Origin of the sequence: Nostoc sp., assembly GCF_036919675.1 — a bacterium.
Lineage (GTDB): Bacteria > Cyanobacteriota > Cyanobacteriia > Cyanobacteriales > Nostocaceae > Nostoc.
Window position 1 is genome coordinate 1 of sequence record NZ_JBALCP010000023.1, and the last position, 57,671, is coordinate 57,671.

At 42.9% G+C, this 57,671-nt stretch carries 45 protein-coding genes and 3 pseudogenes (1 of these 48 running past the window's edge); 32 read left to right on the top strand and 16 right to left on the bottom strand.

The genetic code is table 11. The annotated features are described in order from the left end of the window. The 4 genes and pseudogenes from V7K49_RS02830 to V7K49_RS02845 all read left to right on the top strand — a co-directional run. Positions 1-190, top strand: a 190-nt coding sequence (locus tag V7K49_RS02830; protein ID WP_335204437.1) for a hypothetical protein, incomplete at its 5' end; no start/stop codon positions are given. A gap of 538 nt (positions 191-728) precedes the next feature. Next, positions 729-2,021: an ATP-binding protein gene (locus V7K49_RS02835; protein ID WP_335068708.1), complete on the top strand. Its 1,293-nt coding sequence runs from the start codon at positions 729-731 to the stop codon at positions 2,019-2,021. Beyond that, positions 2,011-3,783 (top strand): tetratricopeptide repeat protein, encoded by a 1,773-nt coding sequence (locus V7K49_RS02840; protein WP_335204438.1) that lies wholly within the window; start codon positions 2,011-2,013, stop codon positions 3,781-3,783. The genes V7K49_RS02835 and V7K49_RS02840 overlap by 11 nt, the downstream gene beginning before the upstream one ends. Next, positions 3,762-3,860 (top strand): annotated as a pseudogene (locus tag V7K49_RS02845) (element excision factor XisI family protein); the annotation flags it as partial. The gene V7K49_RS02840 and the pseudogene V7K49_RS02845, both read left to right, overlap by 22 nt. Before the next feature lie 378 nt (positions 3,861-4,238). Here V7K49_RS02845 and V7K49_RS02850 read toward each other — a convergent pair. From V7K49_RS02850 to V7K49_RS02870, 5 genes are all read right to left on the bottom strand, one after another. After that, the gene (locus tag V7K49_RS02850) at positions 4,239-5,327 is read right to left on the bottom strand and encodes a PstS family phosphate ABC transporter substrate-binding protein (RefSeq protein ID WP_335204439.1); all 1,089 of its coding nucleotides are present in this window, start codon (positions 5,325-5,327) and stop codon (positions 4,239-4,241) included. 144 nt (positions 5,328-5,471) lie between these two features. Further along, positions 5,472-6,725 carry a serine/threonine-protein kinase gene (locus V7K49_RS02855; protein WP_335204440.1) on the bottom strand — a complete coding sequence of 418 codons (1,254 nt, stop codon included), beginning with the start codon at positions 6,723-6,725 and terminating at the stop codon, positions 5,472-5,474. A 1,074-nt stretch (positions 6,726-7,799) separates the two neighbouring features. Further along, positions 7,800-8,426 carry a cytochrome c oxidase subunit 3 gene (locus tag V7K49_RS02860; RefSeq protein WP_300418240.1) on the bottom strand — a complete coding sequence of 209 codons (627 nt, stop codon included), beginning with the start codon at positions 8,424-8,426 and terminating at the stop codon, positions 7,800-7,802. Positions 8,427-8,548: 122 nt separating this feature from the next. After that, positions 8,549-10,285 (bottom strand): cytochrome c oxidase subunit I, encoded by a 1,737-nt coding sequence (gene ctaD, locus V7K49_RS02865; protein ID WP_335068722.1) that lies wholly within the window; start codon positions 10,283-10,285, stop codon positions 8,549-8,551. An 83-nt stretch (positions 10,286-10,368) separates the two neighbouring features. Further along, positions 10,369-11,457, bottom strand: a complete 1,089-nt coding sequence (locus tag V7K49_RS02870; protein ID WP_335204441.1) for a cytochrome c oxidase subunit II — start codon at positions 11,455-11,457, stop codon at positions 10,369-10,371. Between the two features lie 393 nt (positions 11,458-11,850). Between V7K49_RS02870 and V7K49_RS02875 the strand changes: the two genes are divergently transcribed. After that, the gene (locus V7K49_RS02875; protein WP_334865023.1) at positions 11,851-12,786 is read left to right on the top strand and encodes a COX15/CtaA family protein; all 936 of its coding nucleotides are present in this window, start codon (positions 11,851-11,853) and stop codon (positions 12,784-12,786) included. Between the two features lie 219 nt (positions 12,787-13,005). Beyond that, on the top strand, positions 13,006-13,959 hold the full coding sequence (locus tag V7K49_RS02880) for a heme o synthase (protein WP_334865021.1): 954 nt from the start codon (positions 13,006-13,008) through the stop codon (positions 13,957-13,959). Positions 13,960-14,190: 231 nt separating this feature from the next. On the opposite strand, the pseudogene V7K49_RS02885 reads toward V7K49_RS02880, so the two are convergent. The 4 genes and pseudogenes from V7K49_RS02885 to V7K49_RS02900 form a co-directional block, all read right to left on the bottom strand. Continuing rightward, positions 14,191-14,409: pseudogene (locus V7K49_RS02885) on the bottom strand (ATP-binding protein); the annotation flags it as partial. Then, positions 14,354-14,896, bottom strand: coding sequence for a hypothetical protein (locus V7K49_RS02890; RefSeq protein ID WP_335204442.1), 543 nt, complete (start codon positions 14,894-14,896; stop codon positions 14,354-14,356). The pseudogene V7K49_RS02885 and the gene V7K49_RS02890, both read right to left, overlap by 56 nt. Next, positions 14,893-15,846, bottom strand: coding sequence for an AAA family ATPase (locus V7K49_RS02895; RefSeq protein ID WP_335204443.1), 954 nt, complete (start codon positions 15,844-15,846; stop codon positions 14,893-14,895). Before V7K49_RS02895 ends, V7K49_RS02890 begins: the two co-directional genes overlap by 4 nt. Positions 15,847-15,867: 21 nt before the next feature. Further along, entirely contained in the window at positions 15,868-16,032 is a 165-nt protein-coding gene (locus V7K49_RS02900) for a hypothetical protein (protein ID WP_334865015.1), read from the bottom strand. 767 nt (positions 16,033-16,799) lie between these two features. On the opposite strand from V7K49_RS02900, the gene dusB reads away from it, so the two are divergent. Both dusB and V7K49_RS02910 read left to right on the top strand, forming a co-directional pair. Further along, on the top strand, positions 16,800-17,855 hold the full coding sequence (dusB, locus tag V7K49_RS02905; protein WP_334865012.1) for a tRNA dihydrouridine synthase DusB: 1,056 nt from the start codon (positions 16,800-16,802) through the stop codon (positions 17,853-17,855). Positions 17,856-17,929: 74 nt separating this feature from the next. Next, positions 17,930-18,268 carry a Uma2 family endonuclease gene (locus V7K49_RS02910; RefSeq protein ID WP_334865010.1) on the top strand — a complete coding sequence of 113 codons (339 nt, stop codon included), beginning with the start codon at positions 17,930-17,932 and terminating at the stop codon, positions 18,266-18,268. 136 nt (positions 18,269-18,404) lie between these two features. Here V7K49_RS02910 and ald read toward each other — a convergent pair whose 3' ends face one another. Continuing rightward, positions 18,405-19,505 carry an alanine dehydrogenase gene (gene ald, locus V7K49_RS02915; protein WP_335204444.1) on the bottom strand — a complete coding sequence of 367 codons (1,101 nt, stop codon included), beginning with the start codon at positions 19,503-19,505 and terminating at the stop codon, positions 18,405-18,407. Positions 19,506-19,919: 414 nt separating this feature from the next. Here ald and V7K49_RS02920 point away from each other — a divergent pair, with 414 nt between their 5' ends. The 8 genes from V7K49_RS02920 (at position 19,920) to V7K49_RS02955 (ending at position 28,844) form a co-directional block, all read left to right on the top strand. Beyond that, on the top strand, positions 19,920-20,090 hold the full coding sequence (locus V7K49_RS02920; RefSeq protein WP_273762065.1) for a chlorophyll a/b-binding protein: 171 nt from the start codon (positions 19,920-19,922) through the stop codon (positions 20,088-20,090). 461 nt (positions 20,091-20,551) lie between these two features. After that, the gene (locus V7K49_RS02925; RefSeq protein ID WP_273762064.1) at positions 20,552-20,845 is read left to right on the top strand and encodes a hypothetical protein; all 294 of its coding nucleotides are present in this window, start codon (positions 20,552-20,554) and stop codon (positions 20,843-20,845) included. Between the two features lie 134 nt (positions 20,846-20,979). Then, the gene (locus V7K49_RS02930) at positions 20,980-21,987 is read left to right on the top strand and encodes a WD40 repeat domain-containing protein (RefSeq protein ID WP_442948631.1); all 1,008 of its coding nucleotides are present in this window, start codon (positions 20,980-20,982) and stop codon (positions 21,985-21,987) included. 41 nt (positions 21,988-22,028) lie between these two features. Beyond that, the gene (locus V7K49_RS02935) at positions 22,029-22,337 is read left to right on the top strand and encodes a muconolactone Delta-isomerase family protein (RefSeq protein ID WP_335204446.1); all 309 of its coding nucleotides are present in this window, start codon (positions 22,029-22,031) and stop codon (positions 22,335-22,337) included. 903 nt (positions 22,338-23,240) lie between these two features. After that, positions 23,241-24,296 carry a permease gene (locus V7K49_RS02940; protein WP_334865003.1) on the top strand — a complete coding sequence of 352 codons (1,056 nt, stop codon included), beginning with the start codon at positions 23,241-23,243 and terminating at the stop codon, positions 24,294-24,296. Between the two features lie 53 nt (positions 24,297-24,349). Further along, positions 24,350-25,123 carry a TIGR03943 family putative permease subunit gene (locus V7K49_RS02945; RefSeq protein ID WP_334865001.1) on the top strand — a complete coding sequence of 258 codons (774 nt, stop codon included), beginning with the start codon at positions 24,350-24,352 and terminating at the stop codon, positions 25,121-25,123. A 39-nt stretch (positions 25,124-25,162) separates the two neighbouring features. Continuing rightward, positions 25,163-26,662, top strand: a complete 1,500-nt coding sequence (locus V7K49_RS02950) for an Ig-like domain-containing protein (protein ID WP_335204448.1) — start codon at positions 25,163-25,165, stop codon at positions 26,660-26,662. A gap of 631 nt (positions 26,663-27,293) precedes the next feature. Beyond that, the gene (locus V7K49_RS02955) at positions 27,294-28,844 is read left to right on the top strand and encodes a hypothetical protein (RefSeq protein ID WP_335204449.1); all 1,551 of its coding nucleotides are present in this window, start codon (positions 27,294-27,296) and stop codon (positions 28,842-28,844) included. 70 nt (positions 28,845-28,914) lie between these two features. Here V7K49_RS02955 and V7K49_RS02960 read toward each other — a convergent pair whose 3' ends face one another. Then, on the bottom strand, positions 28,915-31,098 hold the full coding sequence (locus V7K49_RS02960) for an NAD(P)/FAD-dependent oxidoreductase (protein ID WP_335204450.1): 2,184 nt from the start codon (positions 31,096-31,098) through the stop codon (positions 28,915-28,917). 160 nt (positions 31,099-31,258) lie between these two features. On the opposite strand from V7K49_RS02960, the gene V7K49_RS02965 reads away from it, so the two are divergent. Beyond that, complete coding sequence (locus tag V7K49_RS02965) at positions 31,259-31,492, top strand: hypothetical protein (protein WP_334725854.1); 234 nt, start codon at positions 31,259-31,261, stop codon at positions 31,490-31,492. A gap of 530 nt (positions 31,493-32,022) precedes the next feature. Beyond that, positions 32,023-32,709: a hypothetical protein gene (locus V7K49_RS02970; RefSeq protein WP_335204451.1), complete on the top strand. Its 687-nt coding sequence runs from the start codon at positions 32,023-32,025 to the stop codon at positions 32,707-32,709. 336 nt (positions 32,710-33,045) lie between these two features. On the opposite strand, the gene cimA is transcribed toward V7K49_RS02970, so the two are convergent. Beyond that, positions 33,046-34,806, bottom strand: a complete 1,761-nt coding sequence (cimA, locus tag V7K49_RS02975; protein WP_334864991.1) for a citramalate synthase — start codon at positions 34,804-34,806, stop codon at positions 33,046-33,048. A gap of 75 nt (positions 34,807-34,881) precedes the next feature. On the opposite strand from cimA, the gene V7K49_RS02980 reads away from it, so the two are divergent. The 6 genes from V7K49_RS02980 to V7K49_RS03005 all read left to right on the top strand — a co-directional run bounded on the left by V7K49_RS02980 (position 34,882) and on the right by V7K49_RS03005 (position 42,318). Then, on the top strand, positions 34,882-35,220 hold the full coding sequence (locus V7K49_RS02980) for a 2Fe-2S iron-sulfur cluster-binding protein (RefSeq protein ID WP_322716724.1): 339 nt from the start codon (positions 34,882-34,884) through the stop codon (positions 35,218-35,220). 16 nt (positions 35,221-35,236) lie between these two features. Next, positions 35,237-35,641: a hypothetical protein gene (locus V7K49_RS02985; RefSeq protein WP_335204452.1), complete on the top strand. Its 405-nt coding sequence runs from the start codon at positions 35,237-35,239 to the stop codon at positions 35,639-35,641. Between the two features lie 107 nt (positions 35,642-35,748). Then, positions 35,749-37,827 (top strand): thiazole synthase, encoded by a 2,079-nt coding sequence (locus V7K49_RS02990; RefSeq protein ID WP_335204453.1) that lies wholly within the window; start codon positions 35,749-35,751, stop codon positions 37,825-37,827. Between the two features lie 656 nt (positions 37,828-38,483). Beyond that, positions 38,484-38,663, top strand: a complete 180-nt coding sequence (psb34, locus tag V7K49_RS02995; RefSeq protein WP_273762042.1) for a photosystem II assembly protein Psb34 — start codon at positions 38,484-38,486, stop codon at positions 38,661-38,663. Positions 38,664-38,924: 261 nt separating this feature from the next. Then, complete coding sequence (locus V7K49_RS03000; RefSeq protein ID WP_335204454.1) at positions 38,925-41,138, top strand: tetratricopeptide repeat protein; 2,214 nt, start codon at positions 38,925-38,927, stop codon at positions 41,136-41,138. Between the two features lie 439 nt (positions 41,139-41,577). Further along, positions 41,578-42,318 (top strand): choice-of-anchor K domain-containing protein, encoded by a 741-nt coding sequence (locus tag V7K49_RS03005; RefSeq protein WP_335204455.1) that lies wholly within the window; start codon positions 41,578-41,580, stop codon positions 42,316-42,318. Between the two features lie 526 nt (positions 42,319-42,844). Here V7K49_RS03005 and V7K49_RS03010 read toward each other — a convergent pair. Continuing rightward, positions 42,845-43,033, bottom strand: a complete 189-nt coding sequence (locus V7K49_RS03010; RefSeq protein WP_335204456.1) for a hypothetical protein — start codon at positions 43,031-43,033, stop codon at positions 42,845-42,847. A 162-nt stretch (positions 43,034-43,195) separates the two neighbouring features. On the opposite strand from V7K49_RS03010, the gene V7K49_RS03015 reads away from it, so the two are divergent. From V7K49_RS03015 to V7K49_RS03030, 4 genes and pseudogenes are all read left to right on the top strand, one after another. Continuing rightward, entirely contained in the window at positions 43,196-45,487 is a 2,292-nt protein-coding gene (locus tag V7K49_RS03015) for an NACHT domain-containing NTPase (protein WP_335204457.1), read from the top strand. 499 nt (positions 45,488-45,986) lie between these two features. Beyond that, entirely contained in the window at positions 45,987-46,700 is a 714-nt protein-coding gene (locus tag V7K49_RS03020; RefSeq protein ID WP_335204458.1) for a conjugal transfer protein TrbI, read from the top strand. A 1,657-nt stretch (positions 46,701-48,357) separates the two neighbouring features. Continuing rightward, positions 48,358-49,002: pseudogene (locus V7K49_RS03025) on the top strand (S-layer homology domain-containing protein); the annotation flags it as partial. A gap of 529 nt (positions 49,003-49,531) precedes the next feature. Beyond that, positions 49,532-50,776 (top strand): S-layer homology domain-containing protein, encoded by a 1,245-nt coding sequence (locus V7K49_RS03030; protein WP_335204459.1) that lies wholly within the window; start codon positions 49,532-49,534, stop codon positions 50,774-50,776. Between the two features lie 186 nt (positions 50,777-50,962). Here V7K49_RS03030 and V7K49_RS03035 read toward each other — a convergent pair whose 3' ends face one another. Beyond that, on the bottom strand, positions 50,963-52,318 hold the full coding sequence (locus tag V7K49_RS03035; RefSeq protein ID WP_335204460.1) for a GAF domain-containing sensor histidine kinase: 1,356 nt from the start codon (positions 52,316-52,318) through the stop codon (positions 50,963-50,965). A 286-nt stretch (positions 52,319-52,604) separates the two neighbouring features. Here V7K49_RS03035 and V7K49_RS03040 point away from each other — a divergent pair, with 286 nt between their 5' ends. Beyond that, on the top strand, positions 52,605-52,922 hold the full coding sequence (locus V7K49_RS03040) for a DUF3155 domain-containing protein (protein WP_273769574.1): 318 nt from the start codon (positions 52,605-52,607) through the stop codon (positions 52,920-52,922). Between the two features lie 450 nt (positions 52,923-53,372). On the opposite strand, the gene V7K49_RS03045 is transcribed toward V7K49_RS03040, so the two are convergent. Together V7K49_RS03045 and V7K49_RS03050 are read right to left on the bottom strand one after the other, a co-directional pair. Beyond that, on the bottom strand, positions 53,373-53,903 hold the full coding sequence (locus V7K49_RS03045; RefSeq protein WP_334796637.1) for a cofactor assembly of complex C subunit B: 531 nt from the start codon (positions 53,901-53,903) through the stop codon (positions 53,373-53,375). 259 nt (positions 53,904-54,162) lie between these two features. Continuing rightward, positions 54,163-54,510: a PadR family transcriptional regulator gene (locus tag V7K49_RS03050; protein WP_334796634.1), complete on the bottom strand. Its 348-nt coding sequence runs from the start codon at positions 54,508-54,510 to the stop codon at positions 54,163-54,165. 686 nt (positions 54,511-55,196) lie between these two features. Here V7K49_RS03050 and V7K49_RS03055 point away from each other — a divergent pair. The 3 genes from V7K49_RS03055 to serS all read left to right on the top strand — a co-directional run. Then, the gene (locus tag V7K49_RS03055; RefSeq protein WP_273762028.1) at positions 55,197-55,775 is read left to right on the top strand and encodes a DUF3611 family protein; all 579 of its coding nucleotides are present in this window, start codon (positions 55,197-55,199) and stop codon (positions 55,773-55,775) included. Between the two features lie 243 nt (positions 55,776-56,018). Further along, positions 56,019-56,357, top strand: coding sequence for a hypothetical protein (locus V7K49_RS03060; protein ID WP_334725840.1), 339 nt, complete (start codon positions 56,019-56,021; stop codon positions 56,355-56,357). A gap of 193 nt (positions 56,358-56,550) precedes the next feature. Next, a protein-coding gene (gene serS, locus V7K49_RS03065) for a serine--tRNA ligase (protein ID WP_334864969.1) crosses the window boundary here: on the top strand, positions 56,551-57,671 show its 5' portion. It continues 178 nt past the right edge of the window; the window shows 1,121 of its 1,299 coding nt (coding positions 1-1,121); the start codon lies at positions 56,551-56,553; the stop codon falls past the right edge of the window.

Below are 57,671 nucleotides of genomic sequence, written 5' to 3' on the forward strand. Positions count from 1 at the left end.
CAGTTCCCTGCCGTTTGCAAGGCGATCGCAGCCGGGTTGTAGGTGTCATTTCCAGCTAGTGATCGGCAAACAAGAAATCCAGTTCCCTCACGTTTGCAAGGCGATCGCAGCCGGGTTGTGGGTGTCGTTTCCAGCTAGTGATCGGCAAACAACAAATCCAGTTCCCTCCCCTTTACAAGGGGAGGGTTAGGGTGGGGTAAAACAGCACGGCGTAAATAAAGCAACTATTTCAAATCGTTCAAAAGCCTGTCTTCTAAACTTTTTGACTTTTTACTTTTGTCCGCCTTCCGGTACTAGGTATATTTGCAAAAGTGAAATACCCGCCTAGTAAACCAATAGTAACAACAGCTACCCATCGCATCGGCTAGAGGGGGATGAGACGAAGCAGACTAAAAATTTATTTTTATAACTGAAAATTTTATTTTATTTATGTGTTAAGTAGCTTTCAGGATGTTATCTGTATAATCTATCATTCAGTTTAAATTATCGAATGTATAATCTATCATTCAGTCTTATTAATTATTGACCTCTGTTACTTATTGATAGGTTGAAATTTGGGGATTAGGGCATCTCTTTTTAAGACATAACATACCACTCACTTAGTAGTTATTTATTAACAAAATTTGAGAAGTTATGTAGGCATACTCTATCTTAGACATTACCTAAACTTCTGCTTCAAAAATCATGAGCCATTATATGGATAGTTAGCATGTTAACGGCACCATCCAATGTCTCAAGACTTATTAAACTCCTTTCAAGAAGCATACAGCAATCTCGAACTGTTTCCGTTGATGGAACGGAACGAAATGGAAAAATTCAGAGTCGAATATGGTGATGATTTGATTGCAGACCTTAACCAATTAGTGGAAGATAGTCCCAATGGAGATGGCAAAATAGTCTTTACAGGACATCGGGGATGTGGTAAGTCCACTTTGTTAGCTGAGTTTAGCAGACAAATTCAAAATAAATATTTTGTAGTTCTATTTTCTATTGCTGACAAAATTGAAATGTCGGCGGTTAACCATATTAATATTCTGTTTGCGATCGCAGTTAATTTAATGACCGAGGCAGAAGCACGCCGAGTTGATATTCCTCAATCTACTAAAGAAGCTCTTTATAAGTGGTTTGCTACCCGCACTCGCACTGAAGAATTAAATTTGCAGGCAGAAGCTGGAATAGGTTTTGACCTTCTAAAGTTGATTAGCTCTAAATTAAAAGCTGATGCTAGTGTTAGGGATGAAATTAAGCAAGAATTTGAACGTAAATTATCAGATTTAATTGCCAGAATTAATGAAATTGCTGCTCTAATTCAAACTGCAACTCAACAAAACGTTTTAGTAATTATTGATGATTTAGATAAACTTGACTTAGGAAGAGTTAACGAAATTTATCGAGATAACATTAAAGCTCTCTGCCAACCTAACTTTCAAATTATCTACACTATCCCGATCGCAGTCCTCCGGGAAACATTTATCAGTACAATAATTACCACTGAAACCAACGACCAGGTTGTGGCGATGCCTGTCTTAAAAATCTTTGAGAAAGGTAAAAATCGATTCCCTAATGCCAAACCTCGCCCGGAAGCAACAAAGATTCTCGGTGAAGTTTTGCAAAAGCGGATTTCCAGTGAATTGATCACAGCAGAAACTGCTGAAAAAATTGTGATTTCCAGTGGTGGTGTATTGCGAGAGTTAATTCGTATTTCTAAGGAATGTTGCCGGATTTGTTTGCGGATGATCCGGCGAAATCCCTCAGCAGAAATTATTATTGATGATAAAATTCTCCTTCAAGCAATCAATAAAATTCGCAATGATTTTTCTATCCGTTTAGGAAAAGCTGATATAGATATTTTGCAAAGTGTTTATGAACAATTTATGCCCAATGACCCCAAACAAGCAGAGTTTTTGGATTTGCTACATGGGCTGTATGTTCTAGAATATCGTACTGATGAAACTTGGTACGATGTTCATCCAATTATTATTGAAAGCTTAAAAAGACAGGGAGCTATTAATGTTAAATGAAGAATTATTAGATGATGATGGAGAGAATCAAGATGCATACGATGATTTAATTGTTTCTATTGAAGCTCAAAAACGGGGATTAAATTTACTGATTGCAGTTTGCAATGATGCTAGCTTTCGTGATCAGATTATTGCCCAGTATGAAGCCGAACTACAACCTACTTTCTGTCCATATCGAGTGACTTTAGCACGTCAGGAACCGAGTCTAAAAGCTGTTCTTAACCAACTGGTACAACAAGAAGAATATCTTCGTCAGCATAACCAGGCGGTGATCACTGTGACGGGTGCTGAACAACTTTATTTTCTCAGATTAGGAAAAGAGCAATCAGAACAGGAGAAATTTTTTGGTTACTTACAGTGGACAAGGGAAGGATTGCGCGAGTTTCCTTTTGCGATCGTGCTTTGGATAACTAACCAAATTTTAGTTAACCTGATTAAAAAAGCTCCTGACTTTTGGAGTTGGCGTAATGGTGTATTCCGATTTGAATCGAAAAAGACAAATGCTATTCCTGGTAAAGAACTAGAACATATACGCTTTGTTTTTAGAGACACAGAATTAGCTAGCACAGATACAAATGAAAATAACCCCTTTTTCTTGCCCATTCAAGATTTACAAAGGCTAATCGAGAAAGTAGAACAGGAACGGGGAACTAAACACCCCACCTTGGCTACTTTATACTCAAGGTTGGGCGATATTTACCGCAGCAGATTAGATCGGGGTGAGTTTCAGAATTATCAAGAAGAACAAGAACTAGCAATAAAGTATTGGCAAAAAGCGATTGAATTGCAAAATGAATTAGGTTTGCAGATGGACTTAGCTACTAGCTTCAACAATTTAGCAGGACTATACCGTGCAACAGGACGTTACAACGAAGCTGAACCACTATATCAACAAGCCTTAGAACTAAGGAAACGTCTTTTGGGAGACAGCCATCCTTCTTTTGCTACTAGCTTGAATAATTTGGCAGGACTCTACAAATCTACTGGACAATATAGTAAAGCGGAACTCCTATATCAACAAGCTTTAGAACTGAGGAAACGCCTGTGGGGAGAAAACCATGCCGATGTCGCCGCTAGTCTGAACGATTTGGCACTACTATATGATGAACAAGGACGTTATGACGAAGCAGAACCTTTGTATCTGCAATCATTAGAACTCGAAAAACGTTTGGTTAGCGAAAATCATCTTTCTTTGGCTTTTATATTGAATAATTTAGCCCTACTTTATTATCATCAAGGACGTTACAGCGAAGCTGAACCGTTGTCGCAACAAGCAATAGAACTAGATAAGCGATTTTTGGGAGAAGAGAATCCCGAAGTTGCAACAGATTTGCACAATTTAGGTTTAATATACCGCGCTCAAGGACGCTACGATCAAGCCGAATCTTTGTTTTTGCAATCATTGGAACTTAAGCAGCGTCTATTGCAAAAGGCGCACCCACTTTTAGCAGATACTATCTATGCTCTTGGTTATATGTATAGGGAGCAGGGACGTTACAATGAAGCGGAACCTTTATGTATAAAAGCCTTAGAACTTGATAAGCACCTATTGGGAGAAAATCATCCCAATGTTGCCGAAAGTCTTAATAATCTGGCAGAAATTTATCGTGAAACTGGACGTTATGGTGAAGCGAAACCGCTTTATTTGCAAGCTTTAGATATTTGTGAACGAGTCTGGGGCGTTAATCATATTCGTAGTCTCAATATTCGTCAAAATTTAGAAAAACTTGCCGCAGCAATGCAGAACGATTGGTTGAGTTAGGTGTACCCCCTTCTGATATCGTCATTGGGTTTCATTCTCCTTTTAAACGCCAATTTACTTCTTATGCTGTCGAGTGAATGTAAATAAATATTTTCAACTCAGATAATTAATACATCAATATTGCATAAGTAGTCTTGGATAGAAAAGCGATGCCTGCGGCGAACTACAGTGCATAGAGTTTAAATCCATACCTTTGCTGTGCCTTTTTGATGGCATAAAGGAAAACCTCACGGATTCTAACCGCGTGAGACGAAATTCTCGGTTATTGCAACGGGTGGTGATGTGGTAGCAAAAACCTGGTTGAAAGTTACGACGAGGGCGAGACATAAGAGGAATGGAAGTCAGTCCAGAATGTATTGCATCCAAACGAGAAGCGCTATATACGTCCTGGATGTAAGTGTTGCTGTAAATTGGTTCTGATAGCGATGCGACTATCGCTATCAGAACCTAATCTATTAGTGAACCGCGACGAAACCAGCTTGCTCAATTGCTTTTTGCCCCTGGTCAGTTAATAATAGATTGGCATAGGCATCCCCAATCTGTTGCTCCCGACCTTTATTCTGCTTAATAATTACAGACAAGTTAGCGATAATGGGATAGCTACCATCTTTAATAGCCTGAGTATTTAGCTGGTTGCGCCGACGTGGACATTGCTCAGGCGACACCATCGGTTCGCGATAGGGGGGAATTGGCTGACCAGAAGCCCGACTCAATGGCAAAGCCTTCACACTACATTGAAATACTACTGAACGGGCAGAAGCGTAATAGACGCCACCAGGGGTTTTACTAAGTTGGCGCACTGCCTCTGTAGTAGAGTAGACATACTGCACATTAGAGCCAAGTGCTTGCCCCTTCAAGTCGCTGTTGCTAGAGAATATTACTATATCTGCGTCCTCTGGCCGTTGAGATAAAGGTATAATGGCTAGGTTTGGCCCACCTACTTGATTCCAATTAGTAATTCGCCCCAAATAAATCTGCTGCAATTGGTCAACAGTTAAAGCTGACACTTTGAGTGATGGGTTGACTACCACTGCTATCCCATCCTTACCCACCGGACGTTCCTCAAGGGTGAAGCCTCGCTCTTTTGCAATAGCTTGTTCTTCATCTGTAAGAGGACGGGAAGACTGAGCAAAGTCTAGTTTCCCATCAAGCAACATCCGAATGCCTGAGCTAGAACCAGGGCTACCATTAACAGGATCTACGTAGCGTAATTGTAATTCAGGGCGAACGCTTTGGATCTGAGAATCTACCAATTGCCGGATAGATGCCCAAGCTGTACTGCCTCCGTAGTTAAATGAGGCATTGGGGACATCAGCAACTGTCTGAAAAGTTGATCCAGTATTAGGGAGGGTGTTACTAGAGATGGCGTTGGAACTTTGATTGGAGGAATCAACGCTGCTGCGGGACAATAAGTTCGGCTTCAGTAACCACCAAAGCAGTCCCCCAATAACTATAAGTGTCAGCACTTTACCAATAATCAAACCTCTAAGAAAGAGGGCTATTTCACTGTTAATTAAAGCTTTTTTTTGGTTTGTATTGTCCATTAGTTTCAAATATTCTTTATTATATTTATCCTACAGGAATCTATAGATATTTAGGTTAAAAACAAATCTTGAATAAGCTAGTTAATAGCCAGTTTGATGAGTGCTGGTAGATAATTAAATCTTTTTCATGTAGTGAGATTCAATTTATTCTTTGGTAGTTTTTGGAATGGTGGAATTGCTTTTATAGACTCCTCTGTTAACTGCTAATTTGGCTGCGATGCTATTCACATTAAGATTAGCGAACCGTGGCTCAATAAATTTTTCTATAAAATTATTTAATTGAGTAGGTTGCTTTGGAGGCGATGTCCCTGTATTAATAAATGTATAGATTAAAACTATTACTATCAAACTAGTGATAGCACCAAGCCCTATTCCCAGCAGCAAAATAAAATTTCTATAAGTTAGCAAGTAGCTATCATCACTATTTTGGTTTATGACAGCAGATTGTGAAGACTGTGACAACACCAGATCAGAATTAAGCGCTTGCAAAGCTTCTGTGGCAGTCTGGTAACGCTGATTATAGCGATCGCGAACCATTGTATCTAAAATATTTGCAAGACCATCACTTACTTGTGCTTTATCGCGCCAGATAACTTCTCCAGTATTAGGATCATCTTGGAGTTGCTCAGGTATTGAGCCTGTCAAAGCTTGAATGCCAATCATCCCTACTGCATAGATATCGCTACAAAGTTTTGGCTTTCCCTTAGCCTGTTCGCTTGGCATATAGCCAGGAGTCCCAACAGCAATTGTTAAGCCTGCTCCCAAAGCACCAATTTTCTTAATACTCCCAAAGTCAATTAGCACAATCTTCTGATCGGAGTGCCGCCGCATTAAATTTTGGGGCTTGATATCCCGGTGAATAATATTGTGTTGGTGGACGAAGGCTAGCACTTCCAGGATGTCTTTTAATAAATTTAAGACTATATTCTCGCTAAGACGCTGACCTGATACAATTTCTTGAGTCAAGGCATGACCGTCAATAAATTCCTGGACTAAATAAAAATCTCCATCTTCATTAAAATGGGCAAACAATCTAGGAATTTGATCATGAGCGTTGCCTAGCTGGTATAAAACTTCCGCTTCCCGATCAAATAGACTTTTAGCGATGGGTAGAACAGCAGGATTGGGATCTTTTGGGTGGAAATGTTTGACAACACAATGGGGTTGTCCTGGTAAATCCAGGTCTACGGCTAAGTAGGTATCACCAGATCCTCCGCTTCCTAAGTGTTTGACAATCTCAAAGCGATTCCGAAGTGTTTTTCTGGCGAGAGAGTATTGATGTCTCTTACGTCTAGCACTTGCTAACAAGTAAGTATTACCATATCCTCCGCTTTTGTGCAGTTTGACAGTCTCAAAGCGACTCCGGAGTGTTTTTCTGACTAGAGGGTTCTGGCTCATATGGTGTCTACTACTTGTTAATTTGCTGACCATTCAGAGCTTGGGTGAGGTTATGAATACCTGTTGCTAGATTTGTTAGTATTTGAGGCAGTCAGCTTCTCATACAACCTATGCTTTGGAGCAGTTTTGTGGTTAGCCGCTTGATCAGTTCATTTAACACCTTTATAGGTATCTTACATATAAAATTTGTTTCTGGAATAGTTCAATAATTTTATCACTTAAGTAAGTTTAACACTAGTCCACAGTATTTATAACTGCGGCACGAAGACAACATTCAGGAGCCAGGAGATTTATTGGAGTTAAGACTAATTCTATCCATTAAACCGCTAAACCCTTATCCAGAAAGGCTTTAATGATTTTTATGAATGATTGAAATCAGAAGTTGATAACCCTTGTCACATAAGGGTTGTAGCCTTAAAATTCCAATTTAGTCTAAACTCCAGGATTTATTTCTTTATTTATTTTAACTTTGGGTCTGATTACTGACAAAACCTTGAACAGTGGAATTTAAAGCTACAAATATCTCTTCCGGTGTCCACCACAATTTTGTTACCAGATTTTAGTCATTACTAACCGCGATCGCGTCGTCAGATCAACGTGATTTCGATAAAACTAAAAAAGAGCAGGTAAGTTCCTGAGGTAAATATCGAGTGATGATTTTTAAAGCAAATAAGTATTAGTTGTCAATCACTGAGATATCAAGTTACAGCATATTAACTAGTTCTTCAATAATTTATCCAAAATATCCAACTTTTCCAACTTTTCCCACTTTTCCCACTTTTTACTCGCGTCTGTATCACTTGCAATAACTCAGTTACATTTAGCAAAACTTCTAGTGGGAAAAGTCTAAGCTGGTTTTAATATATTTTCGTTAATAAATAACAGTTTAGATAATTTCCCAGATATGTAATCTTTTAGAAACTGTCCTAATTTAGGTTTTGCTGCCAGCCGATAGCTAAAATAATGTGACATCAGGGCAGCTAGCGGCAACTGTAGCATTATGTTTATAAAAAAAGCCCCCGAATGGGGGCCGATTAACTTGTTAGCGTGGAGTGAACAACTAATAATTAATACTCACAGTAGATACAGTAATCCGAACAAAATAATCCAAATCACGTCAACGAAGTGCCAGTAAATTTCGGCTGCTTCAATGCCAAAGTGCTTTTCGTTACTGTAGTGACCCGGAACGCGCGATCGCCATAACACAGCAACAATTGCCAAAACGCCGATGGTAACGTGCAATCCGTGGAAACCAGTCAAAACGTAAAATGCACTGGCAAATAAATTGGTAGTTAAACCAAATTCTAAATGGGTATATTCATATACTTGACCCACCAAGAAAATAGCACCCATTGCAGCAGTAATTGCTAACCAGATTCGCGCACCCCGCGCATCGTTCTTTTTGATTGCAGTGTCAGCATTATGCATGACAAAACTACTAGAAATCAGATTGATGGTGTTGACTCCAGGTAGCAATAGCTCTAACTCTGGGGTACCTGCTGGGGGCCATGCAGGTAAGGTAGCACGGAAAGCCAAGTAGGCTCCGAACAACCCCATAAAAATCATCCCTTCAGCAATCAGGAAGACAATTAGCCCAAACAGGCGATGGTCTGGATGTTCTTCGTGATGACCGACGGACGCTTCCGCCGCGTGGTGATGATTTAGTTCGGTTTTAGCTGGGTCAATAGTTTGACTTTGCATAAATTTTTAATGCCTAGAGGAGAAGTGAGCTGGGGGAGCAGGGGGAGCAGGGGAAGAAGAACTATTGATTATTGACCAATCCTCCATGCCCCATGCCCTATGCCCTATGCCCTATACCCTGTTTATTTGCGGTCTTCGGGATTGGCAGCAACCGCTGGGTCGGGTTCTGCTCTTAACACTGAGTTTGGCCCAGCAGATAAGATTGGATTGGGATCAGATAAAGGTACACCTTCGTTAGCCCTTTCCAAACCGTAGTCGTAGGGGCCGGTAGCCAGTACTGGGGTTTGATCAAAATTCTCGATCGCTGGCGGTGAGGTTGTCATCCACTCTAAGGTAAGTGCCCTCCAGGGATTATTAGCAGCTTTCTCTCCGTACAACCAACTCCAAATCGCATTGAAGATGAAGGGGAATGTCGAAATTGCTAGTATGTAAGCGCCATAAGTGCAGATTTCGTTGAGAAAGGTAAATTTGGGGTCATACTGGGCGATACGGCGGTTCATGCCCATTAATCCCAGTTTGTGCATGGGTAAGAAGGTCATGTTTAGACCAACAATTGTCAAGGCAAAATGAACCTTACCCCAAAATTCGTTCAGCATCCGTCCCGTCATTTTCGGGAACCAGTGGTAAATCGCCGCATAAATGCCGAGAACACTACCACCAAATAAAACGTAATGCAAGTGTGCCACCACAAAATAGGTGTCGTGAACGTGAATGTCAAAGGGCACTGCTGCCAACATTACGCCACTGATACCACCAATCACAAAGGTGCCAACAAAGCCCATTGCGAATAGCATGGCACTATTGAGTTGGATTTTTCCACCCCACATGGTTGCTAACCAGCTGAAAATTTTAATTCCCGTGGGTACGGCAATGATCATGGTGGTGATCATAAAGAACATCCGTAACCAACCGGGGATACCGCTGGTAAACATGTGGTGTGCCCAAACAATTAGCCCCAGAAAGCTAATGGCAAGAGAGGAATAGGCGATCGCTTTATAGCCAAAAACCGGCTTGCGGGAATGCACGGGGATAATTTCCGAAATTGCCCCAAAAAAGGGCAAAATCATGATGTAAACCGCTGGGTGAGAGTAAAACCAGAACATATGCTGGTACACTACTGGGTCGCCGCCGCCAGTCGGGTTAAAAAATGTTGTCCCGGCAATTAAGTCAAAGGAAAGCAGAATTAGACCTGCTGCTAACACAGGCGTAGATACCAGAGTCAGTGCCGAGGTAGCAAACATCGCCCAGCAAAACAAGGGCATTTGATGAACCCCCATACCGGGGATACGCATCTTCAGCAATGTGACGAGGAAATTGATTGCCCCTAGAATCGATGACGTCCCTAATAAAAGGACGCTCATAATCCAAATTCCCTCACCTACTTGACCTGTTACCAAGCTCAGGGGGGGGTAGGAAGTCCAACCCGCATCCGGTGCATCGCCTACGACTAAACTAGTGATCAACAATAAACCCGCAGGGGGAATCATCCAAAAGGCAACAGCATTCAAGCGCGGAAATGCCATATCCTTAGCCCCAATCATCAAGGGGATCAGGAAGTTAGCAAAACCCGCACCAGCTGGCACGATCCACAAGAAAATCATGATCGTGGCGTGCAGCGTAAATAAGCTGTTGTAGACTTCAGGGGTGACAAAATCGACTTCAGGGGTTCGCAGTTCTGTACGAACCAAGTCAGCCATCACACCACCAATGCAGTAGAAAATGAACGTAGTGACTAGGTATTGAATCCCAATCACCTTATGGTCGGTGTTGAAGCCAAAGTAGTCTTGCCATTTTCTAATCCCAGGTTCCTCAAGAAGGGCGGGGATATTGGCAGTTTCTTGCAACTTAGCTTGTGTCATAAGAGTTCTGAGTCTTGAGTCCTGTTAGCGATAGCAGGGCGTTTAGCCCGTTGTGAGTTATTACTTTTGACGTGGACTGTTGACTATTTGTGAATTTGATGTAACATTTCTGCCTGAATTCCCATGTCCTTGGTGTAAGGAGCGAGAAATTCATTTGGGGATAGATTCGCAGGGTTAACAGCAACGGCTTGATTTAGTGTTTCCTTGCTGGCAACTAGCTGCTCTTGCTCCCATTTATCAAAGGCTTCTTCTGTCTCAACGACCACTGATGCTCTCATCGCACCGTGATATGGGCCACAAAGTTCAGCACAAATCAGGGTATAATCGCCTGCTTTTTTGGGCGTGAAACGAATTTCGCTTTGTCTACCAGGGATCGCATCTTGTTTCAGGCGGAACTCTGGCACCCAAAAGGCGTGGATGACATCGTTGGCTGTCATATTGATTTGCACTTCTCGCCCGATGGGAACATGCATTTCACCCGTAGTTATACCAGTTTCAGGATAGGTGAAAATCCAGGCATATTGTAGACCTGTGACGTTGACCCGCAATTGTGGTGGTTTGCCTGCTCTATCAGGACTGCCCCCAATTGTCGGAGCAACAATACCGACACCTGGGGCATTCCGCAGTTGGGGAATTTGGTCAGCATTACGAACTTCTGCTGTAGCTGGATCTTGCATTGCCTCATCAGATTTTTCTTGATTGAGGTTGGGTTCGGTGCTGGGAGGAGTATCGGTTAAAGTTGCAGCCATAGCACTTCCATGCCCTGGCATTTTCATCGACTCCTGATTCATCGGCGCTTCATGGATAGCATGGGGATCGAAGCCACCGATTTCGTTGTAAACATCAAAACTGTAAACAGAAATACCGATAACGATAATTGCCGGGATCGCCGTCCAGAGAATTTCTAGAGGTACATTGCCCTCAACTGGTGGGCCGTCTTCATTATCACCTGCACGCCGTCGGTATTTGAATGCAGAGTAAATTAAAATACCTTCTACGAGCAGGAATATACCTGTAGAAATGATCATCATCGCGTTGAAGAGACCATCCACTAATACGGCTTCATCCGTGGCTGCTGTTGGCAACAGACCGTGATTTTGACCGTACCAAAGGCTGGCTAGCGTTAGCACGATGCCAATGAGTAATGTCCAGATTGAACTTGGAATCTTCACGGCTTACTTAATTTAATTTACTACGTTATCTCAAAGCTACTCACTTACTAAGGTAGTCTAGGCTGGAAGGCATGGAGTCCAAAGGTCTGAAATTTTTATTAATTTTTTTGACTATTTTACTAATTTTGGGTAGAAGGTGACTATCAAAATACTGCCAAAAGTAGATGTAAATCAGTGGAAAAATTTAGGATGCTTAAATTAATTGTGATTAATCAATTTTTCACATCTTGAAAAATACCTAAAGCTTCAGGGAAAACGTCGCTAAAGTGATTCAAAGTATAAGTGAGTGCTAATCTATAAACCTTTAGCCTATACGCTAGGGTGAAGATGGGACGCTAAAAGAAAATTGAAAATTTTAAGAGATCCACCAAGAGCGGGCAGAAGGTATCGTTAATGAGCGAATTTGTCCTACAACAACAAAATGAAGCGGCACTTCAGCAGCAAAAGCCCAAGGAAATGATTCGGCGCTTGGTGTGGAAAATGTGCATAGCCACCTTAATTTTGATGGCAATAGGCAGTGCCACCCGCGTGATGAATGCTGGACTTGCTTGCCCAGACTGGCCCTTATGCTATGGCGAACTCGTGCCAGCCAAGCAAATGAATCTCCAGGTGTTCCTGGAGTGGTTTCACAGATTGGATGCAGCTTTAATTGGTGTAAGCGCGATCGCACTCTTCGGTTTGTCCTGGTGGCATCGTCGTTTCTTACCCTCTTGGCTGCCTTGGGCATCCACATTCGCCCTGTTTTTAATCGTCTTCCAAGGTATCTTGGGGGGACTCACCGTTACCGAACTATTGCGGTTTGATATCGTTACCGCTCATTTAGGAACGGCGCTGTTGTTTTTTACCACCCTCCTGATTGTCGGCACAGCACTCACTCCCTATCAAGGGACTGGAACCGTTGGTAATTTACCTTGGGTAGGTTTAACTGCCGCTGTTCTGGTTTACCTGCAAAGTCTCTTGGGTGCTTTGGTAGGCTCTCGCTGGGCGCTACACCAATGCCTCGGCGGTTCTCAACTTTGTACTGTGATGTACAGCCATATTGCTGGTTTGGTGCCGCCAACGGTGACAACCTTAGCAATGGTATTTATCTGTTGGCGTACACCAGCACTACATCCAGCCTTACGGCGACTGGCAAATATGGCTGGTGCATTGTTGAGCTTACAAATCTTGTTGGGATTCGCCACTTTCAAATTACATCTCCAAGTCGAGCCTCTGACCGTCTCTCACCAAGCTATAGGAGCTGCTTTGCTGGGTACTTTGGTAGCTTTCACAGTTCTCGCACTGCGTGACTCAGTGAGTGCTGAGTCACGGGTGCTGAGTCACGGGTAAGGAATGAGGGAGCAGGGGAGGCAGGGGAAGAATTCCTAACTCCTGTACAGACGCGATTAATCGCGTCTCCTAACTCAGCACTCAGCACAGATGGAAGCTGCAACGGCGAGTATTGCGACCCACGCAGGTGCAGAAAATCTGTGTTTTCGTTTGCCTGAAAGAGCCAGCTTGAGCGGGGGCTGCATATAAGTTGTTGAAAAATAAGGAACCAGAGCCAAAATGATTGAGACTAATGTCTCTCGCCACCACGAAACATTTTTACAGGTAATTCAAAGTTACTACCAGCTAACGAAGCCTCGGATTATTCCGTTGCTTTTGATTACCACCGCTGGGAGTATGTGGATTGCTGCTAAGGGAGAAGTAGATCCATTGCTGTTGCTAGTAACTCTCACTGGCGGCACCTTGGCGGCTGCAAGCGCCCAGACGATTAACTGTGTCTATGACCGGGATATTGATTATGACATGGAGCGGACGCGCCATCGTCCCATGCCTTCAGGTAAGGTGCAGCCACGCGATGCTCTAATTTTTGCGATCGCACTGGCGACGATTTCCTTTACACTACTGGCAGTATTTGCCAACCTGTTAGCCGCCCTGCTAGCCTTTTCTGGTATCGTCTTTTATATTTTGGTCTATACCCACTGGCTGAAACGCCACACCACCCAGAATATCGTTGTTGGTGGGGCAGCTGGGGCAATTCCGGCTTTAGTGGGTTGGGCTGCTGTCACAGGTACATTAAGCTGGTCAGCATGGCTGATTTTTGCCATCGTCTTTTTATGGACACCGCCCCATTTTTGGGCGCTAGCTCTGATGATTAAAGATGACTACGCAAAAGTTGGGATACCAATGTTACCTGTGATTGAAGGTACTACGGCAACAGTGAAGCAGATTTGGTACTATACCCTGCTTACCGTAGTTGCAACCGTGTTATTGGTTTATCCCTTGGGAGCAAGTGGAATTCTTTATGCTGCGATCGCCGTAATTCTGGGAGGATTATTTATCCACAAATCTTGGCGGTTGTTACAAAATCCAGAGGATCGCACTGTAGCTAGAGAATTGTTTCTTTACTCCATCTCCTACATGATGCTGTTGTGCTTGGGGATGGTGGTAGATAGTCTTCCCATTACTCATCATCTAATTAGTGCGGCGATCAATCAGCTGCATTTTATTGGTTAGGGGGAGAGAAATTTTAGCGATCGCGTTGGTAAAAGGGCGCGATCGCATTTCAGAAGATTCAAGACCTTCTTATGAAAATTAGTTACGTAAACGGATTCTTTAGCACACATGAAGATACATATTCCACAATAATAAGCAATCCTGGTTTCAGCCTGAGTGCGTAAAGTAAGTTTTGATAAGCTTCTTCGGGTTCAGGCTGTAAATCATCATTCTAATCACTTAAATTTGGGTTCATGAAAGTTTCGCTAACGCTTCTTTAAATTCTGGAATTCCTTGAATCAATGGATGAATATCAAACCAACGCTGCATCTCTCCATCATTATCCAAATAGCGGTATTCTAAAATACAGCGGTTATACATAAAACTCCGAGACTGGTCATCATTAATAATGCACTTAGAAAGTGATACTTCCGCCAACAAACTCCATTGATGATTTTCCACTGCATAACGCGATCGTTGTTTCAGTTGGTCTAAAAATTTTTGCGTTAATTCCTAACCGTTCCAGGCTAAAACCGCCTCGTACTGCTCCCCCATCACTAAAAATTAATACAGCGGAACGTTCCGGGCGCAACTGAGCTAAAAAATCCACGACAGGTTCAGCTTGCTGGCGCGTCTGGTCATGGTAAAGATACTTAGTTGGGCAATTGTAAAAGTAGCAAATACTAGCTTTTCCTAAGCCTCCGCCTCGTAATGCTGTCTCAGCTAATCGCTGGGATAGTGCGTGAAAGGGAACCATCGACCCCTTGTGGTCAATCAGCAATAGCAGTTCAGTTCTATTCACCCGACTGGGCATCAGTATAGGCTCTAGCAAAACCCCCTGCCGTAGTACTTGCTCAATAGTTGCCTCTATGTCTAACTCTGTGGGCAAACCTGCCTCGCGCAGTTGTGTAAAAAGCTCAAGCAGTGGTAGTTCTTCATAAGGAGCTTCTATCTTCATGCTTCTGGCTGCGATCGCATCTGTTCACCATAGCGGCGGTAATCATCCCAACTCTTCAGCAACACGCCAGGATACAGAAGTTCAGTTTTTAACTTGCTGAGAATTTCATCATCTTGATGATTAAGAATCCGCACCCAATCCATCAGTTCGCTGGTGCTGACCTTTTTACCAGCTTCGCCCTTATCTCGCCGCATTTGTTCACGCAGTTCTAAAAAGCGGTCAATAATTGCGTCCACCAATTCCAAAGGTGAAACTGGAAACCGAGTCTTGACAATATCGATTAACTGTTGACGTTCGGGGAATTTGACGTAGTGAAATAAACAACGACGCAAGAAAGCATCAGGCAAGTCTTTCTCATCGTTACTAGTGATAAAAACAATTGGTATTGTCTTTGCTTGAATTTTCTTGAGCGGACTGTTTTGTTTGACTTCTGTGACTTCAAATCTTTGTTCATCAAGCTCTAACAGCAGGTCGTTAGGAAAGTCAATGTCAGCTTTATCTATTTCATCAATCAAAACCACAGTCTGCTGTTCATTCCGAAAGGCACGTCCTAACGGGCCCCACTCTACGTAAGCATCTGCATTTTTTGCTTGCACTGCGGCTTCTTCATCTATTTTGAAGGCAGCAAGTTGGGCATCACGCAACCTGCCAACGGCATCATAGGTGTAAAGACCATCCCGCGCTCGACTGGTAGATTTGATGTACCAAGCTTCATAGGGTAAACCCAACTCATAAGCCACTGCACGAGCCAATTTTGTCTTGCCACATCCTGGTTCTCCCTTCAAAAGTAAGGGGCGTTCGAGAGCGATCGCTAAATTTACTGCCTCCACTAATTTCTCACTGGGTAAGTAAGGATACAAAATTTGCCCCGTCTGTGGGTCTTGCTCTCCTGGCTGGGGTTGTACCTTCGCTATGTATTTCAGCCGTTTTCCGTCTACAGTTCTAGCCACCTAACTTCTTCCTCCTGCCAGTTACAGCCACACAAACCAAAAATTTGAGCAAACTACACGCTCTGGAATGCCTTCACTCTTCTCTAAAATCACCTGAACTGTATAGCGTTTTATCTTCTCACTGAGCAGATCGTACTGTTGTTGAAGTTCTTCCCGTCTTCGTTGTAAATGCCGAACTGAGAACATATTGTGAGTTTTAATACCCAACTATTGAGATATTACTATTTTTATTGCAGGCTGTTTTCTAGCTGCTTGATGCGTTGAGTAAGTTGTGTTCTTTCAACTTCAGAATTTTCAATCTGCTTTTATAACTGAAACTTTACGGCAGCACCGGATTCTATCGCTAAATTCAACCGCAGGCGACTCAACTTCTGACTTAATAAATCGTACTGTTGCTGGAGGCTTTCGATTTATTGTAAAATTCGCCCCCTTTGCCCCGGATTTAAACTAGTTGACTGTGCATTTGATACTCCACTTGATTTGTTCGAGACTATCTGCTGTACTTCTGAGACTGGAGACACTGAGTTTTGTTTTTCTCTGGAACAGGCTTTGCAAGCATTAATCTCTCTGCACCCACAGGGGATTAATAGTTTACATAAAAACCACTATTATTTTACAAAAGTTCATTGCTAGCATTGCCATGATGATACGGTTAAAATGGCGCATCGTCGTAGCGTTTATTTGCAGTAGCAGGCATTGTAGTAGTGCTAGGATCTAGAATATGGGCTGCTTGTACCTATTGAGTTGTCGTTGTGGAAGACAACAACTTTATCTTAATTATTGGTATTGGGTTTGACAGCCAAACAAATCTCGCAGCCGTTGGATTTGGAAGTTGAACAGGCTCGGTAAGCTGCAAAAATAGCCTCTAAGTCAAGATACATCAACGAAAATAAACAGTATCTCTAAATATCCTAGCTATCTTCGGTTCCCACAATTTTTAATTAATTTTTCCTATGATTTCTCTGTCTCCCACTCTTCAAGCTAGGCTCTCCCAACCCTTAAAAATTGGCTCATTTGAGGTAAAAAGTCGGGTTCTCCAGTCACCTCTATCTGGGGTGACGGATATGGTGTTTCGCCGTCTCGTGCGCCGCTATGCCCCAGATTCGATGATGTATACCGAAATGGTGAATGCTACGGGGTTGCATTATGTCAAGCAGTTACCCAAAATCATGGAGGTAGATCCAAATGAACGCCCAATTAGCGTTCAACTATTTGATTGCCGTCCAGATTTCCTGGCAGAAGCAGCAATCAAGGCAGTTGCAGAAGGTGCTGATACTGTTGATATTAATATGGGTTGTCCAGTAAATAAAATCACTAAAAATGGTGGTGGTTCTTCGTTGTTGCGGCAACCAGAAGTAGCAGAGGCAATTGTGCGGGAAGTGGTAAAAGCTGTTGATGTCCCTGTGACAGTAAAAACCCGTATTGGCTGGAATGACAACGAAATTACTATTCTCGACTTTGCCAAGCGGATGGAAGATGCAGGGGCAAAAATGATCACAGTACACGGACGCACCCGCGCTCAAGGATACAATGGCAATGCCCGTTGGGAATGGATTACCCGTGTAAAAGAAGTGCTTTCTATCCCAGTGATTGGGAATGGAGATATTTTCTCTGTTGAAGCAGCAGTGAGATGTTTAGAGCAAACTGGCGCTGATGGTGTGATGTGTTCCCGTGGAACTTTAGGTTATCCGTTTTTAGTGGGAGAAATTGATCACTTCTTGAAAACTGGGGAGATATTACCGCCACCAACCCCAATTGGGCGTTTGGAATGTGCAAGAGATCATTTACAAGCCTTATGGGAATATAAAGGCGATCGCGGTGTGCGTCAAGCCCGTAAGCATATGACTTGGTATGCTAAAGGTTTCGTTGGTGCTGCTGAACTCCGAGGACAGTTAAGTGTAGTTGAAAAGGTGGATCAAGGTTTGGCAATGATTGACCAAGCAATAGAAAAACTGGCTAATGGTTATGAATTAGAGGAAGAAGCACAAGGTAGTTTAGTAATGCTTTAAAAAATGAATATTACAAAAATTTCCTTTATTAATCTATATATTGTGTATTTAACTAATCAATGTGGAGGCTTGCAATGTTAGTTTCCAAACACAATGAGATTGTATCTATTCCCGAAATCCACTCTTTAGAAGACTTCATCGCAAATCCTCCAGACGGGATGGAGTGGGTGAATGAGCAACTAGTAGAAAAAACAGGGATGACATTAAAACATAGCGAAATTCAAGGCAATATCTACTTTTACTGGAGAAGTTACATCAACTCCAATCAACAAGGAGGGAAAGTTTACACTGAAGTACCTTGTCGCACATCTAAACAGGGTCGGCGTCCTGATGTGGCTTATCTGACGCCTGAATTGGTAGCTCAATTTGGCAACAAAAGCTGCGCGGATGGTTTAAAAGTAGCATTGCCCTGAAAGTATTGTATAGAGGGAGCGTGCAGCCATTTTTTGCCCCTTCTGATTTTGTACACCTACCCATCCGCGCATTTGGTAAGGAAATTAGTCTAATTACCGATCGCTACCTCTATCAAAATAAGCGATCGCCTTATACTTACACACCTGAGTTTACCAAATCAGGGAATACCTCTTGCACAGCCGGATGCACTAAGCGATGATCCTGCACATTCACACCCTTAGCTAATGCTGGGTTAACTTCCAGTGCCAAAATTCCCAAATTCGCCAACTGGACAACATAAGGTAATGTACTGTTGTTAAGTGCCTGAGTTGCTGTCCAAGGTACTGCTCCTGGCATATTGGGAACGCCATAATGCACCACACCCTCTTCAATGTATACCGGATTTGTGTGGGATGTGGGGTGTAAAGTTTCTATGCAACCGCCTTGGTCAACGGCTACATCAACTATTACCGAACCCGGACGCATTTGTTTGACCAATTCACGGGATACTAGTATTGGTGCTCTACGTCCTAAGACTAAAACTGCACCGATGAGCAAGTCGGCTTCAATGACTGCGGCTTCAATATGAGCAGAGTTGCTGTAAAGCAATTCCACTCTAGAGCCAAAGAGGGTTTCTAGGTAAGATAAGCGCTCGACACTTAGATCTAAAATCTGGACGCTAGCACCCACGCCTACAGCAATTTTAGCTGCTTCTGTGCCGACAACGCCGCCACCGAGAATTACTACTTTACCTGGTTTGACTCCAGGTACACCGCCCAAAAGCACTCCTCTACCACCTTGCTGACGTTCTAGGAATCTGGCCCCAAATTGTACTGCTAGCCGACCGGCAATAACGCTCATGGGGGTGAGCAAAGGAAGTCTGTTAGCACCAGGTTGTTCTACAGTTTCGTAGGCGATCGCACAAGTGCCACAATCAATTAAATGCTCTGTCAATTTGCGATCGGCTGCTAAATGTAAATAAGTAAATAATATCTGCCCTTTCTGCAAAAATTTATACTCAGATGTCAGCGGCTCTTTAACTTTAACAACTAATTCCCGATTCCAAGCCGTTTCTGATGTGGGGACAATCTCGGCTCCAGCACTTCTGTAGTCGTTATCTGAGAATCCAGCACCATTACCTGCTTGTGTCTCGACGAAGATGCTATGACCATTTTCTCGTAGCACCCGCACACTAGAAGGACTTAACCCTACCCGAAACTCTTGATCCTTATTTTCCTTGGGAACGCCGATTTCCATATACCGCCTCTGATAATTTTTTTGTTTAACTCTAGCCTGCTAATCTCAAGCTTGCTATTGATCTATTGGAGTAGCTGTATTAGAGATAGCTAATCTCTGGCCTCAGTTTCTCAATTTCATCTGAGTAGCCCTAAACTCTTACCCTTGACTATTGCTCCAGTATTTATACAATATATAAAGAATAGTAACAATTTATAAAAATAGTGATTGTATAGCTCCCTACTAGGAAGCTTTTGCTGAATTTCTCAAGTCATCTTGGCATTCAAGCACTGCAATCAGATCATAAGTTGCCGAAGTAGGGTAAAGGTTAAAGGGAAAGAACGAGTTAATTCCTTTAATCTTTACCGCTTATGCCCGACAACTGCTACCAAGTCTAATATCAAGTCCCGTTTGCCGAAGAAAGGTTTCTTAAAAATGACACAAACACAACCAACGATTACACCTAAACTAGTGGAGCCGAAGTTTGGCTTTAACGAATATGCTGAACGCTTGAATGGTCGAGCCGCAATGATTGGCTTCGCTTTGATGCTGGTGATTGAATATGTCACCAATCAAGGGGTGCTATCATGGCTGGGTTTGAAGTAGTGCCACCAACAAGCCGAAGGTGGAAGTTGTAAGCTAGTAGTTAAAAGAGTTTCAACCAGCTGGAACAACCAGTTGGTTTTGACTTTAACAATTGATAGTGAAGTACTTCGCCCTAGATAGTTTAATTAGACTTATTCGTAAATTATTGCCCTAGAATGTAAGCAAGAGAGGAATCGAAATATTTATTAGTGATTAAAATATCAATAGACTTGCAACTACTACAGCACGGCAGAAATCCAGCCACCATCTTAATTAACAAGACTTGGGGCAAAATCCCCTTGTTAAAGGTAGGCAAATTTCCGCCACTGTCTACTATTATATGCAAGGCGATTAATGAGTACACTCCCTCCCCTACGAAAGAAAATCATAATAGTGTTTGCCTTAGATGAGAAAGGCAAATTACGGGTGAGGTATTCTTGATAAATATACACGAAAGGTGAACTGGAACCAATCAAGCTGTGATGAATGCTGTATTACCTCGTTTTTTAAAGTTAACCTACCGAAAAGAGCCACTAATCAGTGTATTGATGACGATGGGCGTTATGGATGCCCTGATTGGCGGATTGAATGATAGCTGGTCGTTGTTCGCTTTTGGTTTAGGAACAACAGGCATAGCGCTAGCCTTTAAGTTGTGGCGTTTCCAGCAGCGCCGTCCTCTACCAGAGGAGCCTGTAGTGCAACATTATTTGCCCTCTCGTTCTTCTAGTCCGCCTTTACCAATGTTAAGCGTTTCTAAGAAAAAACCACCTCTTTAGGAAGTGCAGAGTTATTACTTAATAACTCTGCAAAATTGATTGGCTAACCGTATATATAAAAGTGAGGAAAAAGAGTGAGTAGTGAGGGAAGAGGTGGGGGTAATTTTCTGCGGCCATATATTATCCTGGCATTTATGGCAGCTGTTGCCCTTCCAGTGATTACCTGGGAAGGGTTTTACATTCATCAAGCTCATGCTGCTATTGAAGTAACACCAAATTCCCAAACTACCAATAGCTTCGCTAATGCCCAACTACTTTACACACTCAGAGGGCATAGAGGAACTGTTAAATCCCTGGCTTTCAGCCCAGATAGCAGAATTCTTGTGAGTGGAGGTGCAGAAAATGAGGGTGTAATTCGCCTGTGGAATCCAGCAAACGGCAAAAAGTTGGCGGATATTAACAAAGCACACCAAACAGCCGTAGAATCTTTAGTGATTTCGCCAGATGGGCAAACCCTCGCTAGCTGTAGTGATGACAATACGATTAACCTCTGGAACCTGAGAAATTTAAAATTTAGTCGTTCTTTTGTTGGACATACCAGTAACGTATTATCTTTAGCGGTGTCTCCTGATAGTAAAGTTCTCATCAGTGGAGCTTTGGATGGGATTCGTCTATGGGATTTGCTACAGCAGCGTCCTCTAGGGACTCTAGTAGGCTTTGATAATTTGATTTATACCCTAGCCATTAGTCCTGATGGGCAGACTTTGGCTAGTGGTGACAATAAGGGGGTAATCAAGCTGTGGAATTTGAGTACTGGTAAATTAATCAGTGAATTTGTAGCTCATTCTAATGTTGTTAGCGCTGTTATCTTCACACCAGATGGAGAAACATTAGTTAGTGCAAGCCGCGATCGCACAGTCAAACTGTGGAATATTAATACTGGAGAATTAGTTCGCACCCTTACAGGACATAATAACTGGGTGAATGCGATCGCCATTAACCCCGATGGACAAACCCTTGCTAGTGCCGGCAAAGATGGGATTAAATTATGGAATTTAACTACAGGTGAGTTACTAAATACACTAAGTGGACATACAGACTGGGTGAGTGCGATCGCTTTTAGTCCAAATGGTAAAATTCTTGCCAGTGGTGGATTTGATCAACAAATCAAGATTTGGGGAACTCCACGAAAACCTAATTAACAGCGAACACCAGAACCCCGACTTTTTTAATAAGTCGGGATATGAATATTGAGCAAGCAGTCTTGGAGAAATTGCGCCAGCTACCTATAGATGAACAGCAAGAAGTACTTCGCTGTCAAAGAAAATCAGGATTTAGGCGTGGGCAAGCGCAAGATTTTTACGCACAGGGATGTCTGCGTCAAGTGTGGGCGCTGGACACGAAAAACAAGGGTGCAGTCGTTCTCTTTGAAGCGGAGTCACAGAACCATCTGCAAAAGATAATCGATAGATTTCCACTTGTCAAGGTTGATTACGTTGACTACCAGACATTTCCGCTCGCACCGTATCCAGCATTAGCGAAGAAGTCTTAATCCAGAAGTGTTGAAGATATTTTAAAAGTCCCGAAAGGTATAATTTTGCAGATCGCACTGAGTTAAATGCAACGCAAAATCAAGGTTGCGCCATGTACTGAGATGCTTTGCTTTACTAACTATGAGAGCAAAAGACTCTTTTGAAACATTTTTGTAGTACACAAGTCAAATATTGTCTACATTTGTCTATAAAAGTTTAAAAATTTATCAACACCTTGTCCTAAAGGACACGCTACGCGAACGCCAAAATAGCCTCACTCTAGAAAAGGGAGGCTACAGAAACAAAGGCTATCTCCCCAGTCTGTAAGGATTTCAGCCCACCTGCGTGGCTAAAGCTTTGCCTACGTTTGTGAGATTTTCGGAAATTGGCGATCGCGAACAGCGTGTCCCTTAGGACGAGGTATTGCAAGCATTTACCGTGTTTGCTAAACTTTGACCTTGCCTTTTTAGAGTTTTTATAGTATACAATCAACCAAAACTTAGATAAAATTTTCCCAGAACTAGCCAAAACCAATGATAGTAGCAACCAAGAGCGATCCCCAAATGTTGAAGAACTGTGAATACTTGATGAAAATACAGCCGAGCTAATATCTTATCCAGCATATTACTGTAAGTATAAACATAGGTAATTTCAAATTATCTATGCAGCTACTTGCCCTCTACAATTGGAACAATTTCTGAACTTAGACAATCTTAGAAATGGTCATCGTCAGAAAATGCACTCAGGTAAAACTTGCTATTTCGTCTGAAGCAAAGGTTTGTAGCGCTTAAGCGCTACTCGAAACATCGGACAACTTGCTACTTAAATGATCTTTAATTTTCCCGATCTGCTTTTGATCCCCATTTCGATAGAATGACTAGGCAGAACCCTAAAACTCAAAATCGCTTTTGACTGCGACGCCCATGAATCAACTGAACAATGGTTTTACGATATTTCTAAGTCTGCTAGTCGAGGCGATGCCTTTTTTGCTTCTTGGGGTTTTATTCTCCAGTTTGCTGCTGTTTTTTGTTGATGAGCGCAAATTAGTAGAAAAAATGCCCAAAAATCCGCTGTTGGGTGCTTTGGTTGGCAGCATGATCGGCTTTTTATTTCCAGTGTGTGAGTGCGGGAATGTACCAGTAGCGCGGCGGTTCTTAATTCAGGGAGTGCCCACACCAGTGGCAATTGGTTTTTTGCTAGCAGCACCAACAATTAACCCAGTTGTAATTTGGGCAACTTGGACAGCATTTCGAGATCAGCCAGAAATAGTCGTTTTACGAGTCGTATTTTCCCTAGCAATTGCCACAATTATCGGTTTTGTTTTCAGTTTTCAAAAGGACTTAAATCCCATAGTCCAACCTGCGATCGCTCGGTATATGAAGTTTAATCCACCCGCGCAGCCTGAAACCAAACGCCGTGGGAAACGTTACCAAGTACAACAGCAAGAAGCGATACCAAATATCTTGCAATCCGGGACTTATATTTTAGGAGGAAAAGCAGGTGTACCTCTGCGGATAGATCCTAATTTGGTAGAAGCGACTACCCCAATTTCTAATACCAATAAACCCCTTGCAGAGAAACTGCGTCTAGTGGTAGATAATAGCATCCAAGAATTCCGGGAATTGGGCGGAGTGATGATTTTAGGAAGTGCGATCGCTGCTGCTATTCAAGTGCTAGCCCCACGGGAATTAATTCTCAGTTTGGGTGCTGGGCCTATTAGCTCGATTGTGGTCATGCTGATATTAGCAGTAGTGGTGTCAATTTGTTCTACAGTCGATTCTTTCTTTGCCCTATCTTTTGCCTCAACCTTTAGCAGTGGTTCTTTATTAGCATTTCTGGTGTTTGGCCCAATGATTGACATCAAAGGTATTGGTTTGATGTTATCCATTTTTAAACCCAAAACTGTCTTTTACTTATTTGCTTTAGCAGCACAATTAACATTTGTGTTAACTCTTTTCATGAACTTGCATGTTCTTTAAAAAATTAGTCATTCGTCTTTTCTTCTTTGCTAATAACCAATGCCCAATAACTAATGGCTAGCAAAAATCCCAAATCTCAAATCTCAAATCTGTTACTCCCTTGGCTGGATGCCCTAGCAATTACAGCTTGGGGTATTTTGATGTTGAGATATTGGCTAACTAACAAGCTGAACCTATTGATTCATCCAAATTATATTTGGTTCGTGGTTGTAACTGGTATCAGCTTGATCATTATTGGTTTTTTCAAGATGCAGGAACTTTGGCTGCGGCGTCGCCGTGATGTTATGCCAAACACCCAGCATATTAGTTTATTTCCCCCTGGTTGGGGCAGTTCTGTGTTATTGATTGCAGCGATTTTGGGTTTCATTTTTACACCGCAAGTATTTGCTAGTGACAAAGCACTCCAAAGAGGTGTGACGGCTGATTTATTGGGAACTACACGCGTCAAACCCCAAGCCTTTCGGGCTACTGTTCGTCCAGAGGAGCGATCGCTTGTAGACTGGGTACGCACTGTCAATGTCTATCCAGAGCCAGACACATATACAGGACAAAAAGTCAAGGTGCAGGGATTTGTCATCCATCCGCCAGATATAGGAAAAGAATATTTGTTCTTAGCCCGATTTGTCTTAACTTGCTGTGCAGCAGATGCTTACCCTGTGGGATTACCCGTCAAACTTCCAAACAATCAAGAACCTTACTCCCCTGACACCTGGCTGGAAGTAGAAGGACAAATGGTGACAGAAAATCTGGCAGGTAAACGCCAACTTACCATTGCCGCTACCTCTCTTAAAAAGATTCCTCAACCACAGAATCCTTATAGTTATTAGTTATTTCTCCAACGCCCAATGCTTAATGCTTAACGACAAATGACTAAATCTAAAGCATTTATCGAACCACTGGATCGGATAGCGATCGGACTGATGCTACTGTTGAGTGTGCTGATTGGGTTAATAATATTGCAAGGTGACGTGGTGACTGCTCGTGTCCGGGACTTTACCTGGCAAAATCAACAAATTGGGGCAGAAGATAACTCCTTCACCCTCACCTTCAGCCGCCCAATGGAAATAAAAACCGTAGAGGATAACTTAAAAATCGAGCCACCCCTAGCAGGTAAATTCAGTTGGGCTGGGCGGCGGATGGTTTATACACTCGTGACACCAGCCCCCTACGGCACGAATTATAAAGTGCAGTTAGAGGGAGCGAAAGATAAGTTTGCAGAGGAAGAAGGCAAAAATCGGGTGATCCAGCCCTTTGTTGGGAGCTTCCGCACACGCGATCGCGTCATCCTTTACATAGGAACCAATCAAGAAGAACAGGGACGATTAGTTCTTTACAACTTAACCCAAGAGCAAAAAAGGATACTTACCCCCAAAGACTTGATAGTAATGGACTTTGAGTCGTTTCCAGATGGGGAGAAAATTTTATTTTCGGCTCGCGCCACCAAGAACGAAGACTTACTTTCAGCTCAACTGTACACAGTGACAACAGGCGTTTCTGGTAAATCTGGACAACAAGCAGAGCCAGGAGCCAAAGTTGACCTAACTTTAGATAGTAAAGATTATCAAAACCTGAAATTTGACTTATCACCTGATGGGCAAACTATTGTCATCCAGCGGGGAAACAAAACTAATCCCGGCGACTTTGGACTATGGTTTATGCCAGCAACCAGCGACGGTTCAGCAGAAAAACCCACCCCTAAACGTCTGAAAAGCCAACCGGGGGGAGACTTTATGATCACGCCAGATAGTAAAGCCGTAGCAGTTGCCCAAGGACAGGGAGCAGCAATTCTACCACTGCAAGGTGATGCCAGTAAACCCCTAGATTTTCTGCCACAGTTTGGTTTGGTACAGGCTTTCTCCAAAGATGGCTCTCAAGCAGCAATGGTAAAGTTTAATACAGATTACACACGAGATTTGTTTTTAGTGACAAACCAAGGTGTGCAGAAACAACTATTAAAAACAACAGGCTCAATTCTCAGCTGCCAATTTGACATCGCCTCACCCACCCTCTATTGCTTGCTGACACAGTTAGTATCCAAGGAACAATACATAGAACAGCCTTATGTGGTGGCAATTGATCTGAAAACCGGGCAACAGAAACCACTGCTAGTACTGCCTCCCGATCAACGGAATGTGCAAATGAGTTTATCTGCCGACGGTTTGGGCTTGTTATTTGACCAAGTAGTACCGCAGACAAACCCGACAACATCATTACCCACAAACTCTTTGAAAACTGATGATGGAGATGTTATTGCTACCAGTAGCCTGTGGTTAATGCCTCTGTTGCCCATCGCTGATGCTGCGACTGTGGAAATTAGACCAGAACAACTCCCCTTAGCTGGATTTCATCCCCGGTGGCTACCTTGACCAAAACAGAACTTACGCAAAATTAAGCTGTTCCACAAAAACCAAAGCATATTTCATTGTGTTGACCGTTGACTGTTAACGGCCCGAATTTCCCTTTGTCCTCTTCTTGACCTGAAGAGGACAAAGGGAATTGTCCCCCCATCTTCAAGACAAGGGCGGTAACTAAAGAGGGTTTTAGAGCAAGCACGCTCATCTTAGTCATGAGCGTGGACTGTAATCAGGTGGGGACACAAGATTCATTGGTGTCAACTTAAGCTAAAACTCTTTTAAAACCTCGTTTCCAGCCACAGGCTGGAAATGCTCTTCAATTGCGGCTCTGCCGCTAGTCTTGAGGCTCTCTAAAAGCTTGTTCTAGACTGGCTTTCACCTTAAGTTGACACCAATGCACAAGATTACTCCCCAAGTCGTCTCCCTGTCTCCTTGTCCCCATCCTCTTCTTGACGGACGAGAGCATCATAGTGTTATAACGGCATCAGTCTAGATACAAAATGGGGAACACCAATTGATGATTAATTGCTGGTGGCTGGAGAGAGTTAAACTTAGCTTCTAGAGCAACCCTGATTAGACACAGTTGATAAGCAATGCTAATGCCAGCACTGCTGAATATTTTTAAGCAGGTGGGTCAAAAGTGATGAATGAAGCTGACACCTCAAACAAGGCGGCTGTGATGGAATCCTTAAATTCTGCTAATTCGCCACAATCGGAGCAGGCGAGTTGTCCCTTTTACTCAGTTGTGCCTAATGACAATATGGCAGTTAAAAAACTGCCACTCCTCATGCCAGCTGAAGATACACAATTTTCAAAAGATACCACCCAGCAGGACTGGGTTGCAGAGCCTGAAAGCGGCAAGCAAGCACTTATTGACTCGGAATTTGAGAACCTGCTGGCATTGAACGAAGAATTGCGTGCGGCTAACAATAACTTGTATGAACAAGTGGAGCAGCTAAAAGATAACCTAGCTGAGTCAGAAAAGGTTTTGCAGTGGCAGAAAACGCGTTCTAGCGTTACTGAGTCGATGCTCAACCAACATACTCAGGAATTGGCTGCGGCTCAAGAACAGATAAAGTCCCTATTTCAACAATTAGAAACTGCTGTACAAACTGTTCAACGCCAGGAAATTTTTATTGATACTCATAAAGCACAGCTACAAATTAGTCAACAACGTCTTGCCCAGTTAGAGCGAGAATGTACGTTGTTACACACTAACAACAGCGAACAGTCTCAGCAGCTATTGCAATCAGAAAATGCTTGTCGGGAGTTACGTACTAGACTGATGCGACAACAACGCCAGACCCTGCAATTTAAAGCAGCTCTAGAAAAATGTTTAGATACATCAGTTCCTAGTTATGACTCCTTAGAGGATACTGCAAAACATCCCAAAGACATAACTAGCGGACAAGGAAGATTTTCTAGAAAAGCTCGGTCTTTGTTTCCTAACGCCCAGCCAATTCAACCTTGGTCAGCAGAACCAGAATCCTTGACTGAGAATCTAGATAATTCTTGGGGCGAACCCTCAGCACCAATCCCATTCCAAAGAAATGAACCGACTCCGACACCATCTTCTTGGAACTGGTCAGTTAAGCAAAATACCCCAACACCAGCAGAAACTGGGCCCTCTCCAAAAATTGACGATTCCCCAGATACACCGGAAGCTGTTTCAACTTCGGGTTCATCAAATTTAGATCAGCAATTAGATAGTCTCATTCAAATGTTTTTCACCTCTGAGCCTGCATCTGCATCACCACCACCTGCTGCGAAAACGCATGTGGATAGTAATCAGGGTGATGCGCCGATCTGGGAGACTTTAGCAACAATCTTAGAAGACGATGAAGAACTAGAAAATCCACAAAAGGAGCAGTTGGAAGCAGAAATTAATCCTCCTGCAACTACCTCGACTTCTAGGACGACAGATTCTGTGGTTTCACGAGCCAATAATTTACTGGTTTCCTCTACTCAATTCCATACTGAGACGCCTGCTCGAGAAACTGAAGACTACTGGTCAGAAGTTTCACAATTGACGCAGTTGGAATTGTCGGCAACTGATTTGTCCCCAGAGTTATCAGGTGATAACACCAATGATACCAATTCACCTTCACCAGTGGTTTATCCCCAGCGTCCACCCAAGGGGCGTAAGTCATTGGCATCTGTGGAACTACCAAATTTTCGCCCCAAGAGTCAATAGCCACGAGACGCGATTAATCGCGTCTGTACAGGAGTTAGGAGTCAAGTGATTAATGCCCAATGCCTAATAACTAATTCAGAATCCTTGCTTCTGACTTCGGAATTATGGCTTCTGGGCTACTTTTGGCTACCTGACTGGGCGATCGCGGTTTGCCTGTGGCGATCGCATAATTAATCGTTAATAGCCACAGCCACAATCCCGGATTCCGAGGTTCCAGCCAAAAACCTACCCGATTCAAGAAGCGCCCGAACCACGGACTCAACAAAGCACTAACCAGGGCATGACGACCGAAGTTAAAATAACTACCAAGCCATCTGAGCAAATCCCTTGGGCCAGCAAGTTCCCAGATCCATAAAAGCAAGGCAGGATTTGTCCTCGCTGCTTTGAGTGCTAGGCGGTTAAAGGTTAACCAATCACACCTATCTTTAATGAAATTATCTGCCACCTCTAGAGGTTCGTCTGCTAACAGCCCAAAAAAGGTATTGAGCATGGAGTTGATCCGTTGGGGTGGTAAAAATTTCCCTGTGGGCACCATCATGCCTTTGGAAAATAGCCAAGTCACTGAAACGTTGCTTTGATAAGCGCGAATTTGGTTCAAGTGTCGGAAACTCAACAAGTCATGTTTGAGAGCTGTATCCAATAGCGTTGTTAAGCGCTCTAAGTTACGAACTAGCGAACCAAAACCGGTGAAGACAAGGGGAGACTGGAGTGATGCCGCATCACCGATCGCAATCAATCGATCAAAGGCAACTGTGCGATCGCTACTCCCTACACTAAAATGTCCCGGTATATACCCAAATGTCGGCTTCTTCCATACCAACTTGTCCATATCGCACCTGCGATACTCTGGCAAAATCGTGAAAAAGTCCTCGTACATCTCTAGCAAGGAACCGGGATTTTCAGCATTGACTTCATGGTAATGAAATAAATAAATCGTCAGTTCATCCCCAGCTCCAGGAAACAATTCCCAAATCAGCTGCCTTCCCCGCGAAATATCCCCATGACTATAAAGAACGTCTCCATATTGGGAATCCCACACCCCCGGCTCAAATCCGCTCTCAATTGCCGCTCCCACTGTCGGACATACACTATCAAAAGCCCGACCACCATTTAATTGCCAAGCGATGGGGGAGGCAGTTCCCATTGCATCTATTAACAGTCGTCCACTTACTTGCTTCTCAATCTGACTGGGTAAGTGCTTGACTTTGAGAATCACTTGTGATATATCAATATCTGCACGGATAAATTCTGTTTCATCCCAGATTTCACCACCTGCCGCTTGCAGTTTTTGCCCACACATTTGGAGCCATTTTTCGGAATCTAAGCCTAAATTTAGGACTGTGGGTGTGTGCAGAACAGGCGATCGCAGTTTGGATGGATTATTAGCATCAAAAAACTTATTGAATCCATCTTTGTATTCCCTGGCAATGATGGTTTCTAACTCAGCGGGGGTGACTAAACCCAAGTTAACTAAGCTTTGAATCTCATCGCGAGAAATATTCCATTCTCGGTTCATCCGCCCAAAGGGCATTCGTTCCACCAACAGGACTTTATATCCGAGTTTTGCCATCAGTGCTGCATGGATGGCGCCTAGTGCGCCACCGATGTAGATGATATCGTACTGGGCATTGGGCATTGGGGTATTGGTTATTTCCCCGCTGCTCCCCTGCTCCCCTGCCCTGCTGCTCCCCTGGTTACTGAGCGCAGTCGAAGTATGCCCTGCTGCTCCCCTGCTCCCCTGCGAAAACACCACTTGACGCGGCTGCTGCGGATTCCGTACTCCTTCGCGCCATCGTTGTTCCCACCAATAGGCACGAGTTAGGTCATATTCACCGTTAGGCATTTTCTGAAAATATTTGACGGTGAGGGGGTAAACAGAGCCTAGCGCTGCAAAAATCGATTGCTGTGATAAATCAATCGCTGGCGGTTCTGGGTAATGATGCCCAAAACGGCTTCTGATTTCCTTGGTCAGGCGTTGCAGGATTTGTCCCTCTTTGGGAAAAGGTTGTTCTGTCCAACGAAACACTTTTAGATAAGTAGTTCGTTGCACCGACCAAACAAATACAGAAAGTTCCGCAGGCAAGTTTTCCGAAACAGCCACCCCAGTAATTGTAGTTGCAGTAGGGATTTTGAGGCGAAAGCCTTCTGAGGTAAGCACTTTTTCTCCATTTCCGGGTTCAAAATCTGTTTGTAACCAGCTACGCACAGTTGCTATATCCGGAGTTGGAACTTCTAAATAAAGGATTTCTCTCATCGTTTCCTGACATCTCCGATCAATCTACTTACTAAGACAGATTTTATGAAGGCACAAAGTAAGGTAAACTCCGCCCTATTAGTTTCGTAAAGATTTAGTGAAGAAATTTTAAAAATTTGCCAAATTTATTGTTCATTTTGTATTTCTGTAAACCCACGCCATGAATTATCCCATTCCAGACAGTCCCCAGGAAATTTTTGCCTTGCGACAACAGCCGATTGATGAAGAACTAGTTGCCGCTGCGATCGCTGGAGTAATTAAAATTGTCCGTGCTCAGGGTCAATCTTTGGAAGAATTAACCGCTCAGTTACTAGCAGATGATCCACTGCTGGATCAGCAACAACGTCGCTGGTTGAGCCAATTAGTTGCCCAATGCTGGGAAAAGTTCTCCTAAAACCTTGTATAGGATGAAGTTTTTGTCGCAGTATCGGCCTTCCAGGTCTGCACCTAAATATTGGCGATCGCATTTTCGGTGTAGAAGTAACAATAATCGTCAGTATGGGATTGGCAATTGGGTTGCTATTTTTGCATTCATGGCACAGAAGCCACTAAATTAACCATATCAGCGTTTTACGTTGCTAATGAATTTTACAACGTTCTGAAACGGAAAGACCTCTGGTGCAAAGCAGGGGTCTTTTTTTTGGATCAGGGACTGACAAAAAATAAATTATCCAAAATTATTTGTACATTTGTAGGGGATCTTGGCCTTGTGCCCCTACGATGGGATGTTTTTTTAACTGGAAGTCCCTCAATCCTTATACATAAAGCAAGTGGTGCAAGATGTGAGGCTTTGCGTCTGTACATCATATTTAAAAGTATCATTCATTCTTGCCCTTATATCCCCCTATCCACTGCCTTCTTGCATAGTGTGGTATTAGTATGGTAATGTATCGACTTCTAATATCAGGCTAAAAAAATACTACTATGTTTGGTAATTGGTCTTGGCGTAAAGTCTTAAAAACTTTTGGTGGCTTGGCTGTTGGCATTGCAAGTATTAGTATGAACAATTTAACTAGTCGCCATGTAGCTTTAGCAACACAAAATTATTCTAAACTCCAGAATACTAATCAATTAACTATTAGCGAAAGCAAAACTAAATTCTCAAATATTTTAGTTGTTCAAAATCAAGTTCTTCCAAATACTACTACTCGAATAATTGATGGTATAATAGTTACGGCATATGCATTTTATCGTTATTATAATCCATCAAGTTCTGACCATTTATATACAACTAATTTTGATGAGTTAGGAAATGGTAGCGGTGGATACATCTCTGAAGGAATTGCCGCTTATATTCCCACACAACAATACTCTGCAACTATTCCTTTATATCGATATTACAGTTCTGTAGCTTCAGATCACTTGTACACTACTAATTTTAGTGAACTGGGTAATGCCAGCAATGGGTATGTACTCGAAGGTACTGCTGGTTATGTATATTCTACACAATTCACAGGAACTATTCCTTTATATCGATATTACAGTTTGGCAGCTTCAGACCACTTGTACACTACTAATTTTAGTGAACTGGGTAATGGCAAGAATGGATATGTCTTGGAAGGTATTGCAGGTTACGTTATTTCTAACGGAGAGAATTCTACAACTTCCTAGCGTTATCAAGTTTTGCCAAGCTTTATCAGTAGATCGCTCAATTCGTCATACATTTATGAAATGCTATACTTTGGGACTAGCTAGTCAAAAAATATCTAATTATTTATTGTGGGATGGGCGTCTCGCCCCACCTATGAGCTGGGCGGGCTAAAGAGCAACACCCCACAAGATGGGATAATTTATCAATTCTTTACAAGGGATGGGGGGACAAGGGGAAATTGTCTCCCCATTTCCTTATCGGGTGGCAACACGATGCGGGTTTAATACCCCATCAATGAAGGTGGCTCATCTTCAGGTGGGGTTCGTAAAGTTTTACACACTATATAGTGCTTTTTGTCAACTAGAAGCTTTCACCGCCGCTTCCGCTTGGGAGTGCAACAACAAACCGTATTCCAAGCCCTCCACTACCGCTTGATAGGAAGCCTCCAAAATATTGGTGGAAACTCCTACTGTTGTCCAGCGTTGATAACCATTACCAGATTCTACCAACACACGAGTTTTCGCCGCAGTGCCCGTATGTCCATTGAGAATCCGGACTTTGTAATCTGTCAAATCAAAGGTTGCTATTTGGGGATAAAAGTTCACCAAAGCCCTGCGTAGAGCCGCATCCAAAGCTGCCACGGGACCATTACCTTCGGCCGCCTCCAAAATATTTTTCCCGTCAACAGCGACTTTGACTGTAGCTAGAGCATTGCTAGTTTCTTTGCCCTCAATCAAGTCACAGTGGACTTGAAAACCTTTGATTTCAAAAAACTGTTGGCGATCTCCCAAAGCTTCGTGCATCAACAATACAAAACTTGCCTCTGCTGCTTCAAATTGAAATCCTTCGCTCTCCAAGTCTTTGAGGCGCTGGAGAATTTGCTTGGCCTCTGCCTTTAGCTGATCGAGTTCAATCCCAAAACTGCGGGCTTTGGCTAAAACATTGCTGAGTCCAGACTGTTCAGAAATCACAATGCGGCGATGATTCCCGACTTGTTCCGGCTGAATGTGTTCGTAAGTCAGGGGATTACGTTCCACGGCCGATACATGAATACCGCCCTTGTGGGCAAAAGCCGAACGTCCCACAAAGGGAGCATGTTCATCTGGCGCGAGGTTGACCACCTCACTAACAAAACGACTAGCTTCTGTAAGTTGTGTTAGCTGGTCTTCTGTGATACAACTGTAACCCGCCTTCAGTTGTAAATTGGGAATTAATGAACAGAGGTTAGCATTACCGCAACGTTCACCGTAACCGTTAATTGTGCCCTGTACCATTTTTGCCCCTGCCATAACGGCGGCAATTGCGTTAGCAACCGCCATTTCCGAATCGTTATGAGTGTGAATTCCGATTTGGGGCATTGGGCATGGGGGAGCCACTGCCGTCTTCTCCCAAGGGGAGACGCCAAGGGCGATGGAGTCTCCCGAAGTGGAGAAAGTGGCGTCATTGGGCATTGGGGATTGGGAATCTTTCCTAGTTCCCCAGCCTCCAGTCCCCAGTCCCCATTCCCCAGTCACCTTGACTACATCTTGAACGATTTGGCTAATTTCGTGGGGTAAAGTGCCGCCATTGGTATCACAGAGGACTAGCCATTCTGCACCAGATGCGATCGCAGCCTCTAATGTCTGTAAAGCATAATCTGGATTGTGTTTGTAGCCATCAAACCAATGTTCGGCATCGTAAATAATGCGACGCCCTTGAGAACGGAGGTATTCAATCGTGTCACGAATCATCGCCAAATTTTCTTCTAACGTCGTCTTCAGGCTGGCTGTCACATGTAAATCCCAAGACTTGCCAAAAATCGTTACCCAGCGAGTCCCCGCAGCCAAAATAGCCTGTAGCATCGGTTCGGTTGCGGCAGTGGTATTGGGGCGCCGAGTCGAACAAAAAGCCACAATTTCAGCAAATTTTAACGGATCTTCTTGGAGTTGCCAGAAAAATTGTACATCCTTGGGATTGGCACCAGGCCAACCGCCTTCAATAAAGGGAATTCCCAGTTGATCGAGTCTCTTGGCAATGCGTAACTTATCTTCTATCGATACTGATAGCCCCTCGCGCTGAGTGCCATCCCGTAATGTAGTGTCATAGAGCCAAAGTTGAGGTGAGGAATTTGTGGTCATAAAACTGAGACCGACGAGACAACTTTCGAGACAATGTGTCAATATACAACAAAACGCCAGTTTGGCAATTTAAAAATGCCTAAGGTACTAGCTGAAGGTAAAACAATTGATTGCGAGCAGGGAAGCAATCTCCGAAAAATCTTGCTGCAAAATAGTATTCACCTCTACAATGACGGTGCTAAGGTAATAAACTGTCGAGGCATTGGCAGTTGTGGAACCTGCGCGGTTAAGGTAGAGGGCGAAGTATCAGCAGCGAATTGGCGTGATCGAGCACGGCGTTCGCTTCCTCCCCATTCTCCTACAACAGACTTGCGTTTAGCCTGTCAAACCCAGGTTTTAGGCGATGTGAAAGTGACAAAGTTTGATGGATTTTGGGGACAAGGTTCTCGAATAGTGTGGACACCAAAAGGTTAAAAAGGAGTAAAACAAGATGGGTAGATGGACACCCTTAATTCTAATGGCTGGAGGTTTGGCCATTCTGCTTGGTACATTACTAGGCATCAACTTTCCTATGGGCGTACAAACCGCTAACGCTCCCGGTGGCAAAGCAGCCAAAGTTCTGCCAGCTAATATCAATGTTAATAGCAGTGCAGGCAGCAAGAATGAAGAAACTGCCACTGAAGGAAATGAAACAACTGAAACAAACCAAAACAGGCGTAGTATTGTAGCCCCAAGACCTGGCAACAGGAGTAACGTTGCCCAGAATCCCTCCAATGACTCAAGCTCACCTTCTGACAGTACAACAGACGGCAATACAGATAGTTCAGAAACAAACACAAACACACCATCCAGCGATGCAAACCAAGGCAATGAACCAATTCGAGCCTTATGGTAACGATAAGATCCGTCTTTAGTTACGAGTTATAAGTTATAAGTTATGAGTTAATTAGTTATGAGTTATTAGTTATGTACTAATGATAAATGGCTAATGATAAATGACTGATGACTAGTGAGATTGTAATTATTGGTGGCGGTGTTATTGGTTTAGCGATCGCCATTGAACTAAAACTGCGCGGGACAAACGTCACCGTGTTTTGTCGTAACTTTCAGGCTGCCGCTACCCATGCCGCTGCTGGGATGTTGGCACCAGACGCGGAAAATATCCCTAATGGGGCCATGCGTTCATTGTGTTGGCGATCGCGTGCTTTGTATCCCGACTGGACGCACAAACTAGAAGAACTAACTGGCTTAAATACTGGCTACCGGCCCTGCGGTATCCTCACACCCTTTTTTGAAGAAAGCAGGGGAGCAGGGGAGCATACTGCGACTTCCTTCCCTACGGGAAGCTGCGCGAACGGCTCCGGTTCCATCGAGCGAAGTCGAGATGCTCAGGACAGGTCGCTTAGTAACCAGGGGAGCAGAGGGGAAAATCTTTCCCCCCCATCCCCGGCTTACTGGTTAAACAAAGAGGCAATTCATCAATATCAGCCAGGATTGGGAGCAGAGGTAGTTGGTGGCTGGTGGTATCCTGAAGACGCACAAGTTGATAATAAAGCTCTAGCTCAAGTACTGTGGACAGCGGCTGAGTCTATTGGTGTTAAACTCAAAGACGGGATTACAGTTGAAGCATTTTTACAGCAGCAAGGACAAGTGGTTGGCGTGCAAACCAATGCTGGGGTAATTCGCGCCACGCACTATGTTTTAGCTTCAGGTGCTTGGTCAAATGAGTTGTTAGCACTACCTGTGCTACCCAGAAAAGGACAAATGCTGAGTGTGCGGATACCAGAATTTGCGTCGGAATTGCCCTTAAAGCGGGTTTTATATGGTCAGGATATTTACATCGTACCAAGACGCGATCGGCTGATTATTGGGGCAACAAGCGAAGCTGTTGGCTTCACCCCCAACAACACCCCAGAAGGCATTCAAACATTATTACAAGCTGCCATCCGGCTGTATCCCCAATTAAAGCATTATCCCATCCAAGAATTCTGGTGGGGATTTCGCCCAGCCACCCCCGATGAGTTACCCATCCTTGGCACCAGCTACTGTCAAAATTTAACCCTTGCTACTGGTCATTACCGCAACGGGATTCTACTTGCACCTGTAACAGCGACATTGATTGCCGATTTAATCTTGGAACAAAAGTCTGACCCAATACTTTCAGATTTTCACTATTCGCGCTTCCAATCCCAGCCATCTACCTCCACCCCAATGCTGACTCACTCTGCCAATTTCTCCAACGGGCATCACCCTGCCATATCTCCACAGCACCCACCACTCCCCGTTCAAGACTCCCCACTAATTATTGCTGGCAAAACTTTCCAATCCCGCTTAATGACCGGAACTGGTAAGTATCGCAGCATTGAAGAAATGCAGCAAAGTGTCGCCGCCAGCGATTGCCAGATTGTCACCGTCGCAGTCCGACGGGTACAAACCAAGGCTCCCGGACATGAAGGTTTAGCTGAAGCCTTGGATTGGACAAAAATCTGGATGTTGCCCAATACCGCAGGTTGTCAAACTGCTGAAGAGGCGATTCGGGTAGCGCGTTTAGGGCGAGAAATGGCGAAATTGTTAGGGCAGGAAGATAATAACTTTGTCAAGTTAGAAGTAATACCTGACCTTAAGTATTTACTCCCAGATCCAATTGGGACGCTGCAAGCCGCAGAACAATTAGTTAAAGAAGGTTTTGCAGTATTGCCCTATATTAACGCTGACCCCATGTTAGCCAAGCGTTTAGAAGAAGTAGGCTGTGCTACGGTAATGCCTTTGGCATCGCCGATAGGTTCTGGACAAGGGCTAAAAACAACCGCCAATATCCAAATCATCATTGAAAATGCGGGTGTGCCAGTGGTGGTAGATGCTGGTATTGGTTCACCCTCAGAAGCCGCCCAGGCAATGGAATTGGGAGCAGATGTTTTGTTGATTAATAGTGCGATCGCTCTTTCTCCAAACCCAGCAGCAATGGCTCGTGCCATGAATTTAGCAACAGTCGCCGGTCGTCTAGCATACCTTGCTGGCAGGATGCCCATCAAAGATTATGCTAGTCCTAGTTCTCCTCTGACTGGGACGATTACTAGTTAAGGCATGGGGCACTTGTACTGAGCATCTCGACTTCGCTCGATGGAGCCGGCGTCGTTGGCGCAGCCTCTCCAAGAGTTGTATGGGGCATAGGGAATAAACAGACAAGGCAGACAAGGGGACTAGTACCGCAAGGCGGAAGTCAAAAGTCAACGGTTCGACTTCTCTACGAGACCCTGAGCGTTCGCGTAGCGTCTCGTAGAGAAGTCGTTGGCGCAGCCTCTCTAAGAGTTGGGTACAAAAGTCACTTGTACTGAGTTTAGCCTGAGTTTAGCCTGAGCGTAGCCGAAGGGCGGCGTCGTTGGCGCAGCCTCTCTAAGAGTTGGGCGTAGCCGAAGTAAAAGTCAAAAGGTTTTAATTTTGGGCTTTCTGGCTGTTTTGAATGGTAGGTTTATTTCCGCCGACCTGGGCTAGGGAGTAAGAATTTTAGATTTTAGATTTTAGATTGAAATTTAATCTAAAAGACGCTCTCTTACGAGACGCTACGCGTAGCGTCTCTAAGAGTTGCCATGCCGCAGGCTTTACGCTGCGCTATCATCAATTCCATTATCCAAAATTGAATTGCTCAATGCCCAATGTAACGATTTGTCTAGCAGTTTCAGAGCGGATTTAGCATTTATGTAACATTAAATGAACGATAAAGATAAAGGAGTTGATTCATGCCCTATACAAACGAAGAAGGCGGCCTTCTGAATAATTTTGCCCGGGAACCAAAAATTTATCAAGCAGAACCTCCCACGGAAGGGCAAAAGCGAACTTATATCTTACTAGCAATCACCGCTACAGTTTTGGTTGGCGGCTTGGTTTCAGTTGCCTTCTTTGTTTCTCAGAGCAGTTGAGCATTAAAGATTTTAATAAAATTTCATCTTCTTTATAGTTTTTCAGGTTCCGATTTTAAGAGGGGCCTGCTTTTTTATTTTTGTTAAAATTGAATTAGCAATTAAAGTATAATAGTATACTTTTTTCTTTTTATAGACCTGAAGGCTCAATTTATTCAAAGCCGCATAACATCCACTTAAAAACCATTTTCATTATGAGTTTAGTCCACTTGGATCCACCCATAAAGGTGATATATACTGTGTCTTGGCTCTTTAGCCGCTATGAGCGTGAATGATCCTGCACACAACAATAATTCTACTTGGAATCGGCAAGTATACCACCGCCTGAAACTTGCCCTAAGTCTTGGCTTACGACGACAATTTTTTTTAGCAGTATGTGATGATTTACACTTAAGAAATCAGGTAGCAGCCCGTTTGCACTCTACATTGGCTTATCCTGTTGGACAGGTACTATATCAGCCATCAAATTCTCATGAAAATAGCACTTCAGCTTATCCGCGATTAGTCACATTGCGTTTGAATTTAAACGATCCCAATCCCATAATCCAGATAAATCAATGGTTGGCTAATTATCCACCGCCAATTGTTAGGGCATCAAAAGATACGCCAAGAAGACCTTTTCCAGTCCCAGCATTTCAGATTGTAGGTGTGGAGCATCTCACCAAGCAACCAGTGGCAACACAACGGTTATTTTTGCACTATCTCCGCTTAAGCGAAGAATATTTCTCTACACAAGAATCCAGCCGATTCCTAGAATCTAACTTGCTGTTGTGGATACCGCGTCCTTGGTTATCTGCTATCAAGCAATCAGCACCACAGTTTTGGCGTTGCCGAACTGGCGTATTTGTGTTTGCTGGAGAACCCACACCAGCGACTCAGAATTTGGGCTATCCAGAAAGTTTTTCACGTTCTGGAAGCTTGGATTTAGGGAATATTGAGCAATCGATTCTAGATGAATCAGTTAACCAAGCGGAACTCAAAACCGCAGCCACCGAGTTAAAGTTTGAGAATAATTCTGAGTTTCCAGCAGAGATACAAAGGAATGGCGTATATAAAACCCAGGAAGTTTCGCCGTCAACAGCAGATTTATTGAAGGCTGCACCACAACAGCAGGAATCTACTAATAGGTCTGGTAGTGGGAGTAATAATCAATCGCTGTCGTCTTTATCTTATATTAGCAGCGAGTTAACGGAGCTAATAATAGCAACAATAAACACCGACATTGCTCAAAATACGGAGGATTACTTACAACTGCAACAGATTTTGTTGGAGATTGAAGAATTACACCAAAAGCAAGTTCCAGGTGAGGTACTGGCAGAAGCTTATCATCGCTTGGGCACCTTATACCGCCTTCGCATTGAGCAAGGAGAGTCAACCCTAGAAAACCTGATGGTGGCAATTATTGCCTATCAGGAGGCAATTAGCTATGACGAAACCTCACCGCAACTCCCAGATATCTTGAATGACTTGGGTACACTCTACTGGATGCTTTACCGCACACCACCCAATTCTGAGGAAGGACAAACTTATATAGAGCAGGCAATAGAATTTTATCAGTTGGCGTTAAATATGATTTCGCCCCAGACACATCCGGAAACTTACGCTCGCGTGCAAAATAATTTGGGGACAGCCTATGGTGATTTAGCTCGTTTTTCTCACCCATCTGAAAATTGGCAGGAGGCAATTTTAGCTTACAGTGAAGCACTTCGCTACCGTACAGCCGATATGGACTCCTTAAAGTATGCGGCTTGCCAGAACAATTTGGGTACTGCTTACTGGCATCTAGGGCAATACAATCAACCGATTATACATTTAAAGAAAGCGATCGCAGCTTACAACGAAGCACTTGTACACTACAACCCCGAACAGGAACCGCTTAAGTATGGTATGATTCAAAACAACATCGGTACTGCTTGTTGGAATTTGGCACAATATGAACAACCAGCCCAAAATCTCCAGCTAGCGATAGATGTCTATAGCGAAGCTCTCAAGTATCGCACTCCAGCTAATGTTCCCAGTGCCTGCGCCGCTACACAAAATAATCTTGGTACTGCCTACTGGCATCTAGCAAACCTATCTCAGATAACTGAAGAGGCACGGCAAAAGTATCTACAACTATGTATCAGCGCTTACGAAGAGGCTATAGCCTTGGCTCACTCACTTAGCAGTACTTCTTTAAGTTTTGATTTGCTTGCTTCTTCTAATAACCTGGGACTGGCACATTATCAGCTAGTAATAGATAAGTCTTTTAATGGCGACAAAGCAACACGTTCCCAACACTTAGAAGTAGCATTAGATAACCATTTGCAAGCCTTAAACGGATTAAGTAAACAACCAGAGGCTTATCAAACAACCTTCACTTATGTGGTGAAAACTATTCGTGCTTTTCATAATGAATTAGGGATACAGGGACAAAATCTGGCTTTATCTAAAGTTCCTAGTCAGTTGTTGCCAGAGATTTTGTCAAAGTTATAAAGCAGATGCCGAAAACCCTTGAGGATGAACCTGATTAGCGTCCCAATAGGCAGGGAGTGTCAGCCCCAACTCTTGGAGACGCTACACGAACGGGGAAGTCAAAAGTCAAAAGTCAAACATTTTGAACCCCATAAATAAATTTAGGGGCTTGTACCTTTTTGTTTCTGGTCAAAGAATAGTAGCTTGATATCAACTTGACAATTAATCAGCGAACCAAGTAAGATAGCGATCGCTAACAGTTTACTAATTACAAAGTGCTAAAATATTTTCACAGCTTATAAAGCAAGCTTAATGTATATAATTTTTTGAATAAGATATATAAATATATAAATATTTTATAAAAACTACAATAATATATGAGCGTATTTTCCGTAAATTTACTACCGTAGACTGGAAACCTAGTTGAAAAAGCTCGAAAATGAGAATTGAAACCTAAGTTATGAAACTAAGTTTGGTTTTTGCGACTACTATATCTAGTTTTTTTGTGAGTGCGACCACAGGATTTGGTTTCTCTGGTCAAGCACATGCTGTGACTTTTTCTGGTATCTCTAGTGGCACATGGGGAAACCCCACTCCAGAAAGTATAGATACCAAACCAATATACACAGGTGTGGGAAGCAACACATTTATTTGGGGTGATCCTAATGTGTGTCCAGCAAGTTCAAATACTCCTAGTGGGTGTAAAATAACAGGCTCAAATAAACTTACATTGGATGGAAGTTCATTTTCAACTGACATTAACTCTGCATTCAAAATAGCTGATTTAACTTACTTTAACGGAACAGTACTTAAAAGTACAAGCGTTGGGTTTGTACCTTTAAATCTCAATTTATCCTTCAACCCTCCCACTGGAATCAGCGAAGTTTTTGATTTCAAGTTGGGTCTAATAAATACACCTAATGACCCAACAAATGCTGAAGATAATGCAGACTATGTATTTATAGACACAAATTTGAGTAATCGCAGTTTCACCTTTGAAGGCAATAAATACACGCTTGAGCTAACTGGATTTAATCCAGACATTCCCCAGATAAGTATTAATGCTCTTGAAGGAGCCACAACTAGAACAGCTATTTATGCCAAATTCAAAAGCATACCCGAACCTCCGCTAGTAGCGGGTCTATTCCTGCTAGGGATATACATGATATATCGGAAAAAATTCTTGGAGAAGAAATATTAAGAGCTTTGGTGGTAAGAACAGCTGCTCCTGTTCGCCCTTAAGGATATAATTTCACTAGGGAATTTTCCGACTCTAATATGAGGTTTATAGCGGTTCTCGTAGCCTATGGAAAGCCCTACGAACGGTACGCCAGTCGTACTCAAGTCTGTTAAACCTGCCCATAGAACTGGCTCCAATATTCCACGCAATTGAGAACTGCTACATACTCCATATTTCATACTTATTGATGGCAAGTGAATAAATTTTAACCCAGCACAAGAATTGCTGCGATCGCATCAAAAATTGATAGCACTAACCCTTTCAAGGTGACTCGTAAAATCTCTTGTTTTTTCTCAGCGCCTCTGCGGTTTAATGCCCAAGTGATTGCTTCCAGAAGCCCGCTAGCTGGGAATTATTTTAGCTGATCGCTTTTTGTGGATAATAAAAAATTAAAACCCGTCAGCGCGGGTTTCGTTTTTATGGTTGTCCGACTTTAAGTCGCCAAGACATAATTTTAGTTTGGCTAGTTGCGTAGGCGTAGCCCGTCCTAGACATCGCTTGACCTTGACCGAGGTATCAACAGTTCAATATATGTACCTATAGCGAATTTTGTTAAATCTAGAAATTGAGGGCGACTCTTCTCGTCGATAACTGCAAGAGCTAGAGAACCAATCACCGTAATCAGCATTACAGTAGCTAATACTTCATCCCTAAAAGGAAATTTCTTGGATAACATTGAAGTACCCCCAAATCGTTTGAATCACTACATCCCTAGCTTTACAGGCGAGTGGTTGTTGTAAGCTTAAATATAGGCTTGTGATATGAATAACTTGTGTATGCGATGAGGATGAATTGCTAAATTGGCAGTTAGAATCAGCAAAAGTGTAGTGGTTAGCTTATGGCCGGGCGATCGCTTTGCAGTTCTCCAGAAGGTATCCAAAAAGCAAAAAGAGCTTTGATCGGCTGTTCCTTAACTCAAAAGGCATTAGCTGAAGATTTAGGAATTACTCGACAGCCGATCGGAAAATTCTTTACAGGTAAACCTGTTGACCGCAATCTCTTTGTCCAGATTTGCGACAGACTAGATTTAGAGTGGGAAGAAATAATTGCTGAACCAGTTAGTGAACCAGAGGTAAATCAAAACAACAGCATTGATCTTGATATTGATGCGATCATGCAAGAGGTGCGCGAAAAGTTAAAATCTAGCATTCAAGAACGCTGCGGCACAATGCGGGTGCTAGATATGACTCAGCCCATTAGGTTGAATGACATTTATACCAGCGTCAATATATTAGAGAAAATCACTGGACAGCAACGGTTAGGAATTAATGAATTATTGCAAGAATGTACAAAAGAGGATTTTGACCGCTTTACACTGGCGAGGATCACTGCAAAACTGCCAGGACTAGAGGCGGTTGAGAAATATTCCAAGTTGATGATATTGGGTAAACCAGGAGCAGGTAAAACTACATTTTTGAAGTATTTGGCAATTCAGTGTATTGGAGGTGAGTTTCAGGCTGAACGTGTACCTATTTTTGTCACCCTCAAAAACTTTGCGGAAGCTGCAAACAAACCTGGATTATTGGAACACATCACTGAAGATACGATGAATCCTATCTCTTCTATCCGAGATGTACTAACCTATGGCAAGGCATTAGTTTTACTCGATGGGTTGGATGAAATTAGAGAAGAGGATAGTAACCGTGTATTAAAAGATATTCGTGAATTTTCCGATTGTTTCCCAAAAAATCAGTTTGTCATGACCTGCCGGATTGCAGCAAAAGAGTATACCTTTGAAAAGTTTACAGAGGTGGAAGTTGCTGATTTTGACGATGACCAAATTTTCAACTTTACTAATAACTGGTTTAAGGATAAAGCTGTAAAATTAGAAACTTTTATCAAACGTCTCAACGAAAATAAACGCATCAAAGAACTTGCCGTTAGTCCACTACTGCTGACGTTACTTTGTTTAGCATTTGAAGAGTCAGGGGATTTTCCTACAAATCGTTCTGAGTTATATAAAGAAGGACTAGATGCGTTATTGAAAAAATGGGATGCCAAGCGGGGAATTCAACGCGATCAAATTTATAAAAAGCTATCAGTTCAACGCAAAGAAGATTTACTCAGCAAAATGGCGTTGACTACCTTTGAGGGAAGTGAATATTTCTTCAAGCAGAAAGTAGCAGAACAATACATTACAGAATACATCCGCAATTTACCCGATGCTAATACTGACGAAGAAGCATTGCAAGTTGACAGTGAGCAAGTTTTGCGTTCAATTGAACATCATCATGGACTAGTTGTAGCAAGGGCAAAAGGGATTTACTCATTTTCTCACCTCACATTTCATGAGTATTTCACAGCAAGAGAATTTGTGATTGTGAGACAATTATCAAAAGAAGCGTTGCAAAATATTGTTAGCCACATCACTGAGAAACGCTGGCGGGAAGTCTTTTTACTTGCGGTTGGAATGTCGCCAAATGCAGATCAGTTATTGCTGTTGATCAAAGAGAAAATTGATTTTATAGTGGCTGATGATCAGAGGTTGCAGGAGTTTCTTCTGTGGGTAAAAGAAAAATCTCTTTCCGTTAAGGTTTCTTACAAACCAGCTGCACTTAGAGCCTACTACCTCTCCCTCTCCCGCTCGCTCTCCCGCTCGCTCTCCCGCTCCCTCTCTCGCTCCCTCTCTCGCTCCCTCTCCCTCTCCCGCTCCCTCTTCCGCTCCCTCTCTCGCTCCCTCTCCCTCTCCCGCTCCCTCTTCCGCTCCCTCTCCCGCTCCCTCTTCCAATCCCTCGACCTCTCCCTCGACCTCGACCGATCCCTCGACCTTTACCTCTCCCTCGACCTCGACCGATCCCTCGACCTTTACCTCTCCCGATCCCTTGACCTCCCCCGATCCCTCGACCCAAAACTCAAGAATTTGCTGCAAAAACTTCGAGATCAACTACCAAGCAGACAAGACTCGGAAGAATCTCAGAAATGGTGGTTAGCTAATGGGAAGACTTGGTGTGAAGAATTAAGACTAGTAATGATTAAACATCGCAATATTGGTCATGATTGGCAGTTCAGTAACGAGCAAAAGGAATTGCTTCAGCAGTATTATGATGCCAATAAATTATTGGTAGATTGCCTCAATAGCGATTGTTATGTTAGCCGTAAAGTGCGACAGCAAATAGAAGATACTTTGTGATTACCGATCGCAGAGATTAAACAGCGTCAGCAGCAATCTTAAATACACATATAGCAGATAGTTGATCTCTCAGTCCCACAAGTAAATCATTCGTTAAGAAAACGAAAATATTTCCCAAGTCCTAGCAAATCAATCTAGAATAAAAGTAAGAGTTCGCAGTTAGGCACATTCGCCTCTATTCAATGGCTTAGATATGTGGACATAAGTAATAAAACAGCATTTTGGAACAAGATGATACTCATTTACGTCATATAAATATCTCGCCTCTGATTTTAGTGACGCACATTAGCAGGATACAAATTCTGAGGAGCGATGTCTACGATGGTCACTGAGCTTGTCGAAGTGTGGGCTATTTGGCGTCGCGATCGCACAGACTCCTCATCATAATAAGTACTTTTATCTTCGGAATACGCCTATAGACAGGTTTAAAAACAGTCAGAAACAAACTCAGTGAATCACCGTCATTACATACATCACATACACAAAGGACAACCCTCTTATGACTCGCCTATATCAATGGAAATCTGGAACTGCTGCACTTATGGCAATAGCAGTTACTACAACCGTCATTAGCCCCCTATTGGGCTTTGCTCCTGCTAATGCACAATACAGACTTGGGCAATATAGAACTGGGCAATACGGAAACGTTACCATTCCTTCTGGGGTTGCTTTTCCTGTCACCTACGAAAAAGAGACAATTACTATTGCTCCTGGGGAAAGTAAATCTCTAACCTTGAGAATAGCCAATGACATTCTCGACAGTAATAGAAATGTCTTAATTCGTGCTGGTACTAAAGTAAATGGACGGCTAGAACCTGTTGACTTAGATAATTATTCAAGAGATACAGATCAAAACCAAGGAAAAGGCGTGCGGTTTGTAGCTCAAGAATTAGAATTTTCCAATGGTCAGCGTCAGTCGATTAATGCAAGTTCTCGGACATATACTACAACTCAAAGAGTTTCACGGGGACCAAGCACAAATCAGGTTTTAACTGATGCAGCTATTGGTGGAGGTGCTGGTGTTTTAGGTTCACTAATTACTGGCAACAACAGAATTGACGATTTAAAACCTGTTCTCGGCGCAGCTGCGGGTGCGGGTGCGAGTGTCCTATTGCGGAAAAAACAAGTAAATGCTTTTGTCCTCAGACCCACAGAGGATTTGAGACTCACACTGAATTCTAACTTGAGTTTAGTACCACAATCCCGCAACTAGATTTAACTCAATTCAAGTCGTGACTTTAATCATCCCTGATAGGCGATCGCCACTTTAACTATAGTGGGCGATCGCCTTCATTTTTAACTATAAAAAATTTTATTTAACAGCAACCATTCTGCCTCTATATCGTCTTACTCAGCATCGATATTTATTGGAATATTTATTTAATTGCGCTATGGGAGGAGCTAGGAAAGTCGGCTCTATTGTATTTTCTATTCAAAAGAGTATTCCAAATTAGGAAATATCCTGATATTTTTGTTAAATAGTAGCAATAAAGGAGCCTTTTCCTGTGGTAATTCCAGGTTTCAGTTTAAGCACATATCTTGCAATTCCCCTAGTATTAAGTCTTTTGGCTCAAGGAGAAAGGATAAAAGTATCTTTAGTTGAAAACGCCCGTCAAGTATCCACTAACAAGGAAATCATCCTACCCAACCACGAACTAATCAGCACTCAGGCGACTCCGAAAACATATTATGTTAGTGGTGAGGGAAACGACACAAATAGTGGACTCTCTACTTCATCCGCCTTTAGGACAATTCAAAAGGCAGCAGACCTAACTAACCCTGGCGATACAGTATTGATTATGAACGGAGTATACACAAATTTAGCTAAAGCTCCGAGTGTAATAAGTATTAAACGTTCTGGAACTGCAAATGCATGGATTAGGTATAAAGCATATCCTGGGCATTACCCAAAAATTAAACACAATACATGGAACGGTATCCTGATTTCAAGTGGAGCTTCATATATCGAGATCAACGGGCTGGAAGTTATAGGAAACAATGCCAATATAACCCTTGATTATGCATTAAGTCAGAAGACTAACGGATCAAATCCACTTACAAGCGGAAACTGCATAAACATTGACGGACGAGCCAATGGTCATGTTCATCATATCCGTATTCTAAACAACAAAGTGCATGACTGTGGAGGAGCAGGTATCGGAGCATTGCAGTCTGATTATGTGAAGGTGGATAATAACACTGTGTTCAATAATGCCTGGTATGGTGTTTATGGTTGCAGTGGTATTTCGATGGGGAGCAATTGGAATTCTGACACCAACCGGGCATACAAGATGTTCGTGACCAATAACAAGGTATATAACAATCGCATGTACATCCCTTGGATTGCGGTGGGAAAGATCACAGATGGTAATGGCATTATTATCGATACTTCCAGAAATGATCAGAACCCAAATTTGGATGCATATGTAGGACGGACTTTAATTCAAAACAATTTGACATTTAATAATGGTGGTTCAGGTATTCATACATTTTTAAGTGATCATGTTGATATCGTCAATAACACAGCTGTTTTAAATAATCAGAGTCCAGAAATTAAAAGTGGACAAATATTTGCCCGTGGGTCATCAGATGTCAAAATTTCAAGGAACATTCTCTATGCTTTTCCTGGCAAGGATATTAACAATGACGATCATCAAAATAAAAACGTTATTTATGATTATAATATCTACATCAATAGTTCTAAAGTAAATGTTAAGGGATCTCACGATATTGTTGCAGACTCCGAGTTTTTAAGTAAGCATTCCACTCTAGAAAAAATATCTGGCGATTGGAAATCGCGGTTAGATAAACAAAATCCGCCAACGCGGACTTATGTAGAGCCTAAGTCGGCAGGTTTTGTTTGTGGGCAAGTGACTTATCGTTTACAAGGTAAACTCATCAAAGTGGGATGCTCCCCGCTATCTTTGGCTCAAACTACTTTTTCTGATGTTTCATCTAACTATTGGGCGGCACAATTTATTCAACAATTGTCACAGCGAGGTGTAATTGCCGGATTTCCTGATGGTAGCTTCCGCCCTGAAGAACCGGTGACACGCGCTCAATTTGCCGCGATGGTCAACCAAGCATTCCAAAAAACACAGCAACGGCAGGCAATCAATTTTACTGATGTGCCAAGCAACTATTGGGCATCCAGTGCAATTGGGCAAGCTTACGCCATTGGTTTCTTATCTGGTTATCCTGGAAATCGTTTTGAACCGAACCAAGCTATTCCCCGCCAGCAGGTTTTAGTTTCTTTGGCTAACGGTCTGGAATATAGTCCCAGCGGCAATACCGAAAGCACTCTGCAATACTTCAATGATGCCTCTAACATCGCTAGCTATGCCCGTAGCCCGATCGCAGCAGCAACACAAAAGCAAATTGTGGTGAACTATCCGAATGTGAAGTTCCTGAATCCAACTGCAACCGCCACTCGCGCCCAGGTAGCAGCTTTTATTTACCAAGCATTGGTTAGTTCTAATCAAGCCTCAGCAATTAACTCGCCCTATGTCGTGTCAAACCTCAGCAATTGACTGCCCTATATCGTGGCTGTCGGGTCTATTATCCCAACACCTGTATGAGTCATATTTCCCCAAGGGACTGCTATTGTCCTTAGAACTGCACAGGATTTAAGGCTCACACTAAATTAAAGTTAGAATTTAGTACCACAATCCCGCTACTAGATTTAACTCAATTCAAGTCGTGACTTTAATCACCCCTGATAGGCGATCGCCACTTTAACTATAGTGGGCGATCGCCTTCATTTTTAACTATAAAAAATTTTATTTAACAGCAACCATTCTACCTCTATATCGTCTTACTCAGCATCGATATTTATTGGAATACTTATTTAATTGCGCTCAGAGGTAATAGGGTGATTACACTATTGCTATTACCTAGTTCGTTTGACAGAAATTTTGGGATTATGACTGTATTACTTAGGTAATAGTCTTTACAAAAAACAGAAAAAATTGGGAACCTAATACTTCAGTAAATTGTCTAATTATTTAACAGTAAAAAAACTAATTTTCCCGGATTTAAAAATTAATGTTTACTTTAAATCGTTGGCAATCTAGAACAGCTGCACTCATGGCTTTAAGCGTCACAGTGGGTACTGTAGCGCCTTTCATTACAGCTTCGCCATCTTTAGCTCAAACTACTTTTTCTGATGTTTCATCTAACTATTGGGCGGCACAATTTATTCAACAATTGTCACAGCGAGGTGTAATTGCCGGATTTCCTGATGGTAGCTTCCGCCCTGAAGAACCGGTGACACGCGCTCAATTTGCCGCGATGGTCAACCAAGCATTCCAAAAAACACAGCAACGGCAGGCAATCAATTTTACTGATGTGCCAAGCAACTATTGGGCATCCAGTGCAATTGGGCAAGCTTACGCCATTGGTTTCTTATCTGGTTATCCTGGAAATCGTTTTGAACCGAACCAAGCTATTCCCCGCCAGCAGGTTTTAGTTTCTTTGGCTAACGGTCTGGAATATAGTCCCAGCGGCAATACCGAAAGCACTCTGCAATACTTCAATGATGCCTCTAACATCGCTAGCTATGCCCGTAGCCCGATCGCAGCAGCAACACAAAAGCAAATTGTGGTGAACTATCCGAATGTGAAGTTCCTGAATCCAACTGCAACCGCCACTCGCGCCCAGGTAGCAGCTTTTATTTACCAAGCATTGGTTAGTTCTAATCAAGCCTCAGCAATTAACTCGCCCTATGTCGTGGCTGTCGGATCTACTACCCCAACACCTGTATCAGTCACAATTGCCCAAGGGACTGCTATTCCTGTGAAGTATGACAAGGCTGAAAAAATTCTGGTTACAAAGGATGAAACAGCGCCTTTGACATTGACTGTATCCCAAAACGTGGTTACGCAAGACGGATCTTCTGTAGTGATTCCTGCTGGTAGTCAGGTTATTGGTCAACTCAAACCTGCTACAGGCGGTTCTCAATTCGTTGCCCAGAAACTGGTTTTGACCAATGGTCAGGAGTATCAACTCAACGCTACTTCTGAAGTTATTACCAAAACTGAAACCGTCAAGAAGGGTATTAGTACTGGTTCGATTATCAAGAATACTGTATTGGGCGCGGGTGCAGCAACTGCGATATCAGTTGTCACTGGCGATCGCGCCATTGCCACAGAAGAAGTCTTGGGTGGCGCTGGTATCGGTGCGTTGGTTGGTCTGTTCTTCGGTAAGAAGAGTGTTGACTTAATCGCCATTGACCCAAATACTGATTTACAAATGACGATTAATCAAAACTTGTTGGTTTCACTTAGATAGTCAGGAGTGAGGAGTTATGAGCGATGAGTGGTGAATTGAAACGACTTTTTAATTAAAAACTCCTAACTCTGTCAATTTTAGATTTTGAATTTTGGAAAATGGAATTGAAGAAAAAATATAAAATCTAAAATCGTTCGACTGAGCGTAGCCGAAGTCTAAAATCCAAAATTGAATGACTCCTAACTTTTAGTTTTCAACTTCCGGTAACCAAATAATAAACGTAGTCCCCGGCGCATCGGGTGAAGTTAGCTTAGAGTTGATTGCAGGGCTGAAAACCTCGATTTCGCCCTGCATTTGCTCTATTAATTGTTTAGCGATCGCTAACCCCAAACCTGTTCCGGGGATTTCTGTTTGCGCTTGTACACCCCGATAATGGCGTTCTCCAAGATGCTCTAAATCTTCGGGTGGAATGCCAGGCCCGTTGTCACTGATCACAATTCCCTGAAAATTAGCTTTTTTTTGCCCCGCCTGAATCAAAATTTTGCCCCCAGTAGGGGTATATTTTAAAGCATTATCGATGATGTTAGTTAAGACCTCTCGTAATGCTTTGATGTTGGCACGGACTAGGGGTGAATTCTGTTGAATTTCAGTTATTAGTTTTAGCTTTCGCTCTTGGGCGATTGCTTTAGCTGATATTAATAATGGTTCCAATATATCTGCTAACGAGCAGTCAACTGCTTTATCTCCCGTTCCCGGCAATAATAGCGGCGGTTTAGCGGATTTTTGGACAGTTGCTTCCACAAATACTTTACTTTCCGCCAGATGTAGTGGTGCTAAATCTGCCTCTGTCAAGTCAATTACTTGCTCAAATTGTTGCAGCAATTCTTGGAGGCGATCGCTTTCCCGCACAATACTATTTGCCACATCTCGGTTGGCGTCTACTGGCCGGAACCGTTTCAATAGCAGTTTGCCAAAAGTCCGCAACGCCGTTAAAGGGTTGCGAAACTGATGCAACAGGTTATCCAGTAAATCCCGCTGTTTTTCTTGGAGAATTTGTTGCTCACGCAACTGCTGCTCAAACCATGCCCGCCGCTGATCTAAAATACAAGCGATCGCCAGTGTTTGAGCTATCCGTTGAATCTGACTTTCCTCATGTTCATTCCATGCCCGGTCTTGCCTACCCGTCACCAGTAACCCCATCATCACACCCTCATAAACCAGAGGTAAAACAATTTGATTACCACTAAGTAGGTATTCTTCTTTTAGATGGGGTTGAGATGCGTCTGGTCTTTCAGACTCCTGTGACGAGGTTGGAGATTCTGCTCCTGCTGTCAATAACTTTCTCTGAGCATTGGGTAATGTAAGCACATTTCCAACTTGAAGTTGCTTGTGTACTGTCGCTTCAGCAGTCTCCTCCCCTGGCGGTAATAATGCTGTTTCTGGGTAAATTACCACAGGAATCAGTTTGGCCTCACCTGAGGGAGTCTCTACCAACTCTTGTGTTAGGTACACAATACTTAAAGTTGCTCCCAGCCCTTGGGTTAGCAGCGCTATTTGCTCTCGACACAGAGCCAGAAAATCGGAACTGGCAGACATTAACATTTTTTAGCTTTTGCTCAAGATTACAGATTTTGAGGCATGATATTAAGAGAGGATACTTAGTTTTTACCTCACTCATTTTATAAAGCTTAACTAAAATCTTCTTAGTGATGGTTACTACCAAGGGATTATATCCTTAGGTGGTTTTGTTTTCTCTCTCTTCAAAGATATTAATTTTCTTGCATTAAAAGGTTAAAAGCTATTGATATTTTGAACTAGAACTTATATAATGGCGACGGATTTTGTAGCTATCACTACAATCTATAGCTTGAAAGAGGAGGACAATAGATTGGCAAGGAGACGCAAAAGGAAAAGTCGTCGTCGTCAGGAAGGACGGCGGATTTTGGAACATGTGCCTCAATATAGCATCGAAAGTGGCGAAGAAAAACCTGTGACAGCAGCGAGAAGATTCATTCAAGCTGAAGGTATTTTGCCACCGGCGTTGCTACTCGTAAAGCGAAACGAACACACCACAGATCGTTATTTCTGGGCAGAAAAGGGACTCTTTGGTGCTCAATACGTAGAGGAAAACCATTTCTTGTTTCCTAGCTTGAGGGTGTTAGAACCTTCGCCAGGTCAAGAACCTCTGGCTTTAGCTACTCGGTGAACCAGAAATGGTCATCTTACGCATTGAATGTGGCTCCTGACTATCATTAACTGGCAAAATTGCTAAGTTTATGCAAAATTTAATTTTTTTTTAGTTTGGAGCTGATTTGCTTTTTAAGCCTAGTCCAAGTAGTTGGAAAGTCAACTTGTCTCAAACCACGCTAAATTGCATGGGTTGATGCTAGTGTCATGATGCAGAAGGGAGTGGGTATAGAGCCAAGCGCGTCCAAAAGCGCTAGTGAAGTTGCGCTCTTATGCCGTAAATTGTTAAGGAAGCTCTGTCAACAAATTTAAGTTGATGAATTTAAATTTTTCCCCACGACTTGTGTCGTGGGGAAAACTGACAAAGCAGAAGTCTTGATTTCCTCCTGACTACTTTCCATTGCCTAAAAAGTGGGTTAGGTGAAAAATCTGCATATCATAGTTAAGAAATGGTCACCCAAACCAACAATTATTCACCAGCCTTGAGCTGTAGAGTTCTCTGTAACTCACTGAGTTCATCTCGATGGGCAACTACAGTGATCTTACTTGAGGAGGTTTGTTCGCTCTGAGTTGTTTCTACTTTGAGCGACACCTTCTCAAGTCTTCCAGATTTTTTCCAATAAAATAGACCAGTTAAAGGCGACAGGAGTACCATAGCCAGAACAAGGGTACTGAGGTTAGGAAAAAGCAGAGAAACGACTAGTGATAGACAAACAACACCAGTCGCTGCCAGCAGAGTTAAAAATATAGCTAAGAACCAACTGGGGCGAACAAAACCTTCAAAAGTCACTTTGTTTTGTACTCGGTCTACCGTTGCCACTCGGTAAGACCGTGAGCGAAAATACTCTTTTAATTGAGACATTAAAGCCGCTTCGTCTTGTTCCGATACCAGTTGCGCTGTTTCTATGCGGTCTTTAGTCGAGGCACGAATAAAGAAAAACAGCCCAACCGATAACAACAAGGTAAGCAGGAACGTAGATGGCAGAATAGCAGTATCCATAACTAATTGTTAGTGTTTGACTACGAATTTTAGATAAAAGATTTTAGATAAAAGATTTTTTGGTTCATGCCCCGCCCCGCACTTCGTGCCGCTCTTGCTAGCTTGCTTCTCCGTAGGAGTACGTGGGCGGAACAAATCCAAAATTCTCAATTTAAAATCCTCAAGCCCCATACCCTTGTGGTCGGGGTCAATCCAAAATCGGAAATCCAAAATCCAAAATTGATTGACTGGAGGAGACTTATTCATTATCAATTATTCGTTACTTTGTCCTTCTGTTGATGTAGTCTTGCCAAAGAAAAGCTAAATCCTGTGCTTGAACTTGCCATCCTGGAAAAACTTGGTACATCCGCCTGGGGCGTCCTCGTCCTTCGAGTTTCTTCCAATATCCAGTGATTGCCTTTTGGTCTTCCAGAAATTTGATTGCACTATAAAGTACGGTATCCGAAAGCCTATAGGTGGAATATTCAGTTTCTAATCGCTCAATCAACTCAGTTCCGTAGGATTCACTTTGTAACAAAACAGACAGTATGTAACAAACTGCTACTTCCTGACAAAGGTAAGTTGGCGGAGGATTCTCAAAAAATTGATATATATCCTCAAGTTTCATGGTTAATGAATGGCTAAAAAAATGCCTTAGGGTAAGGTCTATATTCCTTGTAGTCAGTATACAGTGCTACTGCTAAGTGAGTAATATATATAAAGCTACTTAGACTAGATTTCCAAAGCGTAAACACCAAATGATTACCCACGTCTGTGAAGTTGTGGGACGAGTTTGCGAGTTTTAGGGGCACAAAATACTGTACCCCTACCCAAGCTCGATCCGGTGTGGTGAGGAGCAAACAGACAGTGGCGAAGTCACTATCTTAGTATTAAGTGATGCCGAACTGGTTAGAACTGCTTAAGCAATAAAATGCCATCGAAGAAATCTTACAGGTAAAATGCAATTTTGTCTGTAAAACTTAAGAAACACTTTGTTTTCCAATGATTTTACCAATGTAGATTCTAAAAGCTTAAGCAGAAGGCATATGGGTTAAAGCTGCTACGCCTATGGACACACCTAAGCATTAACTATTTCTGATTTCCTCGACAAGAGAATCTCTTGTCTTATTTGGCAAGTGTGATAGTAAATTTATCAAAGAAGACACAAAGACTAGCAAAGGGAGAGACGCAAAGTGCGATACCTCTCAACAAGGCTTTCCGTGTCCCCCGGAAGTTCTGATTTGAGGCTTTTAGCTCAGACTTCTCTGCGTATTTTTGTGTCTTTTGAAAGCGCCCAGCACATTGGTGAACAGTATGTCACAGACTCCCGATGCTCCATCATCTTCCTCAACTCTCCGGGCGATTGCCCAAACCTTTCGCCTTACAGGTTGGATTAGCTTCTGGATTCAGCTAGTACTAGGCGTTGTTTCTAGCATAATTGTGCTGCTGTTCGCCATCTTTAATCAAAGAACTGGCAGTCCTGCTAATAATCCTGGGACTGGCTTTGGCGTATTTTTAGCAATTTGTGGACTGGTTATTTTGGCTGGAGGCATTTATTTAGCTTACCGTTACACTAGAATTGGCAAGCAGTTGGAATCCTCCAATTCCAGCAACCGCCCTCGCAAAAGCGAGACTGTGCAAGTATTACGCTTAGGGCTGTGGGTGAATTTAGGGGGAACGCTGGTAACTCTTTTGGGGGCGCAAGCGATCGTTGGGACACTGGTAGCAAGATCCATATCTCCCCAAGCTATAACTACGCAACTTTTTGACCCCACCCGGATTATTAGCGGTCTAGATATGCTTGTGGTGCAGGCAAACACTAACACTGTCTCAGCACATTTTGCAGGGCTTATTGCGTCACTTTGGCTACTGAATCGGATTAACCGACCCTAATATGAATCCTAAGTGCTGAGTTTTCAGGAGTCAAAAGAAATTAATCATACTTTTCCGAAACGGACAAAACTGGGTGTGAAGACAACTACATAATCCTTATAATCCTTCATTAAATTTGATTAGTTGGTTTGTCATCAAAATCCTGTTGTAGAGACGCGAAATTTCACGTCTCTACAAGCCTCTAGTAGGTGATGCCAAAACTAGCACAGGGATGATAAGTACCTTTTTTGGAAGTCTAACACCATGAAAAACCAATTTGACACTATGAAAAATCAACCAGCACAGAAATTTAATCAAGACGTATGGAGATTTGGCGTACAGGTTTTCTTTAGTAGCGTCGTGTTGGGGCTGTGCATTTTCAAGCTTGGCTCGCCAGGGGACGAAAAAAATATTGCGCTTTACTGGGGTGGTTTATCAGGTGTGCTTGCATACTGGTTACCTTCACCTGGACAAAACAGAGACGATAAGGAACCAGCGAATATCACTCAACGGACGTTTGCAGCCGCTGATAACAATAATGGTAATGGTCAGAGTCTTGCTCAGGTTACTGAAACGACAGTAACTCAAGATCCGAATTCATGATTAGTCAAATGCATTATGTAGTTTCTTAGCCCTGGCAGTGATGCTAGGGTAAAATCTTAATCAGAGATTGAGACTAATTTTTCCAATAAACTTTGTTTTTCCAGTTACAGCAAAGCAAATTTACTATATGCTAAATGCTTATGTATTAACTGTATTGACAGGAAGAATTTAGGCTAAAAACTGAGAAAAATCTGTGTTGGATATCAAGCAAATACGGGAAAATCCACAATTAGTTCAAGAAAGATTGAACAGTCGTAGTGGTAAATACGACATTGAACCGATTTTACAATTAGATCGGCAACAACGGCAACTAGAGGGGACACGTAGTCAACTCCAAGCTCGTAGCAACGAAATCGGTAAAATTGTCGGGCAGAAGATTAAATCTGGGATCAATCCTCAAGACCCAGAAATTCAAGCTTTGCGGGATGAAGGTAACTCTGTCAAAGCTACGTTGAGCGAACTGGAACCCCAGGAAAAAAACTTCAAAGCTGAAATTGCCCAACTTATGTTGGCACTACCCAACTTACCAAGCGACTCTACGCCCCTGGGAAAGAATGAGGAAGATAACGTAGAAGTACGCCGTTGGGGTGATAAGTACATTTCCCAAAATCTGAATATTCTCCCTCACTGGGAAATAGGCGAAAAGCTAGGTATTCTCAATGTTGAGCGGGCTGTAAAAGTTGCCCAAAGTCGCTTTGTGACATTGATAGGCGCTGGTGCAGCATTGGAGAGGGCATTAATTCAATTTATGCTTGCTCTCCATACTCAAGCTGGGTATGTGGAAGTCAGTCCGCCGCTGTTAGTGAATACCGAGTCTTTGACGGCGACCGGTCAGTTACCCAAATTTGCTGAAGAAAGCTTTAAATGTGCTGATGACGATTTGTGGCTGATTCCCACGGCAGAGGTTCCAGTTACAAATCTCTACCGGGGTGAAATTCTCGCTGCGGAAAACTTGCCTATTTACCACTGTGCTTTTACTCCCTGTTTTCGCCGCGAAGCTGGTAGTTATGGGCGCGATATGCGGGGATTAATTCGCCTGCATCAATTTAATAAGGTAGAAATGGTGAAATTTGTCGAACCCAGTACGTCCTTTGATGAACTGGAGAAATTGGTGGGGAATGCAGAAGCAATTTTACAGGCGTTGCAGTTGCCTTACCGAGTCGTAAATTTAAGTACTGGGGATTTGGGATTTGCCTCGACCAAAACTTATGATTTAGAGGTTTGGTTGCCCTCTTCTGGCAAATACCGCGAAATTTCTAGCTGTTCCAATACTATAGATTTCCAGGCACGACGGGCTGATATTCGCTTCAAGGA

What these genes read in the sequence shown, in the direction of transcription:
- V7K49_RS02835 (WP_335068708.1), top strand. Translation starts at nt 729, where the DNA reads ATGTCTCAAGACTTATTAAACTCCTTTCAAGAAGCATACAGCAATCTC.
- V7K49_RS02840 (WP_335204438.1), top strand. Translation starts at nt 2,011, where the DNA reads ATGTTAAATGAAGAATTATTAGATGATGATGGAGAGAATCAAGATGCA.
- V7K49_RS02850 (WP_335204439.1), bottom strand. Translation starts at nt 5,327, where the DNA reads ATGGACAATACAAACCAAAAAAAAGCTTTAATTAACAGTGAAATAGCC.
- V7K49_RS02855 (WP_335204440.1), bottom strand. Translation starts at nt 6,725, where the DNA reads ATGAGCCAGAACCCTCTAGTCAGAAAAACACTCCGGAGTCGCTTTGAG.
- V7K49_RS02860 (WP_300418240.1), bottom strand. Translation starts at nt 8,426, where the DNA reads ATGCAAAGTCAAACTATTGACCCAGCTAAAACCGAACTAAATCATCAC.
- ctaD (WP_335068722.1), bottom strand. Translation starts at nt 10,285, where the DNA reads ATGACACAAGCTAAGTTGCAAGAAACTGCCAATATCCCCGCCCTTCTT.
- V7K49_RS02875 (WP_334865023.1), top strand. Translation starts at nt 11,851, where the DNA reads ATGAGCGAATTTGTCCTACAACAACAAAATGAAGCGGCACTTCAGCAG.
- V7K49_RS02880 (WP_334865021.1), top strand. Translation starts at nt 13,006, where the DNA reads ATGATTGAGACTAATGTCTCTCGCCACCACGAAACATTTTTACAGGTA.
- V7K49_RS02890 (WP_335204442.1), bottom strand. Translation starts at nt 14,896, where the DNA reads ATGAAGATAGAAGCTCCTTATGAAGAACTACCACTGCTTGAGCTTTTT.
- V7K49_RS02900 (WP_334865015.1), bottom strand. Translation starts at nt 16,032, where the DNA reads ATGTTCTCAGTTCGGCATTTACAACGAAGACGGGAAGAACTTCAACAA.
- dusB (WP_334865012.1), top strand. Translation starts at nt 16,800, where the DNA reads ATGATTTCTCTGTCTCCCACTCTTCAAGCTAGGCTCTCCCAACCCTTA.
- V7K49_RS02910 (WP_334865010.1), top strand. Translation starts at nt 17,930, where the DNA reads ATGTTAGTTTCCAAACACAATGAGATTGTATCTATTCCCGAAATCCAC.
- ald (WP_335204444.1), bottom strand. Translation starts at nt 19,505, where the DNA reads ATGGAAATCGGCGTTCCCAAGGAAAATAAGGATCAAGAGTTTCGGGTA.
- V7K49_RS02920 (WP_273762065.1), top strand. Translation starts at nt 19,920, where the DNA reads ATGACACAAACACAACCAACGATTACACCTAAACTAGTGGAGCCGAAG.
- V7K49_RS02925 (WP_273762064.1), top strand. Translation starts at nt 20,552, where the DNA reads ATGAATGCTGTATTACCTCGTTTTTTAAAGTTAACCTACCGAAAAGAG.
- V7K49_RS02930 (WP_442948631.1), top strand. Translation starts at nt 20,980, where the DNA reads ATGGCAGCTGTTGCCCTTCCAGTGATTACCTGGGAAGGGTTTTACATT.
- V7K49_RS02935 (WP_335204446.1), top strand. Translation starts at nt 22,029, where the DNA reads ATGAATATTGAGCAAGCAGTCTTGGAGAAATTGCGCCAGCTACCTATA.
- V7K49_RS02940 (WP_334865003.1), top strand. Translation starts at nt 23,241, where the DNA reads ATGAATCAACTGAACAATGGTTTTACGATATTTCTAAGTCTGCTAGTC.
- V7K49_RS02945 (WP_334865001.1), top strand. Translation starts at nt 24,350, where the DNA reads ATGGCTAGCAAAAATCCCAAATCTCAAATCTCAAATCTGTTACTCCCT.
- V7K49_RS02950 (WP_335204448.1), top strand. Translation starts at nt 25,163, where the DNA reads ATGACTAAATCTAAAGCATTTATCGAACCACTGGATCGGATAGCGATC.
- V7K49_RS02955 (WP_335204449.1), top strand. Translation starts at nt 27,294, where the DNA reads ATGAATGAAGCTGACACCTCAAACAAGGCGGCTGTGATGGAATCCTTA.
- V7K49_RS02960 (WP_335204450.1), bottom strand. Translation starts at nt 31,098, where the DNA reads ATGAGAGAAATCCTTTATTTAGAAGTTCCAACTCCGGATATAGCAACT.
- V7K49_RS02965 (WP_334725854.1), top strand. Translation starts at nt 31,259, where the DNA reads ATGAATTATCCCATTCCAGACAGTCCCCAGGAAATTTTTGCCTTGCGA.
- V7K49_RS02970 (WP_335204451.1), top strand. Translation starts at nt 32,023, where the DNA reads ATGTTTGGTAATTGGTCTTGGCGTAAAGTCTTAAAAACTTTTGGTGGC.
- cimA (WP_334864991.1), bottom strand. Translation starts at nt 34,806, where the DNA reads ATGACCACAAATTCCTCACCTCAACTTTGGCTCTATGACACTACATTA.
- V7K49_RS02980 (WP_322716724.1), top strand. Translation starts at nt 34,882, where the DNA reads ATGCCTAAGGTACTAGCTGAAGGTAAAACAATTGATTGCGAGCAGGGA.
- V7K49_RS02985 (WP_335204452.1), top strand. Translation starts at nt 35,237, where the DNA reads ATGGGTAGATGGACACCCTTAATTCTAATGGCTGGAGGTTTGGCCATT.
- V7K49_RS02990 (WP_335204453.1), top strand. Translation starts at nt 35,749, where the DNA reads ATGACTAGTGAGATTGTAATTATTGGTGGCGGTGTTATTGGTTTAGCG.
- psb34 (WP_273762042.1), top strand. Translation starts at nt 38,484, where the DNA reads ATGCCCTATACAAACGAAGAAGGCGGCCTTCTGAATAATTTTGCCCGG.
- V7K49_RS03000 (WP_335204454.1), top strand. Translation starts at nt 38,925, where the DNA reads ATGAGCGTGAATGATCCTGCACACAACAATAATTCTACTTGGAATCGG.
- V7K49_RS03005 (WP_335204455.1), top strand. Translation starts at nt 41,578, where the DNA reads ATGAAACTAAGTTTGGTTTTTGCGACTACTATATCTAGTTTTTTTGTG.
- V7K49_RS03010 (WP_335204456.1), bottom strand. Translation starts at nt 43,033, where the DNA reads ATGTTATCCAAGAAATTTCCTTTTAGGGATGAAGTATTAGCTACTGTA.
- V7K49_RS03015 (WP_335204457.1), top strand. Translation starts at nt 43,196, where the DNA reads ATGGCCGGGCGATCGCTTTGCAGTTCTCCAGAAGGTATCCAAAAAGCA.
- V7K49_RS03020 (WP_335204458.1), top strand. Translation starts at nt 45,987, where the DNA reads ATGACTCGCCTATATCAATGGAAATCTGGAACTGCTGCACTTATGGCA.
- V7K49_RS03030 (WP_335204459.1), top strand. Translation starts at nt 49,532, where the DNA reads ATGTTTACTTTAAATCGTTGGCAATCTAGAACAGCTGCACTCATGGCT.
- V7K49_RS03035 (WP_335204460.1), bottom strand. Translation starts at nt 52,318, where the DNA reads ATGTTAATGTCTGCCAGTTCCGATTTTCTGGCTCTGTGTCGAGAGCAA.
- V7K49_RS03045 (WP_334796637.1), bottom strand. Translation starts at nt 53,903, where the DNA reads ATGGATACTGCTATTCTGCCATCTACGTTCCTGCTTACCTTGTTGTTA.
- V7K49_RS03050 (WP_334796634.1), bottom strand. Translation starts at nt 54,510, where the DNA reads ATGAAACTTGAGGATATATATCAATTTTTTGAGAATCCTCCGCCAACT.
- V7K49_RS03055 (WP_273762028.1), top strand. Translation starts at nt 55,197, where the DNA reads ATGTCACAGACTCCCGATGCTCCATCATCTTCCTCAACTCTCCGGGCG.
- V7K49_RS03060 (WP_334725840.1), top strand. Translation starts at nt 56,019, where the DNA reads ATGAAAAACCAATTTGACACTATGAAAAATCAACCAGCACAGAAATTT.